Raw genomic sequence first — 45190 nt, 5'->3', positions numbered from 1 at the left:
CTGAGGCAAACTACTATCGGCAACTTGAAACGGTTGCCGCTGAACCGGCATTAACTTAAACCAACCAGCCTCCACGATTCCCGGGGCGGTTCAGTCACCAAGAACTTCTGTCTCGTTCTTCCAGAGCCGGTCGAATTGAGTGAGGGAGCGCTACAGGCGTTCGCGCAATGCGTGCTTGAGGAAGCTCGCGGATGCGAGTTGTAGATCCTGCGAGTCTGCGTGGGACGCTCGCCGCGGGATCGCAGTGGTCAAGTCCATACGAGCTTTTCCATCGGTTTTCACGCGTGTTGCCGCAGCCTTCAGCAAATGCATCGCTACGCCCGCTCGCCTGGCCGTCGGCCAGACAGCGTGAATCTCAACCCATGCCCGCAATCAGCTATGCATACGCACATTAGAATCGCCCGGCCTGCCAGCAATCTTGCGCGCACTGAGCGCATGTATTGCGCATCGCTCAAGCTGACCGTGCTGGCGCGATTTCAGGATCATGCGGGCTTCGACGGGGTGATGCTCGGGAATCCCGATATGGATTATCACCTTGAGTTCACGCATTGCACCGCGCATCCAGTGACGCCGACACCCACCGGCGAGGACTTGCTGGTGTTTTACATCCCAGACCAGCGGGAATGGCAGGCGACCTGTGATCGCTTTGTCGAAAATGGCTTTTTGCACGTCGCGTCGCTCAATCCTTATTGGGACGTATCGGGGCGCACGTTCGCAGATGCCGATGGTTATCGGATCGTTTTACAGAATGCGGCATGGAATGCCTGAACGCTTTCACATGGCAGGGAAAGTACAATTCTCTTCCCTAACTGAATTGCCGAGGCTAAAAGTGATCGATTGATCTGCCGTTGCGGCGGTGTTTTCGTCAGCCGCGCCTGCCCACATTTCCTCGCAGACGTTCTTCGCCATGCTCGCGACTGTCGGCCTAACCGCCACATGCTGGTACGGCGCAGTGGGACTCGTGCTGTCGCATTCCTCGATTGCAAGGGCTTATCGCCGTGCGAAGGTCTGGATCGATCGCGCGTGCGGAACTGTGATTATCGCCTTGGGAATCCGGCAAGCGCTTCGCTAGCAAGCCCTCTTCGCTTTCATCGGACGAAATAAATATGTGCTCGCCGCCGTCGACGCTCATGTATGCGCGATTACAATCGCAGGCGGCAGCAAGACGGTGAGCGCTGTGAAGCGCGTGCCGTTGCAGGACAAAGAGCTGTAAAGCGGGAATAGAAATTGCTCCGGCGATTCGCAATGCTTTGGACGCCCTCATGGCGGATTTCATGGCATTCGCGCAACGCGTCTTCTGGCAACACGATGAATCCAACCCATAGCCCTGGTTTGTTCCTCGCTGGCGTGTTCCTCGTTCTGGTGATGCCCGGCCCCACCAATACGTTGCTCGCCACTGCGGGGCTGGCGGGTGGATTTCGCCGCTCAGCCCGGCTGACGCTCGCCGAATCGTGCGGATATCTACTTGCGATCACCTTCTGGGGCCTATGCCTGACCACGCTTGCGCAGCGCTTACCCTGGCTGCCGGTCGTAGTGCGTGCCGCCAGCGCGATCTACATCGCTTATCTCGCGGTGCGCTTGTGGAACACGACGCTGGAACTTGCCGAAGGCACGCGTAAGGTGATCGAAATGCGCGAGCTGTTTTTCGCAACCTTGCTGAATCCCAAAGCCATCCTGCTCGGCGGGACACTATTTCCCAAAGCCGCATTTGCGAGCGGCGTGGCCTGGCTCGAAGCGATGGCCTGCTTTTTCGCGCTGGTGTTTCCAATCGGATTGCTCTGGATTGGTTTAGGCGCGCAGTTGGGCTCCGTTCGCGCGGGGACGCTGATGCCAAAATATCTGCTGCGCAGCGCATCGCTCATACTCGGTGCGTTTTCGGTAACAGTTGCGCTGTCCGCCTTGCGCTGAATGACGGTAAACGAACCATGAAGGTATCGATGAGCGATTCGAAGCAGCCCGACGTGCTGATTATCGGCGGCGGCCCAGCCGGTGCGACGGCGGCCGCTTTTCTCGCGATGAAAGGCCGCGATGTCGTTCTGGTGGAAAAGGATGCGCATCCGCGCTTTCATATTGGGGAGAGTCTGCTACCCCGCAATCTCGACATTTTCGAGCGGCTCGGCATTCTGGAGCAGGTGCGGGAGATTGGCGTGCACAAGCCGGGCGCGGAGTTTGTCTCGGACCGCACCGGAAACAGTTGTGCCTTTCCTTTTCATAGCGCGCTGAATCGGGACCGCACGCACGCCTGGCAAGTCCGCCGGGCGGATTTCGACGCCTTGTTGTTCCGCCACGCCGCTTCGCGCGGGGCGCGTTGTTTCGAGCGTACCCGTGTCACGGAAGTCAGTCTGAATGACGCTGCCGGACGCCATGTGGTGTCCACGCAGGACGAAGCGGGCAATCCGCGTGAGTGGCATCCGCGCTATGTGCTGGACGCGTCGGGCCGCGATACGTTTCTTGCCTCGCGCATGAAGGTCAAGACCTCGAACAAATACAACAATACGGCGGCGGTCTACGCGCATTTCACGGGTGTAACGCGCCGCGAAGGCGACCTCGCGGGCTACATCAGCATCCACCTCGCCGAAGATGGCTGGTTCTGGATGATCCCGCTACCGGGCGACACCATGAGCATCGGCTTCGTCGGCAATCAATCGGCGTGGAAAGGGCGCACGGGTACGCCGGCCGATCTGTTGGGCGGCCGCATTGCTTCGAGCCCGACTGTGGCGGCACGCGTGCAGGGCGCGCAGCGCGTTTCAGAGGTGTATAGCACGGCCAATTACAGCTATCGCGCGCGCGAAGGTAACGGCAATGGCTTTCTGATGATTGGCGATGCTTACGGTTTTGTCGATCCGATGTTCTCGACCGGTGTCTTGATGGCGATGACCGGCGGCGAACTCGGCGCGCAAGTCGCGGATGTCTGGCTCGACGATCCGGCACGAGGCAGAAAGCTTGCGCAGGCGGCCTGCGAAGAATTGTCGGAGGCAATGGACCGGATCAGCTGGCTGATCTATCGCGTCAACGATCCCGTCATGCGTACGCTTTTTATGGCGCCCTCGAATCGCTTCTGGATGCGCGACGGCATCGTCAACCTGCTGGCCGGCAATCTGCGCGGGAGCTGGCGGGCGGCGTTCCCGGTGATGTGTTTCAAAGCCGTGTATTACGTGCTTTCGGCGCTGCACCGTCGCGGCATCGAGATTTCGCTGCCGGAGCGGCCTTCTCCTCGAACCTGACTTAGCTCATATGCGCAGCGCACGCCGATGTTACCCACCGCGCCGGATTAGTGCTCCCGCGGTGCGGCCATGGCCCGCACCTGCTCCATATCGACCGGCTTGGCGAGATGAGCATCGAACCCTGCATCGAGCGCCGCCCGCTGCTCCTGCTCCGACACGCGCCCCGTCAACGCAACCAGCTTGACGCCCGCGCGGCAAGGGTGCGCGCGCAACCGTTGCGCCAGTTCAAGCCCATCCATGCCGGGCATACCCAGATCGACGAGCGCGAGATCCGGTTTCCAGCTATCGAAGAGCGCGAGGGCGCTTGCGCCGCTATTCGCGGTCTTGACGTGATGCCCGTCCATTTCGAGCAGCGTGGCCAGCGCAAAACGTGCGTCGTCGCTGTCGTCGACGATGAGGATCTGCGCCGGAGCAATCTTTTCGCCGCGCGGCGCAGGTTTGGCGACAGTGGCTTCGGCAGTCTGGAGCGGCAACCGGAGCCGCGCCACCGTTCCCTTTCCCGCACCGCCGCTCGTCACGGTCGGCGTGCCGCCATGAAGCTCGGCCAATTTGCGAGAAATGCTCAGGCCGATGCCAAATCCCCCTTCGTGACGGGGCCGCGCATTGGAGAACTGGGAAAACGGCTCGAACAGATGCGGCAGCGCCGCCGCGTCGATCCCGATGCCGTTGTCGCGCACCACGATCTCAAGCACATCGCGGCCCTCTTGATGCGTGCGGATAATCAACAGATCGACCCTGCCGCCATCGGGTGTGTAGCGCACCGCGTTCGATAAAAGATTGGCGACCACCTGAACCAGCCTGACCTGATCGCCGGCAAAGCGGATATCGTCGGCGAGTCCGGTCACCGTGAGCGTGTGGCGATGCGCCGTTACCCGCTCCTGAACGCAGGCGAGCGCATCGGCAATGACGTCGTCCAGGCGCACTTCGGACAGGTTCAGCCCGAGTTTGCCGTGGTCCAGGCGCGCGGCGTCCTGCAGTTCGTCCATCAGGCGTTTAAGATGCCGAACCTGGCGCTGCGCCACGTCGAGCAATTGCCATTGCGTGGATTGCGCGGGCGTGAGCCTTCGCAGCCCGTCGATCGAATTTTCCAGCGGCCCGAGCGGATTGCGGAATTCGTGCGCCAGCACCGCAATCACTTCGGAATAGCGTTGCGTTTCGCGCTTGCTGAAGTCGCGCGCGCCCGCCATTTCCAGCGAAGCCCCGGCAACTTGGGCGAGTTCCACCAGCACGCGCTCATCTTCAGGCCCGAACCGGCACGTATCGTCCATCGAAACGACCCACAAGGCCGCAAGATTGCGGCCGCCGCGAATCACTGGAACGATCAGCGCTTCCTGCACCCCGGCACACGATGCGGCCAGCGCCGGAAAATCGTCCAATAGCGACGTGAACAGCAGCGGCTTGCCGCCGTCGAGCGTGAGCGCGCAGGGGCAATCGGCAGCCGGTACCGCCTGACCCTGGAGCGCCGCGAGCCGGCCCGCGATCGCATGCCAGCGAAAGACGGGATTGCCGTCGGCCATTTCGGGCAGGCTGATACCCGCCGAAGCCGCGCAGCACAGACTGAGCGCCGCGTGCGCGACGCCCGCAAGCAGGGCCTCGCGGGATTCCGGCTGCAAAGCGGCCAGCCCTAGCAACGCCTGGGACTGGGCACGCCAGTCCGGCTCGCGGGCAGGGCGGCTCTGGATATCGGCTAGCGAATACTTGGCGGGTACAGGCAACATGGACGGGTCGCAAAAGACCGGTTCGTGCCGTGTTTAACCGGCGGATTTTGGGTCTGCAGGAAAGGTGTATTTCATGCAGTCTTTGGCGATGGGAACGCGCAATGCGGTCTTTCCGGCCAGGCGTGTCAGCAAGCTGTCGGCGTGCTGTTAGCACCCTTATAAATACGACCGCATTCAAATCGCTATTTGAAATATTAGCCGATTGCGAACACTCGGATGACGATTGCACTTGATGCGGTGCATCAGACGCAATGCCAACAGACTTCGCGTGGCCAGACTACAATCCTCAGCGGATTAAACCTTTTCTAACGGCAATTCCCTGCCGCCGCATCATGACACGAGTACTGGTGGTGGACGACGATCGCGCCCTGTTGGGCGCACTGACCGAAGCGCTTTCGGAAGTGTTCGAGGTCGTCGCGGCGGCGGATGGCCACGCGGCCTGGGCGGTATTGAACGATGGCCCCGTTGATGCGGTTATCGCGGACCTGCGCATGCCCGGCATGTCGGGCGGCACGCTTTGCGAAAGAATTCGCGATTGTGCGAGCATCGCGTCGATGCCGGTGATTCTCGTATCGGGTGAATACAGTCCGCCCGCATTCGTGCGCTACGATTGCTATCTGCGCAAACCCCTCGATATGCAGCAACTGGTGGAAACGACCCGACGCCTGCTGCTGGCCGATCCATTTCGTGCGATCGGCAATCCCGTCGGCCGACATCATGAACGCTTGCAGGATTAGGCTTGCGGCAAGCGATGTTCATGCCTGAACAGGCCGTCGCGCCATAGAACTGGCAATGCGCGCCGTTCATGATGTCGCCGCCGGCGCCGCCTGCGCCGGGCAGGTTAAAGGAATTTCAGTGCGAGCATGATGACGCTGACGACCGTGCCGATCGCGGCGATACCTTTGCCGATCCCGAATGCCTTATTGTCCGGCTGCGGTTTGGTGGGGTCGGGCAGGCCGAGCACGCCCCAGGTCACCGACTTGAGCTGCGAAGCCATATCGCCTGTTGCATCCGACGTGCTGGCCGAAGCGGCTGAATCCGTCGCATTGCCCCCGGGCGATGCGTCGCTCTGACTCGATGCGTCGGCTGCGTCCTGAGCGCTTTTCTGCAAGCCCTCATCCGATAACGTGACCTTGGTGCTGGACTCCGGCGTCGTGCTCGCGCGGGTGCCCGCCTGTTTGCTCGCGAGCGCGTTAGCGTTAGCGTTAGCGGACGCGTTTGCAACCACCGCCGGGCTGGAAGTGGACGATGTAACCTGCATTTTTGACTACCCCGCTAATTTCGCGCCGTCACCACCCTTTTATGTTCTACGCTTCGCGCGGCGACGACAAAAACTTTCATTCACCTTGATAACGACCGTGAATTTGAGTTCTTTAGCTTTATGTCGATATCTGGAAAATCGGCATCTAAATAATTCAATTTATTCCAAATTATTGCTAAAAAGTAATAAACGTCATTTGCCGATTGCGTTTGAAAAAATAGCGATATGAGCCGCAATCTCGCAAACCATAGCGCTCGCCCATGCGTCAGGCGAGGTGGCGGCGACTATTGAAAGCCGCGAGGATGCGGGATCGACCGAACGCCTCACGCGCAACGCGTTCGCGAGAGATCTGCCTCTGCGCGGCATTTAGAACATTTCCGTGGATGACGAAGGCGTGGCGCGCGTACCCAAGGCCATGAAGCGCGAGCACGAAACCGTGCTGATCGGTCATGAACTCACGCCCCGGAGCCGCGCGTTGCTGATCGAGGGCGTGATGGACGCCGTGCCCTCGGGACGGCCCTTGCAGACGCCGATTTCGATTGATATGCAGGAAAATCTGCCGGCGCAGTTTAATCGCCCGGCGCGATATCGATAGCCCATCGATCGCTCATATCGTTGTGCCAATCCGTTATTGGAGCGCGGCGCGGCGTCTTCCTATACTCGACTTTCCGATCAGCACTCGAATGAGACGAGTGCCAGAGATCGACAAAGATCGACAAACAAGCCGCTATGGCAATAGCAAAAGGAAAGACGTCCATGAGCCTGCGCCCATTGCACGATCGCGTGATCGTCAAACGCCTCGACCAGGAAACCCGCACCGCATCGGGCATCGTGATTCCCGATAGCGCCGCCGAAAAACCCGACCAGGGCGAAGTGCTCGCCGTGGGGCCGGGGCGACGCGACAACGACGGCCGCCGCATTGCCCCCGACCTGAATGTTGGCGACCGCGTGCTGTTTGGAAAATATGCCGGTCAGACCGTCAAGGTCAATGGCAACGAATTACTCGTGCTGCGCGAAGAAGACATCGTCGCCGTCGTGAATCAATAACTGCGTTCCAGCGCCCGAGAGGCAACCATCATGGCATCCAAAGAAATCGTATTTGGCGATATCGCCCGCACCAAACTGATCGAAGGCGTGAATATTCTCGCCGACGCCGTCAAAGTCACGCTCGGTCCCAAAGGCCGCAACGTCGTGCTCGAACGCAGCTTTGGCTCGCCCATCGTCACCAAGGACGGCGTGTCGGTGGCCAAGGAAGTGGAACTGGCCGACAAGCTGCAGAATATCGGCGCACAGATCGTCAAGGAAGTGGCCTCGAAAACCAGCGACGCTGCGGGCGACGGCACGACCACGGCCACCGTGCTTGCGCAGGCCATCGTGCGTGAAGGGCAAAAATACGTGGCGGCGGGCCTGAACCCGCTCGATCTGAAGCGCGGTATCGATAAGGCGGTGACGGCCGCCATCGAGGAACTCAAGAAAATCAGCAAGCCGACCACCACGAGCAAGGAGATTGCTCAGGTAGCGACCATCTCGGCCAATGGCGAGGAATCGATTGGCCAGCGCATCGCGGAAGCCATCGACCGGGTGGGCAAGGAAGGCGTGATTACCGTGGAAGACGGCAAGTCGCTCGCCGACGAACTCGACGTGGTGGAAGGGCTGCAATTCGATCGCGGCTATCTCTCGCCGTATTTCATCAACAACCAGGACAAGCAGATTGCCGAGCTCGACAATCCGTTTATCCTGCTGTTCGACAAGAAGATCTCGAATATCCGCGATCTGCTGCCGGTGCTGGAGCAGGTGGCGAAAGCAGGGCGACCGCTGCTGCTGATCGCAGAGGATATCGAAGGCGAGGCGCTTGCCACGCTCGTCGTCAATAATATTCGCGGGGTGCTCAAGACGGTCGCAGTGAAAGCGCCGGGCTTCGGCGACCGTCGCAAGGCGCTGCTCGAAGATATCGCGATTCTCACGGGCGGCCAGGTGATCGCCGAGGAAACCGGCCTCACGCTCGAAAAGGCCACGCTCGCGGAACTGGGCCAGGCCAAGCGCATCGAGGTGGGCAAGGAGAACACCACGGTGATCGACGGCGCAGGCGAGGCCGCGGCGATCGAGGCGCGCGTGAAGCAGATTCGTTTGCAGATCGAAGAAGCGACGTCTGACTACGACCGCGAAAAGCTGCAGGAACGCGTGGCGAAGCTGGCGGGCGGCGTGGCCGTCATCAAGGTGGGCGGCGCAACCGAAATCGAAGTGAAGGAAAAGAAGGACCGTGTGGACGACGCGCTGCACGCCACGCGCGCAGCGGTGGAAGAGGGTATCGTGCCGGGTGGCGGCGTGGCGCTGATTCGTGTGCGCCAGGCGATTCTCGACCTCAAGGGCAGCAATGCCGATCAGACGGCGGGCGTGAAGATCGTGCTGCGGGCGCTGGAAGAGCCGCTGCGCCAGATCGTGACCAATGCGGGCGAAGAGGCGAGCGTGGTAGCCGCGAAAGTCGCGGAAGGCTCGGGCAACTTTGGCTATGACGCGGCCACGGGGCAGTATGGCGATCTGGTGGAAAAGGGCGTGCTCGACCCAACCAAGGTGACGCGCACGGCGCTGCAGAACGCGGCCTCGGTGGCGGGCCTGCTGCTGACGACGGATGCGACGGTGCATGAGACGCCGAAGCCAGCGGCGGTGAACGGCGCAGGTGGGGCGCCGGGTGGACCGGATCTCGGGTTCTGATTGCAGCATTATCCACACGAAGAAAAGCCGGGATTTTTCCCGGCTTTTTTGTTTGCTCAATGTAAATTCGTTTTCCTCATCAAACCGCAAGCTCCAGCGACGCCCCATGCGTAAGCGCGAGCGGCAACTTCCTCGCATGACTCGCATGTGCAGTGGCAAGCGTCACGCCAAACACGCCTTCTCCATTCGCGGCCAGGAAAGCGCGCAGATCGGCAGCCAGCGTAGCGCCGTCATGCTGTTCCGGCGTACCGTGCGCCGCAAGCAGTACCAGCGTGGCCGTGCCGCTCGCAAAGGTCGCGAGCCGCACGGCATGGTCCGGCAACGCCGCGACATGCGCGTCGAAATCGCCTCCCAGGAGTGCCCGATAGCGTTTGATGCTCGCTTCCAGATCCTTCACGACGATCGCCACGCTGGCGATTCCCTGCGCGCCATTTGCATGCCGCTGCGCATCGCCTACGGCCACGCGCAAAAATCGCGGCGTGAGATCGTTGCATAGCAAGGGCAGATCGCGCGTGGCGGGCTCGGCGGTTTGCCATTCGATGCGCGTGCCGTCGGGGCGAATGCGCCCGCCTGGAATCGGGCCTTCGTAGTGCAGCCCGCGTGTGCGGGCGGCGTCGATGGAATCCGTTATCGCCGCAGCGAGCAAGGCGAAATCGCTGAAACCTTCCGCCGCCGATGACTCGTTACGCGGCTTGCGCGATTCGCGTGCCTGACGCAAACCAGGCAAAGACGCCGCGAGATCCAGAAAGCGTCCGTCGTCGAAGCCGATCAGCGCGTGATGCGTGGTGCCGTCCGCATGGATGCCGCCGCGTTGCACGGTGAAGCCGGTCTCGCTGAAATCGGCGATGGCCTGTTCGAGATCGGCAATACGAATGACGATGTGATCGAGCGGCAAGGACATGGCGAGGTTGCTCCAGAATGGTGAAAGACCAGACTAGGACTCGTCCTGCCGCGAGGCAACCAAGCAATACTGGGAAGGATATGAAACGACGCGCGCGCGAGTTTTACGTCGCGCGCGGCAGGGCAGAGAGGGCGATGAGACTGACTTCAGCCTTCGGCGTGCCAGGGCGTGAGCTTGCGCTGCAGCGCGCGCAGTCCCAGTTCCAGCACCAGCGCAATCGCGCCTATCAACAGGATGCCGGCAATCACCACGTCGGTGACGAGAAAGCGTGATGCGGAATACACCATGAATCCCAGACCTCGGGTGGCGGCGATCAGTTCGGCTGCCACCAGCGTGGACCAGCCCGCGCCCAGCGCGATGCGCACGCCGGTGAGAATTTCCGGCAGCGCGCTGGGCAGCACCACATGGACGAGCAACTGCAGGCGTGTCGCGCCCAGCGATTGCGCCGCGAGCAGGCGGCTCTTCGCCACGCGGCTCGCACCGGAAGCCGTGGCGATCGCCAGCGGCGCGAAGATCGTGAAATAGATCAGGAGTACCTTGGACAGTTCGCCGATGCCGAACCAGATCACCATCAGCGGCAGATACGCGAGCGGCGGCACGGGGCGATAGAACTCGATGACGGGATCGAGCACGCCGCGCGCGATGCGGCTCGTGGCGATGGCGATGCCAGCCGGAATGGCGGTGACGAGCGCAAGCGCGAACGCCAGCGCAATGCGCGAGAGACTGGCGGCGAGATGCTGCGTCAGCGTCGCATCGTCGAAGCCATCGGTATAGAGCCGCACGAGCTTGCGCAACACGGCCTCGGGCGTAGGCAGCAAGACCGGCGGCAGCCATTGCAGATGGCTTGCAAGCCACCAGAGCCCCAGCAGCGAGCCAAGCGTCGCGGCAGTCGCGGCGTGGCCCGCATGAAAGCGCGGCGCATCGCTGCGCGCACGCGGCGGCGCACTGATTTCCTGCGGCGCGGCGCCTGCAGCAAGCGTTGCGGAGGGGGAGTCGTTGAGCGCCATATCAGGCTCCTTCGGTTTCGCGCATCAACTGGTCGAGCAACTCCAGATGGATGGCGGTGAATGCCGGATCGCTGCGGATCGAGCGTAGCGATTCTCCTTGCGCATAGCGACGCGCAAAATCGAGCCGATGGCGCGCGACCACGCGGCCGGGACGCGGCGAGAGAATCAGCAATTCGGTCGACAGCAGCACGGCTTCTTCGATGCTGTGCGTGATGAGGAAAATGCCCTTGCTGGTTTGCTTCCACACATCGAGCAGCAGGCTTTGCATGCGCTCGCGTGTGAGCGCATCGAGCGCGCCCAGCGGTTCGTCCATCAGCAGAAAGGCGGGATCCGCGGCCAGTGCGCGGGCAAGACCGACGCGCTGACGCATGCCGCCCGAAATCTCGCCGATGCGGTGACGCTCGAAGCCGCCAAGCTTCACCAGTTCGAGCACCTCTGCTGCGCGACGTTCGCGCTGGGCGCGGCTCGCGCCCTGCATGCGCAGCCCGAACGAGACGTTGTCGATCACGTTGAGCCACGGCATCAGGGCATCGTCCTGGAACACCACGCCGCGGCTCGCGTGCGGTCCGTCGACATTCGCGCCGTCCAGCGTGACCGTGCCCGAGGTGGGCTGCTGGAAACCGGCGAGCAGCGAAAGCAAGGTGCTTTTGCCGCAACCGGAAGCGCCGAGCGCCACCACGATCTCGCCGCTCTTGATCGACACCGACACATCCTGCAAGGCGGTGAGCGCGCCGCGCGCGCTTTCGTAAATAACGCTGACGCGTTCTGCTTTCAGCTCGGCCATGTTCGCCTCCGTGGGCGCGCACACGGCGCGCCCTTCATACGTACACCCAATTACTTTGCCGCCGCGACATAGCGCGGTGTGATCGACGCGCTGTAATCAGGCAAGGCCTGATCGATCTTTTTCTGTTCTTCAAGGAAGCGGGCGGTCGCGGCCACGGCCTTCGCAGTGCCGCCGCCCAGCAGCGCCGGCGAGCTCTGTTCCGCCGCGTCGGGATACTGATTGCCCGCGAGCAGTTGCGGTACGTCGGCGGGGCTTGCGCCGGAAAGCCTGGCGATGGCCGCCACCTGCGAGGAAGCAGGGGTCCACGACTTGCCGTTGGCGCGATAGTCCGAAATCGCGCCGAGCGTCACGCCCACGAACTTCTGCACGAAGTCGGGGTGCGCCTGCGCGAAGTCCTTGCGCACGGCCCAGATATCGAAGGTGGGCGAACCCCATTTGCCGACCTGTGCGGAATCCACCAGCACGTGACCGCTTTCGCGCGCCTTGCCGAGCGCCGGGTCCCACGTGTAGGTCGCATCGATCTCGCCGCGAGTCCAGGCGGCGACCGTTTCGGTCGGCCCCAGATTGACGATATGGACCTGATCGGGCTTGATGCCCCAATGCTTGAGCGCGGCGAGCAGGCTGTAATGCGCGGTCGAGACGAACGGCGTGGCGATGGTTTTGCCGATCAGATCCTGCGGCTTCTCGATATGGGCGCTGTTGCGCACCACGAGCGCTTCCGAGCCGCCGGTGAGCGCATTGATCACGACGGCCTCGACCGGCACGCCACGGCTCACCGCCGCGGCGAACGGGCTCGAACCCACATCGCCGATCTGGATGTCGCCCGAGGCCAGCGCGGCCACGATATCGGCGCCGGTGTCGAAGCGTCGCCAGTTGATGGTCCAGCCCGTGGCCTTTTCATACGCGGCGCTGGCCTGTGCGAGCTTGGCCGGATCGGCGCCGTACTGATAGGCGATATTGACGGTTTCCGCGCGCGCGGCGGTGCCGTGCGCGACGATCAGCGCGAGTGCCGCGGGTGCGGCGATGGCCTGAATGAGTCGTTTGAGTTTCATGTTAGATAGCGTCCCGTATGGTGTTGTCGGATGTCGATCGCGATGTTGTTCGATAAGAGATGTGGACAGCTTAGCGTCGGCGTGACGCGTCACGAACGAAGCAAAGCTGCATTGCATATGCGCTGGCGCGTTAGAACGAATGACGCATGCCGATGCGTACATCGGCCTGCGTGGAGGTGCTCGACGGCGCGAAGCTGTAGCCGATCACCGCATCCACCCCTTGCGACGCCTTCAGCCAGTCGCCCGAGATATAGACATCGGTGCGTTTGGAGAGCAGATAATGCAGGCCCGCCGAAAGCTGGTTCCAGTGATGCCCTTCGAAGTGCGTGTACTGGTAGCCGCCGATCGCGCTGAAGGCGGGCGTGATCTGCCAGTCCGCGCCGCCTTCCGCCACCTGCATGTGTGAACTGTTGCCGAAGGCCTTGATGGTCGTATAGGTGTAGTTGCCCATCAGCGTGACGGTGCCGATGGCGTAACTCGTGCCTACGCCGAAAGTGCCCTGGCGATCGACCGGGAAGCTGGTGCTGGAGTAGAGATCGGTGACCGCGCCGGTAGCGGCGTTGACGCTCACGGTCGGTTGACCCAGGAACGTGCGCGTGCCGATCATCGCGTAAGGGTCGAATGCGTAGATGCCGCTGGGATTGTTCAACTGCGTATACGCCGCGCCTATCGTGAAGTTGCCGCGCGCGAAATGCGCGCCCACGCTATAGGCGCTGTTTTCGTGGAAGTTGCCCGCTACGTTGCCGAACGACCACATGCCGCCGAACGTGAAGCCGCCGAAATCCTTCGAGAGAAATTTGACCGAGTTTGGCAGGCGGTCGCCATTGAAGCGGTCGAAGTCGCCCTGGTGGATTGCGTAGCCGCTGCCCCATGCGGAAATGTTGTAGGCGTAGGCCATTTCCGCCGTCATATCGAGTTGATCGCCGAATGACAGCGTGCCCCATTGATTCGACAATCCCACATACGCCTGGCGGCCGAACTCCGCGCCACCGAAGCCGAGCCGGCCATTGCCAAGGTGAAAGCCGCTTTCCAGCACGAATACCGCTGAAAGTCCGCCGCCCAGGTCTTCGGTGCCTTTGATGCCCCAGCGGTTGCCATATGACACGCCATCGCCAAATTCCACCAGATGCGAGCCGCCGCTATTGTTCACGTAAGTGACGCCTGCATCGAGAATGCCGTACAGCGTCACGCTGCTTTGCGCCTGAGCGAGTGGCGCGGCGCTCAGGGCAAGCAGGGCAGCCATGCCGCGCAGGGCGGGCGAGAAAGGAATCGTTTTTCTGGTTTGCATGATGTGGGCGCGTGGGTGGGCAAGAACGCCATCGCGGCAGATCGAACAGCTATATCATCGCTGGGAATAAGCGTATTCCATCGAGTGATTTGCAATCCGAACTATTGCGCGTGGCCGGGCTGTGTTGCGAGCCGCCACTATCGCCCACGGGCGTTGCGCCCGTGAAGACACCGCCCCGTTATTCGGTCATAACGCGTGCTTATACAAGTGCTTCGGTTTCGCAGACGCTGAACAGCCAGCGCCTGAAACGCTGCACGGCGGGCGCTTCCGGGCGCGCAGGCGGGCGCACGAGAAAGTAGCCGCGCTCGGTCGAGACGGGCGCATCGAGCAGGCGCACGAGCAGACCCTTGTCGATCAGATCGTCGACGAGCGGAGTCCAGCCCAGCGCCACGCCATGCCCTAGAAGCGCGGCCTGAATCACCAGCGAATAGCTGTTGAAGGTGGCGCTGCACGCAGCTTCGGGCGGCGGCAGCGCGTGCGCTGCAAACCACGCATCCCATGAGAGCCAGCGTGCTGGCTGGGGAGCATGGACGTGCAGCAGCGGCAAAGCGGCTACGTCGCCTGGCTGCGCAACCTGGCGGTGCATCTGCGCAAAAGCGGGCGAGCAGACCGGCGTGACCTGCTCCGCGAACAGGCGGGTGGAGGTGCAAGGCTTCCAGTTGCCGTCGCCGAACGCAATGGCCACGTCGGCGCGATCGCGCTGCGGATCGTAGACGGCCTGCGAGGTGACGATATTGACGTCGAGCGTGGGCATCGCGCGTTTGAGCGACGCCAGTCGCGGCATCAGCCAGTAGGCGGCAAAACCGGGATCGGTGAGAATCGTCAGTGCGTTATCCGTGCGGCTTGCGCGGATTCCGGCAGCCGTGGTGCGAATGGTTTCCAGGCTCGTGCGCACGGTGTCGAAGAGCCGCTCGCCTTCGGCGGTCAGCGTCACGCCCCGATGGCCGCGCGCGAATAGCGGCGCGCCCAGATCGGCTTCGAGTTGCACGATGCGCTGGCTCACGGCCGGCTGCGTGGTGCCCAGTTCGCGCGCGGCCGCGGTAAAGCTTTTGAGTCGCGCCGCGGATTCAAAAGCGAGCAGCGCCTGCATGGGCGGCAGGCGGTCTTGTGCCGTGGCGCGCGCGGTACGCATGGGTGGGGCGAGATTCGCGGTCATGTCGATGGCGGTATTCATGGGGCATCCGGTAATGCGCGGCGGGCGGCGCTCACAGGTACGCCGATCTTCACTGCTTATGTCCTCATAAGCGCGCAAGGGCTTCACGCCGTCGTGCCCGCTGACCTAAGGTGTCACAGGAACAGACGACGCCATGCTGCATCGGCATCAAGACCATCAGCAGCGCGCGTCCTGCAATCGCAATCGTTTATTTTATCGACGCCCGCTCATGGCTCATAACGCGAAACCGAATATCCTTATCTTGATGGGCGATCAGGTCACGCCCGCCGCGCTGCGCGCTTATGGCAACACCGTATCGAAAACGCCGCATATCGACGCGCTCGCACGCGACGGCGTCGTGTTCGATTCCGCCTACTGCGCGAGTCCCTTGTGTGCGCCCTCGCGCTATGCGCTGATGGCAGGCAGCCTGCCGTCGCGCATCGGCGCGTATGACAATGCGGCGGAATTGCCCGCGCAGACGCTGACGTTCGCGCACTATCTGCGCGAAGCGGGCTATCGTACGGCGCTTTCGGGCAAGATGCATTTCTGCGGCCCGGATCAATTGCACGGCTTCGAAACCCGTCTGACCACCGACATCTATCCTGCCGATTTCGGCTGGGTGCCCGACTGGTCCGATCCGCAGCGCCGCCAGAGCTGGTATCACAACATGAGTTCCGTGTTCGACGCGGGGCCGTGCGTGCGCACGAACCAGCTCGATTTCGACGACGAGGTGGGCTATACGGTGCGCCAGCACCTGTTCGACATCGCGCGCGATCAGGCGAGCGGCAAGGATACGCGGCCTTTCATGACGGTTGCTTCGTTTACGCATCCGCACGATCCCTATGCGATTGCGCACGAATACTGGGATCTTTATGAAGGCGAGGAGATCGATCTACCGAAGGTGAAGCTCGGCTATGAAGAGAGCGACCCGCATTCGCGCCGCTTGCGCGAAGCGTGCGAAATCGATCGCGAGCCGATTACTGCCGATCACGTGCGTCGCGCGCGTCGTGCTTATTACGGCTCGCTTGCGTATCTGGACGCGCAATTTGGCGCGATTCTCGGCACGCTCAAGGCCACCGGTCTTGCCGATAACACCATCGTGATCTTCACCGCCGATCACGGCGACATGCTGGGCGAGCGCGGCCTCTGGTACAAAATGACCTTTTTCGAGGGCGCCGCGCGCGTGCCGCTGGTCGTGCATGCGCCGGGGCGTTTCACGCCCGCGCGCGTGACGGCTTCGGTTTCGCATGTCGATCTGCTGCCCACGCTGGTGGAAATGGCCACGGGCGAGCGCCGCAACGTGTGGCCCGATGCGATCGACGGGCGCAGCCTGATGCCCCATCTGCAAGGGCAGTCAGCACAGGACGCGCACGACGAAGCCATCGGCGAATATCTGGGCGAGGGCGCGCTCGCGCCTATCGTGATGATTCGTCGCGAGCGCTACAAGTACATCTATTCGCCGGTGGACCCGGAGCAGTTATTCGATCTGCACGACGATCCGCTGGAGTTGCGCAATCTCGCGGCCGATCCCGCGCATGAGCAACGCTGTGCGGAGTTGCGCGCGGAAGTGGCGCGCCGATGGAATCTCGAAGGCTTGCACGAGGCCGTGCTCGCGAGCCAGCGCCGCCGCAGTTTCCACTTTCGCGCCACGCGCCACGGCCGCATCGAGCATTGGGACTGGCAGCCGCAAACAGCGGCGAGCGAGCGCTATATCCGCAGTCATCTGGAGCTCGACTCGCTCGAAGAAAACGCGCGTTTTCCGCGCGTCAAAACCTGAGCGCAGGCGCAGAATCAGGTCGCGTCCCAACGCGCGTCGGCGACGACCAGTTTCTTCGGAATCAGCTTCAGATCGGTGAAGGTGTCGGCGATCTGTTGCTGGTACGCGAAGGTGGCCTGATCGAGCGGACGCACGCCGAAGGTGGTGCGCTTGAGCGCGACTTCGAGCGTAGCGGCGTCGAGTCCCACCAGCGGCGAAAGCTGCGTCGCGACGCCCGGAATATTGGCGCGTGCGTAGGTATCCACGGCGGCGATTTCATCGAGCAGCGCATGCAGCACAGGCGCCTGAGCCGCTGCGAACTTGCGGCCCGCGAGATAGTACTGCGTGTTGTTCACGAGGCCTTCGCCGGTAGCGATCACGCGCGCATTGGCCTGGCGCTCGATGGCGGCAAAGTAAGGATCCCAGATTGCCCAGGCGTCCACGCTGTTGCTCGTAAAGGCGGCGCGTGCATCGGCGGGCGCGAGGTAGACAGGCTGGATGTCTTCGTAGCGGAGATTGGCCTTCTTGAGCGCTTCCACCAGCAGATAGTGCACGTTCGAGCCGCGATTGAGCGCCACGCGCTTGCCGCGTAGTTCGGCCACGCTGCGAATCGGCGAATCGTGCTGCACGACGATGGCTTCGGCGCGCGGCGCGGGCGGCTCGCTGCCGATATAGACGAAGTCCACCCCGCCCGCCTGCGCGAAGATCGGCGGCGTCTCGCCCACGGTGCCCACATCGACGGCGCCTGCATTAAGGCCTTCGAGCAATTGCGGGCCGCCCGGGAATTCGAGCCATTGCACACTAAAGCCGGAGGAGGCCAGGCGCTTTTCCAGCGTCTTCTGAGACTTCAGGACCACGAAGTTTCCATACTTCTGATAGCCCACGCGCAGCACCTTGCTGTCTTGCGCACGCGCCGCTGAGCTGCCGAATGCGGCCGCGAGTGCGCCCGCCGTTGCGGTGACGCCGCGCAAGGCACCGGCCGCGCCGGCTTTGAGAAGCAGGCGGCGCGCGTCATTCGCGCCCCGGCGATCATGCTGGGAATTCGACATCGTAGTGTGGCCCGGAAAGAGTTTGCTCAAGCGTGCATGCACGGCGAACGCGCATAATGCGTGGCGATTCGCGGGGCGGTCAACGGATCGCTTCGAAGATTTTCTGCTACGCATTTCGTGTGGCGGAAATAGCCGGGTGTGGCATTGCACTGGCGTTCAGGGATCGCTCGCCCAAGGATTCGTCGTATCAAAGCAGATCGACCCGGCGGCACGCCGACGCCCCGTTTCCCGCCGCGCTTGTACAGTGCGACTAGCTCAACACCTGCGCAACGCCCAAACGCCATGTACAGCCTCGCCAGACTGGTATCGGTTGTCAGCCGCAGCACCTTCAGGGCGGAAGGCCATGTGTTCGCCGTCACGCCCGAGCGTGTCGGCATTGCCGAGGGCGTGCGCGCGGCGCTGGCGATGGCGCCGTTGCTGGTCGCCGCAACGCTGCTGGCGCGGCCCGAAATCGCGCTGGGCGCGGTGGCGGCTTTCTGGAACTGTCTGTGCGATCCGCAGGGCAGCAAGGCCGCACGCCTGAAGGCGATGGTCAATTTCACGGTGATGGGCGTTGTGGTCCTGACGATCGCGTCATGGGGCGCTAACTGGGGTGAGAGTTGGGGTGAAAACTGGGGCGGAAATCGCGGTTATACGGCCCGTCTGGCCATACTGTTCGCGCTGGTATTCCTCTGCGGGCTGACGAGAAGCTACAAGGCAGCATTGGGCCCGATGCCCGCCCAGGCGGGTTTCATCGCGTCGCTTGCGGTCGTGATCGGCGTGGCCTCGGCCCGTCCTTTGACGGGCGCGCTCGAACTGGGCGGCTACTTCCTGCTGGGCTCGGTGTGGACCATGCTGTTCTGCGTGTTCCTCGTGCCGATTCCGTTTCGGCAATCCGGCAATCTGACGCTGGCGGCGATCTTCGGCAGGCTGGAGAGTATGGCCGCGTTCGTCAACACGCTGGAGTCCAATCCTCAGGCCGATAGCTGGCAGACCTTCGATCTCGTCCACCGCCGAGGCGTGCGGATGTCGATCGAGCGGGGACGCGCGCTGGCGGCGCTCGACACCTGTAATGGATTGCGCCTTGGCGCGTATATCGACGCCTCCGGCCGAATCTTTTCGGCGCTGATTGCCATCGGCCAGACGCGCCGGAATGCGTCAGCCGCTGCGAGCGAGCCCTCGCGGCGCTTGCTGCAAGCGCTGCAGCGACTGCTGCTGGCTGCAGGCAATCTTCCTCTGCTGGATGGACCGCTGCCCGATACGCTGGTTGCACAAGCAAGGACGCTTTTGCATGAGGCCGCGAGCCAGGACGATGCGATCGCACGTTGCGTGAAATTCGCGGCGAACGCGGTGGTGCGCCTGTCCACGCCCGACGCCGTGCCCGCCGCCGGCAGCGGACAAATACCGGTTGGGCCGGCACCCGCCGCGCGCGGCATCGACGTGCAGGTCTGGCGTCACGCGTTTAGAGTGGCGCTCGCCGCGGTTGTCGCTTTCGCGATTGGCACCTGGCTGAATGTGACGCTGGCTTATTGGGGCGCACTCGCGGCCATCATCGTCACGCAACCCGTTGCGGCGAACACGTGGCTGCGCATTCTGGAGCGCGCGTGCGGCAGCATTGTCGGTGGATTGATCGCCGCCGCCCTGCTGGCGACGCTTCCTGGCCCTGGCGCGATGACGCTGGCGATCTTGCCGCTAGCCGCACTGGCGATTGCTTGCCGGTTGGTGAGCTACGGCTTTTTCGTGGTGTTTCTCTGTCCCATGTTCATGTTGATTTCGGACTTTATTCATCCCACGGGCGGATTGATCGCGGCACGCTTTATCAACGAAGTCATAGGCGCTTGCGTGGGCGTGGCGGCCAGTTTCCTCCTCTGGCCAGGACGTCACGACGATGTGCTCAATGCCGCCCTCCAGGCCGCGATATCCGCCAACATGAATTTCGCATCGGCTGCGCTGCGCATGGATAGCGCTTCGATCCCGGACCTCGACCGTCTGCAACGGGAGGCGGGAATGGCCAGCACGCGCCTGGAAACCGCGCGGGAGCGCCTGCTGCTGGAAGGGCGTTGGCGATCGGCGGGACTTGAGCGTCTGCGCGAGGTCATTGTGTCCTTGCGAGTCGTTTGCGGCACGGCTGCCGTGGTCGAAGTGCTGCGCGATGCAGAGCCGCGCACGGAGGATCGCCAGCGAGCCGATGCCTGCGATGCGACGACCGCCCAGTTGCTACACACGCTCGCAACGCGAACCCCGCTGCAAACCCCGCTCCCTACCTCAAAGGCCGCCGACGACGATCTGGGCGAGGCCGTCCATCAGCTCACGGACGCGTTGAATCACTATGTCACTTTGCCCGCTTGATTGCCCGATAAGAAATACGGCTGTGCAAGGGAAGGATTGGTAATGCGCCAGCGGCCCGCAGGCATGGGAGCAGCCGGAAATCCATGGGAAAATGCGCGGGATATTTGAACGGTTCATGTAAGGCATTTCCAATGCGCTCAGGCTTCAAAATCGCCCGGGTGGCACGCATCACCGTAGCTGCGGGTGCACTAGCCGGCATGGCGCTGCTGCAAGGGTGTGCATCGACGCTGGGCAATATCGCGCTTGGCGCAGGACTGGGTGTAACGGTCACCGTGTCGGCCATTTATTGCGCGTTGGCGTGCCACTGAGTTCCGCATGCAGGCATGCCGCAAACGCGCGCAGGAAAGGCGCGGAAATAATCAGTAAGCCAGTGTTGCGATCTTTATCGCATCATCGGGGTTTCGATTTGGGTCTGCCTGCTTCATGCTTCAATCCGCGTCCATGCAAAAGTCCGACCTGCACGTCCTGCACGTCGACGATGACGAAGTCGTCTGCCAGGTGCTAGGCAGCTTCTTCGCGTCGCGCGGCGTGCGATTCACGGCGGTGCATAGCGCCGATCATCTGGAAAGCACGATCGACAATCTGCGGCCGTCCATCGTCGTGCTCGATCTCATGTTGCCGCGCGTGGACGGCCTCACGGCGCTCAGACGTTTGCGCGAGCACGACAAGACCACGCCGGTCATCATGCTCACCGCGCTCGCGGATGAAACCGAGCGTATCGTCGGCCTGGAAATGGGCGCGGACGATTACATCGGCAAACCGTTTTTGCCGCGCGAACTGCTCGCGCGCATTCACGCCGTACTGCGCTTTGGCAGCGGGCAAAGCACTCGGCCCATGAGCGCGGCACCGGACCGCATCCGTTTCGGGCGCTTCGAACTGACGCTCTCACGCCAGACCTTGAGCAAGGACGGCGTGAGCGTCAAGATCGGCGAGAGCGAACTGCTGATACTCGCGCATCTTGCTTCACGCCCGATGCAGGTGATCAGCCGCGAAGCGCTGGTGCGCCTGCTCGAAGCGCGCAGCGGCAGTTCGTGCACGCGCAGTATCTATGTGGCGATTCTGCGGCTCAGACGTATCGTCGAAATCAATCCGGAACAACCGCGCGTGATTCAGACCGTGAGAACGCGCGGCTATATGTTCGTACCGGAATCGGAATCGGAATCGACCGATGCAAAGGCCGCCGAATAACTGAATGTCAGCCGCGCGTCGGGGACATTGAACCGCCCAATTTCAATGATCGAACGTCCCTTGATATTCGGGCGCGGCATCACTGCGCGTATTCAGTTCAAACATCACGCCGCCCGGCGCGCGACAAAAGAAACGCGAGCCGCGCCCGTTGTTGAAAATATCCGTTTCCATTTGCACGCCTTCAGCCTTGAAGCGCGCATAAAGCGCCTGCACGGCTTCCAGATCCGGCAGTTCAAAACCAAGGTGAAAATTCTTCGGCCACGCAGGGGCATCGTTGCCCGCATCATCGATCACCACGTCATAGCCGGGGCGCTTGAGAATATACGAGCGGTCCCACGTACCCGCGATGGTGAAACCCAGATATTGCTCGAAGAAAGCGGCGGTTGCCGCGGTATCGGCTGAAGGAAAGCTCAGGTGATTGAGCTTCATGGCCTGAATGACGTGTTCGCTGGTATCGCTCATAGTCTGTCTCGCTTGCAGTGGCGGCGGCCCCATGCCGTGCCTTTCAGCGAAAACAGAATAAGAGAAGCGTGCGTATTCGAATACTCGCATTGCCGCGTGTGTTCAGCGGGGCGAGAAGCCGCCGTCTGGCAGGCTTTTGCGAGGCAAGAGCAGGCGCGCGGGAAAGGCATGCTCGCTTTTGACGTGAAGCGAGTGAGCATGGCGTTCCGGTTGGATCCGGAACGCCATGCTCATGCCGTGCGGTGTCAGGCTGCCAGTTCGAGCGCCTGCGAGAAGTCCGCGATCAGATCGTCGATATCTTCGATGCCTGCGGAAAGGCGCAGCATGCCGTCGGAAATACCCATTGCCTTGCGCGTCTGAGGACCGGCTTCGAAGAAAATGGTCGGCGCAACCGGAATGATCAGTGTGCGTGTGTCGCCAAGACCGGTTGCCTTGATCGGCAATTGCAGCGCGTTGACCACGTCGATCATGCGTTCGGTGTTGAGCAGTTCGAACGAGAGCAGCCACGACGCACCCTTGAACAGCTTCTGCGCAACCTCGTATTGCGGATGGCTTTTCAGGCCCGGATAAAACACCTTGCCGATCGCCGGGTGCCCTTCGAGAAACCGCGCCAGCGCGAGCGCGTTGTCGCTGCTTTGCTTCACGCGCAGCGCAAGCGTTTCGGCGCCCAGCGCAATCGAGTGCGCCTGTTCGGAGGACAGCGCCGCGCCCATGTCGCGCAGGCCTTTCTTGCGGATCTGCAGCAGGCCCTGATCCTTCGCAGCCGAACGGCGATAGTCGTCGGCGATGTTCGGATACGCGCTCCAGTCGAACAGACCCGTGTCGGTCACCGCACCGCCCAGCGCTGCGCCGTGGCCCGCGATCGTCTTCGTCAGCGAGTTGATCACGAGGCTCGCGCCTACCGCCTTTGGCTTGAACAATGCAGCCGACGTGATGGTGTTATCGACCACATAGGCGAGGCCGTGCTCGCGGCACACGTCGCCGATGCCTTGCAGATCGGGAATCTGCGTGCCGGGGTTCGCGATGGTTTCGACGAACACCATGCGCGTCGTCGGGCGAATCGCATTCTTCACTTCCTGGGCATCGCAGGCGTCGACGGTCGTGACTTCGACGCCGAGCGCGCGCAGCGTGCCGAACAGGCTGTTGGTGTTGCCGAACACGTAGCGGCTCGACACCAGATGATCGCCCGCACGCAGCAGCGTGAGAAAGGTTGCCGTGATCGCGGCCATACCGGTGCTGAAGCAGATCGAGCCAACGCCGTCTTCGAGGCTCGTGATCTTGCGCTCCAGCGCGGCGGTCGTGGGCGTGCCCTGGCGCGCGTAATTGAAGCCGCCTTTTTTCGTGCCCTGAAATACGCCGATCAGATCCTCGACGCGTTCGAAACCGTATTGCACCGACGTGTGAATCGGCTGACGCACGCCGCCGTGCTCGCTGCCCGAGATCCTGTCGCCGTGAACGATGCCGGTGGTGAAGCCTTGCTTGCTCATTCCTTCTCCGCTCTTCAAGTCCGCATTTCAAATCGATTGCCGGTCGCCGATTATCGCCTGTAAGCGGTGGTGCGCGAAGCCTTCAGGGGCGCGTGGGCGGTGGTTGCGTGATTTTCACTCTGTATTGCAACTAACCGCCAAGCGCTGTTCGACCCACGCGCACCACGCGATCCCTCACTGGATCGCGTGGCAAACCCCGGCAACCAGCGCGCCCGCGCGCGCCGCAGAGAGCCCGCCGCCCGCGATCAGAAAAAGCGGCACGGCAAGCTGGCGGCCGAACATGATGCCGTTGGCGAGGAATTGCGCGAACGCGGCGAAGCAGGGCGTGCCGGTCATGTCCCGCTTGCGCTCTCAGGGGTCTCAGTCGAAACACGAATATAAGCGCTGCAGCGTGCCACGCCATGGAATATCGATTTGCCAATCGCTCGTTTGGCGCGCGTCGTGTTCGTTGCTAGATTGTCCGCACCTTCATTGATGCGGAGAAAATCATGGCAGAGACCGGAGAGCAGGGCCAGCACGCAGGCGTGCACGTGATCGTCGACGATGACGAGGCCATCGCTGTTGCGCGAGCACTCGCCGCGCGTCTCGCCGAGGGCGCAGCCGAACGCGATCGCGAACGGCGTCTGCCGCGCGAGGAGATCGAATGGTTCTCGCAATCCGGCCTGTGGGGCATCACGGTGCCGAAGGCCTATGGCGGCGCGGGCGTATCGTTCGTGACGCTCACCGAGGTCGTCAAGCTGATTTCCGCCGCCGATTCTTCCATCGGACAGTTGCCGCAGAATCACTTCGGCCTGGTCGACGTGATCGCGCTCACGGGCACCGAGGAGCAGAAGCGCTATTTCTTCGCGCAAGTGCTGGCGGGCAAGCGCTTTGGCAATGGCTTTTCCGAAAAGGGTACGAAAAACGTGCTCGATCTGAAAACGCGTGTCCTGCGTGACGGTGACGATTACGTGGTGGACGGCACCAAGTTCTATTCGACGGGCGCGCTGTTCGCGCATTTCGTGCCGGTGCTCGGTCTCGACGAGGAGAAGCGCGGCTGGCTTGCCTATATTCCGCAGGGCACGGCGGGGCTGACGATCACCGACGACTGGTCGGGCTTCGGTCAGCGCACCACGGCGAGCGGCACGATCACGCTGGAAAACGTGCGCGTGAGCGCATCGCATGTGCTGCCCGCGTATCGCGTTTCCGATCAGCCCACGCTCAACGGCCCGGTTTCGCAGATCATTCAGGCCGCCATCGACGCGGGAATCGCGAAGGCGGCCATCGACGATACGCTCGCTTTCGTGCGCGAGCGCTCGCGGCCCTGGGTCGATAGCGGCGTCGAACGCGCCAGCGAAGATCCCCTGACCGTGCGGGAGATCGGCCGTCTGTATATCCAGTTGCATGCGGCCGAGGCCTTGCTCGAACGTGCGGCGCAGGTGCTCGACGATATCTCGGCAAAGGAAGCGGTGAGCGAGGACGATGTGGCGCGCGCGTCCGTGGCCGTGGGCGAGGCGAAAGTGCTCACGACCGAGGCTGCGCTGCTGGCGGGCGAAAAACTCTTCGAACTCTCAGGCACGCAATCGACGCTGGCCGCGCACAATCTCGACCGGCACTGGCGCAACGCGCGCACGCATACGCTGCATGATCCGGTGCGGTGGAAATATCACCTTGTCGGCAATTATTATTTGAACGGCGTGAAGCCTGCGCGCCACGCGTGGAATTGAGCGCGCTCTAAAAGAACCGGCAAACGCAAAAGCGGGACGGCGCCTGAGCGCCCGTCCCGCTTTTTGTGCCTGGTGCCGAGTGATTCGGCTTACTTGCGATCCGCGTAAATCTGATCGAAGGTGCCGCCATCGGCGAAATGCGCGGCTTGCGCCTTTTGCCAGCTGCCAAACACCTGTTCGACCGTAAAGGTCTTGAGCGGCTTGAACTCGTCGGCGTGTTTTGCGAGCACGGCCTTGTCGCGCGGGCGCAGATGATGCTTCGCGATAATCTCTTGCGCGGCAGGCGTGTACAGATACGTGAGATAAGCCTGCGCTTCCTTGCGCGTGCCGCGCTTGTCCACCACCTTGTCGACCACGGCCACGGGTGGTTCGGCCAGCAGGCTCACGGAAGGATAGACTGCTTCGAAATCCTGAGCATTCGCGCCAGATTCGATCAGACCCACCTCGTTTTCGAAGGTGACGAGCACATCGCCGATGCCGCGCTGCGTGAACGTGGTGGTCGCGCCGCGTCCACCCGCGTCGAGCACCGGCACGTTCTTGAGCAGCGCGCGCTCGAAATCGAGCGCCTGCGCGTCGCTCGCGCCTTGCAGTTTGCGATAGCCCCACGCGGCCAGATAGGCATAGCGGCCATTGCCCGAAGTCTTCGGATTGGCGATCACCACCTGCACGCCGTCCCTGGCCAAGTCGTCCCAGTCCTTGATGTGCTTGGGGTTGCCCTTGCGCACCAGGAACACCATCGTGGTGGTGTAGGGCGCGCTGGCGTCCGGCAGGCGCGCGCGCCAGTCGGCGGGCACGAGTTGGCCGCGCTCGGCGAGCAGGTCGATGTCGTTGGGCTGGTTCATGGTGACGACGTCGGCCTGCAGACCCTGCAAGACCGAGAGCGCCTGGGCGCTCGAAGCCCCATGCGACTGGCGGATCGAGACCGTTTCCCCGCTCTTTTGCCGGTAGTCGGCGATAAAGCTCGCGTCGATGTCCTTATAGAGTTCGCGCGTGACGTCGTACGAAACGTTGAGCAGCGAGACGTCCGCGTGTGCGAGCGGCGCGGCAAATGCGGCGCCGGCGACGATGCCCGCGCCGATGAGGCGCACGGCGCGCCCGATTGCTGTCATGGTGGTCCCCGAGTGGTCTGTTCGATGAAATCGATGAATTGGCGGCTGGGCCGCGCTGGCGCTCCATTTTATCGAGCGCTCGCCTGGCCTTTATATCAATCCCTGCGTTGCTTTCCCGAATTGTCGATATGGACCCGCAAATCGCCGCGTGGCGGGCCTGCGCGCGTGCTGGTTATATCGATCTGCCGATTGGTTATTGGAGCCGTGAGCGCGGCGTTTTTATACTGCGCCGAGGCGCTTTAATTAGCGCGGTTTGCTCGCCTGTGTTCTTGCTGTTTCAGCGCAGTTCGGGATAGCCGAGCGCGCGGGCCTCGTCGGCGTATCGCTCGATGCGCGCGTAATCGGCTGCTGCAAGGCGCACGAAACCACGTAGCCGCAAGGTCCGGGCGCGCTGCGAATCGGCGGCGCAGGCGGTATCGAGCGCATCGCGCAGCAAGGCGGCCTGCTGGTCCGGCAAGTTGCGCGATGCGATGAAAGGCAGACCCGGCGCGGCGGCGCTCATGCCGATTGAGCGAATGTCGCGCAGTCGTTCTGGCAGGGCGTCGCGCACGTAGGCCAGCGTCACGCAATCGATGGCGGCCACTTCCGCTTCGCCCGCGCTCAGCGCGCGCAACGCATTGAGGTGAGAACCGACCCACGCCACCGACGAGAAGAACCGCCCGTCACGCGCGAGCGGTGCGACGGCGTGGCGTAGGGCGTTCATGCCGCTGTGCGAATCCTGGCCGTTGCAGGCCGCGCGCAAACCGCGACAGGCCGCGAGCGACACCGCACCCGTGTCCCACGCGCGCGCTGAGACAACGATCGTGCTGCGATAGAACCCACCTTCGCAACCTTCGGCGTCGAAGGCGGGCGTGGCGAGCAGATTGACCGAATCCGCGACGCCCAACATGCGGTAAGGAAAACCGCAGGTCTGCGAGAGCAGCAGATCGGGGCGACGCCAGAGTGTGAGCAGGTCGTCCGGGATGGCGGCGGGCAGATCCACTTCGCGCGGGCCGCCTGACTGGGAAAAGGCGGCGAGCGTATCGCGCAGCAGCGCGCGCCATAGCGCGTCGTGCTGCGGCGTGACGTTATACATCGGCAGGGCGGCGATCCAGCGGCTCATGGCGACAGTTTAGACAAATACGGGCAATGGCGGGCGAACGTCGACGATAGTGGAAAGCGCGCCCGCGCAGGGAATCATGGCTGAATATATCGATGCCGAACACGCGCGGGACGTTGCCGCGCTGCAAGCGGGCCTTGCCGCCCGCACCGAATGGCCCACGTGGCTGTTGATCGCTGCCGTTTATGGCGGCTGGGCCTGCACCGTCTGGGCGGTGCATCGCCACGCACTCTCGCTGGCGAGCGCGACTCCGCTATTCGTACTGCTCTGCACATGGCATATGTCGATGCAGCACGAACTGCTGCACGGTCATCCCACACGCCTGGCATGGCTAAACAAACTGCTGGGCTATCCGCCGCTCGCGATCTGGTTTCCCTACACGCTCTATCGCGACACGCATCTCGAACATCATCGCGACGAAGCGCTCACGCTGCCCGGACTCGATCCCGAAAGCAACTATGTGCCGGCCGGACGCTGGCAGCGTTGGCCCGCGTGGCGACGCGCTTTATGGCAGGCGCGCAAGCGCTTTGTCGGCCGCATGCTGGTTGGGCCGCCGATGAGCGCGGCGGCGGTGCTTGGCGCTGCGTGGAGCGCGCTGCGTACCGGCAACCGCCGTTATGCGCCGATGTGGATCGCGCATGGCGCGAGCGTCGTTGCGCTGCTGTATGTGCTCGACGTCTGGGCCGGCGTGCCGTGGTGGTATTACCTGCTGGCCGTCACCTGGCCGGCCCTCGCGATTGCTGCGATCCGCTCGCTTTACGAGCATCGCGCAGCGCCCGAACCGAAGGCCCGCATCGTCATCAACGAGGCGGGTTTCCTGATGCGTCTGCTGTTCCTCAACAACAACTACCATCTGGTGCATCACGATCTGCCCGCGCTGCCCTGGTACTGCCTGCCGCGCGCGTGGCGTCTGCGTCGCGAGGCCTACGCGCACAAGAGCGGGCATTTCGTGATTCGTGGCGGCTATGGCGAACTGCTGCGCCGTTTTGCCTGGCGGGCGACCGATGCCGTCGTGCACCCGTTCGAAGCTGCGAACGGGGTGTACGACGCACCGGACATTCAGGACATTCAGGACATTCAGGACATCGAGGACATTCAGGACGTTGAACAGGAATCGCGGATCGCGGCCTGAAGCATTAAGCGGTTGAAGCGGACTGCACCACCGGCTTAATGCCGATGCGTTGATCGGCGCCGTCGTCGGCCAGTTCGGCTTCGATGTCGTGCAGGCGATGCGGCGCAAAAATACGCAGCGCCACGAACCACGCAAACCCCGCAGCCAGCAACGCAGCGAACACATAGGGCAGCACGGCGTAGGCGCCCGGCGCGGCAGGATAGATACTGCCGACGAACGGAATACCGATCAGCACAACGGCAATCACGCTGATCGCCACGTCCAGCGGCTTGAGTTCGCCGCGACGGCGCAAAAATACCGGCGCGGCGATGGCCACGATCACGTAGGTCAGCAGAAAGCCGAAGGTGGCAATCGTGCTCAGGTAACCGTAAGCGTCGAAGAGCGAGGTGCCGCGCAGTTGAAACACCACGCCCACCACCAGCGAAAGCAGGGCGATCAGCGTCACGGCGATATGCGGCGTGGCGTTGCCCGCATGGGCGCGGCCCGTTGCCGAGTGCAGCAGACCCTGGCGTGCAAACGTGTAGAGCAGTCGCGCAGCGGCGTTGATCGACGAAAAGAACGCAGCAAAGAAGCTGAGCGCCACGCCCGCATCGATCAGCACGCCGAGCGCGCCCAGATGGATGCCATGCGCCACGGCGGAAAGCGGCGCGTTGGCCTGGTCGAGCGGCGTGGCCGCGCCCTGGAACAAGGCGACGAGGCCATATGATGCGGCCAGAAAGAGCGCCGCCGGGCCAAGAATGCTGACGATCACGGCGCGCGGGATCAGGCGGAACGGCTCGCGTGCCTCGACGCCCAGCGCCGTGACGCTTTCGAAGCCCGTGAAGCTGAAGAAGGCCAGCACCATGCCGAGGCGAAGCTGGTCGGGTTTGACGGCGGCTAGTGCCAGTTGCTGCGGATCGACCCAGCGATGGTGCAGGAATAGCGCGGCGCCAATCACGAACAGGATCAGCACGACGGTGCTCAGCTCGATCCAGAGCGTGGTGCGCGTGGACAGGCGGATATCGCGCCAGGTGATGAACCACGCGCCAATCGTCACGGCCACGGTGATCGCAACCGATGCAAGCAGCCCCGTGCCCGCCGCGCCCACGCCAACATCCTTGAACAGCACGACGACTTCGTTGACGGTGCCCTGCAGGATGCCCGCTGCGCCGATGCCGTATGCGATCAGCAGCGACCAGCCCGCGATCACACCCCAGATAGGGCCCAGACCGCGCGCCGCGTAGGTGTAGAGCGCGCCGGGCGAGGCCGTGCGTTTGGCGAATTGCGTGATGCTCCACGATGCGAACAGCAGGCCGATGGTGGCGAGCAGATAGGCGAGCCACGTACCGTTGCCTGCCGTGGCGAAGACAGCGGGGATCAGCAGGCCGGCTCCACCGGCCGCGCCGACAAGACCAATCGATTGTGCAATCAGTTCGGATAGCGAAAGATAACCGCGACGCAATGCGCCGCCGTCTCCCGCCTGGGCGGCGAGTTCGGTCATGGTGTTGGGTCCAGGAGAAAAAGGAAAAAGGAACGAACAGGCGGTCCCGCGCCGGCTGGGCGGCGCGGGGTGAATGACGTCAGACCGGTTCGGCGGTTTCTACGGCTTGCGCGGCTTCACGCTTCACGCGTTCGATGTCGCGGAATTGTGCGGCGGGGTGATTGTCGGGCAGCGTCGGGCCGTCGCCGAAGAGTTTTTCGCGCAAGGTGCCGGGCGCATAGTCCTTCGCATAGACGCCGCGCCGCTGCAATTCCGGCACGAGATGGTGGACCACGTCCTCGAAGGTTTCGTGCGCGATTGCATAGGCCAGATTAAAGCCATCGACGTCGGTGTGCTCGACCCATTGCTGCAGGATATCCGCCACCGTCGAGGGCGAGCCCACGAAGACCGGCCCGAGACCGCCAATGCCGCCCCAACGGGCCAGTTCCTCGATGGTCCAGGCCTTGTCGCCGCCGGCAAGGTGCTCGACAGCGGAGACGATCGCATTGGTCTCGACCCGGCGCACCGTGTCGGTCGGCAGATACTGGCCGAAGTCGATGCCGGTCCATCCGGACATGAAGACCAGCGAGCCGTCATAGGAAACATAACGCTGGTATTCCTCGAACTTTGCCTGGGCTTTCTCGTCGGTCTCGTCGACGATTACCGTGACGAGGTTGTAAATCAGCAGCTTGCGCGGATCGCGGCCCGCGAGCGCGGCCTGGCGGCGCACTTCGGCCACGTAGTCGCGCAGCAAGGTCTGCGTGGGCGCGGCAACGAACACGCATTCCGCGTGCTGCGCCGCGAAGGTCTTGCCGGGACCGGAGGCGCCGGCCTGGAACAGCACTGGCGTGCGCTGCGGCGACGGTTCGCACAGGTGATAACCTGGTACTTCGAAGTATTTACCCTTGTGGCCGATCTCATGCACCTTTTCCGGATGCGTGAAAACGCCTTTCTCGCGGTCGCGCACGACTGCGCCGTCTTCCCAACTGCCTTCGAACAGCTTGTAGAGTACTTCCACGTACTCGGCGGCCACTTCGTAGCGGTTGTTGTGATCGGCGAGACCGCCCTGGCCGACGTTCTTCGCGCCGCTTTCGAGGTAGGACGTCACCACGTTCCAGGCAAGGCGTCCCTTGGTGTGATGATCGGCAGTGGAGAGGCGGCGCGCGAACGTGTACGGATGCTCGAAGCTCGTCGAAGCCGTGATGCCGATGCCCAGATGCTCGGTCGCCAGCGCGAGCGGCGCGGCCAGCTGGAGCGGATCGTTCACGGGGATCTGCGCGGCCTGATGCAGCGCGTGATAGTTGCCGCCCTTATAGACATCGTAATAGCCGATCACATCGGCGATAAAAATCGCGTCGAAAATGCCGCGTTCGAGAATCTTCGCGAGATCGGTCCAGTATTCGAGGTCCTTATATTGCCAGGAGCGATCGCGCGGATGCCGCCACAAGCCGGGCGACTGATGGCCTACGCAGTTCATTTCGAAGGCGTTGAAACGGATGGTTTTGCTCATGGCGCTCACTTGCCTCCACGGCCGGGGCCGTTGCCGATCTGCCAGTTGAAGGGCGGTTCGGTGCCGTTGATGGCCCAGTCGCCAACGATGCGTGCCTTATAGACGAGCGGATTGTGCGATGAGACCGTGCGCGCATTGCGCCAGTGGCGGTCGAGCCCAAGGCGCTTGCTGATGGCCGATGCGCCAAGCGCATCGAACAGATGCGTGGCCGCGCGCAGCGCGAGTTCCGAAGTCACCAGCTGGCTCTGCGACGAAGCGATTTCCGCTTCCACGTTGGCGATGCGTTCGGCTTCGTCATTGCCGCCGAAGCGCGCGACGTAAGCGCGTTGCGCGGGTTCGGCGGATTGCAGGGCGACCGCTTCGGCGGCATACGCCCACGAAGCGATTTCGCCTACCACCTGCTGGATCTGCGCGTCCTCGCTCACATGCGGTGCATTGCCGTGGCTATACACGCGCGTGCGGTTGCGCACCAGCGTGGCGGCGTCGCGCTTCACGGCTTCGGCGATGCCCGCGAGCGTGGCAACGTGAAAGAGTTGATAGAAGGCGGTCTGGTATTTGAAGCGGCGCGAGAAATCGATGATATTGCGCGCTTCGACCACGGCGTCCTTGAATATGGTCGTGCCGCTGCCGGTGGTGGTCTGGCCGAAGCCGTCCCAGTCGTCCTCGCGTACGACGCCGCCTTGCTGCGTGCTGACCGCCGCGATCACGTCGCTGCCGTCTTCCTCGCGCTGGGCGTAGACGTCGATCCATTCGGCGTAGATGCTGCCGGTACTGTAGTACTTCGAACCATTCAACAAATAGCGGCCGTCACGATGCGCCACCTTGGTTTTCGTCTGGCCAACCGCCACGTCGCCCACTTCGGACCACGCGCTGCCCACGATCTGGCCGCTTGCAAAGCGGTCGAACCAAGCGCGCTGATCGGCATCGGGCGGCACGTTGAGCCAGTCTTCGACAAAAGCGAAATGCGCGCGCAACGCTTGCGGCAGATTCGAATCGGCAGCAGCCAGTTCGATTAGCAGGCGAAACAGTTGCGGGATCGATGCACCCGCGCCGCCATATTGCACGGGAATACGCACCGCGCCGAAACCCGCGGCTTTGAGCTCGGCGATGGCTTCGTGCGGCAGGATGCGTTCGCGGTCGCGCTGCGCCGCGCCGCTTGCGATGCTGGCGAAGATCGGCCGGAACCGCGCCGCGAGTGTCTCGTAATCGGTGCCCGTGGAAAGTGCGATGTCGTCGGGTCGGGATGCAGTCATGCTGTCGTCCTTTCTGCTTTCTTCGTCGATGGAGACTCGGTGGTGGCCGGAATCGGCCTCGCATCTGGCCTTGAATCCGGCCTCCGATGGCGTGAACGTCGAGTATAGAAAGACCGGCGTAAGCGTTCCAATATTGGATTCTCGAAACCTTATCGGCGCTATTGCTTAGCGCTTATGGCGCGCGAACGAACGCGCAAGCGAACGCTAACGAACGCTAACGAAGGGCGATTCAAATGCGAATATCGCTATCTCTGCTTTCCATGTGAGCGAATCTTGGTTCTGTTCCAGCGCGGATTTTTCTAAGCTCGGAGATTGCGCGGCCATGCCGCTTGCATACCACCCGCTGGGCTACGCATAACAAAAGGAAAATAGATGCAAAACCAAACGACCAAACCGGCGCTATGGCGTCGGATCGCCGCGCTCGCGCTGTTGATCGCGCCCGCTGTTTCGGCATGGGCTGCGGGTGCGGCGCCGGCGGAGATCAAGCTCGACTACGCCTACTATTCGCCGGAAAGCCTCGTGATCAAGCGCAATGGCTGGCTCGAACAGGCCTTCGCGCCGGACCATACGCAGGTGCGCTGGGTGCTGAGTCTTGGCAGCAATCGCGCGCTGGAGTATCTGAATAGCGGTGCAATCGATATCGGCTCGACCGCGGGTCTCGCGGCGGTACTGGCCAAGGCCAACGGCAACCCCATCAAGACCGTCTATATCTTCTCGCGCCCCGAATGGACGGCGCTGGTCGTGCGCAAGGATTCGCCGATCAAGACGCTGGCCGATCTCAAAGGCAAGAAGATCGCCGCGACCAAGGGCACCGATCCTTATCTCTTCACACTGCGCGCACTGCATACGGCGGGGCTTTCGCGTGACGATGTGGAGATCGTCAACCTCCAGCACCCCGATGGCCGCACGGCGCTGGTCAACGGGCAAGTCGATGCCTGGGCGGGTCTCGATCCGCACATGGCTGCCGCGCAGCTCGATAACGGCGCCCGATTGCTGTATCGCAATGTCGATTTCAATACCTGGGGATTCCTGAATGTTCGCGAGGACTTCCTGAAGCAATATCCCGATGCGCTCGCGCGCGTGCTCAAGGTCTATGAGCGCGCCCGCGTGTGGATTGGCGCGCATCCGGACGAAGCCGCGCAGATCGTCTCCGAGGATTCGAAGGTGTCGCTCGCGGTCGCGAAGCTGCAACTCAGCCGTAACGACTTCAGCCAGCCCGAACCGGGCGAGACGCAGATCAAGGCGCTCCAGGCCGCCGCGCCCATCCTCACCGAGGAGCAACTGGTGAAGCCGGGCACGGATCTGAATCGCGTGATCGAGTCGCTGATCGACCCGCAGGCTGCGCAGGCGCTGGCTGCGGCGCAGCGTCAGTAAAGGAGCGAAGCGATGGGCGCGGATGAAACCGCCGTGCAGGCGTTGCGGCCGACGCCTGAGGTTGAAGCCGAAGCGCGTTCAGGGCAGGCGGCGGGCGCGAGGGACGTTTCGCAATTGCCTTCTTCGGGGCTGCCGCGCGGCTGGCGTATTGCCGGTGCGTTATTGCCAGTGGTGTTCCTTCTTGCCGTCGAAGTGCTGGTGCGCGCCCGGCTGTTGCCCGACAATCTCGTGCCCGCGCCTTCATCGATTTTCGAAGCGCTCTGGCAACTGGGCGGCGCGCATCTATTGCGTCATATCGCGGCCAGCACCGCGCGGGTGGCGGCGGGCTTCGGCTGCGGCGCGGCGCTTGCCATCGCGATCGGTGCGGCGATGGGCTTGAGCCGCCGCCTGGACGCCTTGCTCGATCCCAGTTTTCAGGCGTTGCGCGCGATTCCCTCGCTCGCGTGGGTGCCGGTGCTGCTGCTATGGATGGGTATCGACGAAGCGCCGAAGATCACGCTCGTCGCCATCGGCGCATTTTTTCCCGTGCATTTTAGCGTGGTCTCCGGCATTCGCAACGTGGATCGCAAGCTTGTGGAACTGGGCGCGATTTATCGGCTGCCGCCGTGGCGGCTTTTTCTGCGCATTCTTCTGCCCGCCGCTTTACCGCAGATATTCACGGGCCTGCGCACCGGTCTTGCGGTGTCATGGATGTTCGTGGTCGCTGCTGAATTGATCGCCGCAACGCGCGGCCTTGGCTATCTGCTCAGCGATGGCCGCGAGACCGGGCGGCCCGACATCGTATTCGGCGCGATCATTCTGCTGGGCCTGCTCGGCAAACTCACGGATAGCGCGATGCGCGCGTTCGAATCACGCGTGCTGGCCTGGCGCGATACCGCAGTGGAAGGAGAGCGCGCATGACGCACGCGGCCTTGCTCGAACTCGATATTCGCGCGAAGCAGTATGGCGATCGCACGATTCTCGATAATCTGCGTCTGACGCTTGCGCCCGGTCAGATCACGGCGCTGCTCGGGCCAAGCGGTTGTGGCAAAAGCACCTTGCTGCGCATCGCAGCGGGACTGGACCGCGATTTCGCGGGCGCGGTGAAGCTCGATGGCGTGCCGCAGCAGGGGCCTTCGCCGCTGGCGGGGGTGATTTTTCAGGAGCCGCGTCTGCTGCCCTGGCTGCGCGTAGCGGAGAACATTACTTTTCCCGAACGGGCAAGCGGCGCTGCGCTGTCACGCGCTCGGGCCTTGCTCGACGAAGTGGGCCTGCATGCCGACGATGGTGCGCGTTGGCCCAAACATCTATCGGGCGGCATGGCGCAGCGCGTGGCGATTGCGCGCGGACTGTTCGCGCAACCGCGTCTGCTGTTGCTCGACGAACCCTTCAGCGCCGTGGATGCAATGACACGCATGCGCCTGCAGCAATTGCTGCTCACGATCGTCGAGGCCCATCGCATGGCGGCGCTGATGGTCACGCACGATATCGACGAGGCGCTTTATCTGGCCGATCGCATTGTTTTGCTGGAGCCGACGAATGGAGCGGCACGTCGGCCCGCGAGCCACGTTTTCGAGGTTGGTGCGGCCCATCCGCGTCGACGCGACGATATTGCGGGGCATCCATTGCGCACGGTTTTGCTTGAGCGGCTGGAAGCGTCGGTGGCGGCCTGACCGCTCCGAAGGGATGCGTGGCTCGACCTGAGCGGTCAGCGTGACGTTCGCACGCGGCGTTAGCCCGGCATGCAAGCCCCCAAAACCCCCGACGAGGGCGTATCTGGGATGAAATATGAAATAAAACGCATATTTGATTGACCAGATGCTGGACAAAACGATATGGTCATACTTTTGACACTTTTTGCAATACCTTGGCTTCCGCAGAATATGAGACCACGCATCCTTTGCGTGTGGAGTTGGATGGTGTGAGCTACGCTGGCACTTATCGGGTGATGACCGGCAGTGTCATCGTCTACTTCGAGAACGAAATCAAGTTCGCCACTTACGGCAAAAATCGTCCCGAGCAAATCGCGCGCTGGCTGCTCACTGATCTATGCCGCAAGGCAGAGTCGCGCAAACGCAAAGCCGCAAACAAATAATCAGCATAGGGACCTGACGCAGAACGCCCGAATCAGGTATTTCAATCGGGCGTATCATGGCCGTCATTTTCTGAATCTCTCGAAGCGCCAAAAAAACCGCACGGGCTGGACAGCGATATGACGCATGGCATCGACGAACGCAAACGCTGGATCGCCCTGATCGTCCTTTGTCTGGGCGTGTTGATGATCGTGCTGGATACGACCATCGTGAACGTCGCGTTGCCGTCGATTCGCGCGGACCTGAATTTCACCGAAACCTCGCTTGTCTGGGTGGTCAACGCGTATATGCTGACGTTTGGCGGCTTCTTGCTGCTGGGCGGCCGGCTGGGCGATCTGTTTGGCCATCGGCGTCTGTTCTTGCTGGGCATTACGATATTCACGCTGGCTTCGGCGGCGTGTGGTCTCGCCAATTCACAAGGAATCCTGATCGCTGCGCGCGCCGTTCAGGGGCTGGGCGGCGCGGTGGTGTCGGCGGTGTCGCTCTCGCTCATCATGAACCTCTTCACTTCGCCCGAGGACCGTGCGAAAGCCATGGGGGTTTATGGTTTCGTGGGCGGAGGCGGCGGCAGCATCGGCGTATTGCTGGGCGGTCTGCTCACTAGCGCGCTAAGCTGGCACTCGATCTTTCTGGTCAATCTGCCGATCGGTGTGGCCGTGTATGCCGGCTGTCTTGCGCTGATGCCCGCGGGCAAGCCCACTGCCGATCGCGCAAAACTCGATGTGGCGGGCGCCATCGCCGTGACCGCTTCGCTGATGCTGGCGGTGTACGCCGTCGTGCACGGCAACGAGGCGGGCTGGACCTCGGCTCCCACACTGATTCAGCTGGCGCTTGCCATGGCGCTTTTGATTGCGTTTCTCGTGATCGAATCGCGCGTCTCGCATCCGCTTATGCCGCTGCATCTGTTCGCGCTGCGCAATGTCGCGACCGCTAACGTCGTTGGCGTGCTGTGGGCCGCGGCGCTGTTCGCGTGGTTCTTTATCTCCGCGCTCTACATGCAACGCCTGTTGAGTTACAGCGCGATGCAGGTGGGGCTGGCCTTCCTGCCTGCCAACCTCATCATGGCCGCGTTTTCGCTGGGTTTGTCGGCGAAGCTGGTGATGCGCTTCGGGATACGCGCGCCGTTGGCGCTGGGTCTGCTGCTGGCGGCAATCGGCCTGTTCCTGTTCGCGCGTGCGCCGGTTGGCGGCAGCTATCTACTCGACGTGTTGCCCGGGATGGTGTTGCTGGGGCTTGGCGCGGGTGTGGCTTTCAACCCGGTGTTGCTGGCTGCCATGAGCGACGTGGCGCCCGATGAATCGGGTCTTGCTTCCGGCGTGGTCAATACGTCGTTCATGATGGGCGGTTCATTGGGACTGGCGATACTCGCAAGTCTTGCGGCGGCGCGCACCGATGCCCTCGCGGCAGCAGGCGCGCATGCCGCTGCTGCGCTCAATAGCGGCTATCAACTCGCGTTTCTGCTTGGGGCTATCGCGGCGCTCATCGCCTTCTTGTTGGGCTGGGCTTTTGTGCGCACGCGCACACCCGCACACGATCCGGCGCAGCATGACGAAACTTCGCGCGTTTCAGGGATGTGACTTGATTCACGCGCATCCGCTCGTGTGACCAACGATCCATTGCCGGAACGTCGCCAGCCCCGCACGCTTGCCTTCGTTGGCGCGCCAGGACAGAAAATGCGTCTCGCGCTCGAAGCGCACGAAATGACCGCGTCCTACTTCCACCAGTTCGCCGCGCGCGAGTTCGCGTTCGGCAAGGCGTGTGCTTTCCAGCACGATCCCCATGCCATCGACTGCCGCCGAGATCGCCAGCGCCGCGCGATCGAAAGAGGGACGCGGGCGGACGGGCATCGGCATGCCGTTCGCTTCGAACCAGTCGCGCCATGTCAGGCGGCTCAATTGGCTCTCGATCAGCGTGGTCTGCTGCATCAGGCGATCGGCGTCGGGTGTCTGTTCGAGGAGGGCGGGCGCGCACATCGGCACCAGCGGCTCGTGACCCAGTGGCAAGGTTTCAACGCCAGGGCGTTCCAGGGCGCTGCCATATGAAATCGCCACGTCCATTTCGCGCGCACGCGTGAGGTCGAGGGGCTCCGGCCCCGTGGTGAGGCGCAAAGTGATGTCCGGATGATGGCGCGCGAAATCGGCGAGCCGCGGCGCCAGCCATTTCACCGCGAAGCTGGGCGGGCAATAAACGGCAAGCACCTGGGCTTGCGCCGCCAGTGTGACTTCAGCGCAGGCCGATTCGATCGCATCGAACACGCGGCTGAGGCTGTCGAGCAGGCGCAGCGCTTCGGGTGTGGGCTCGATCCGGCGGTTGCGGCGAATGAACAGCGGCCGGCCGAAATATTCTTCCAGCTCCTTGATCTGGTGGCTGATCGCCGATGGCGTGAGGCATAACTCGCGCGCGGCGAGCGCAAAGCTCTGCAGTCGCGCGGCGGCTTCGAAGGCGCGCAACAGAACGAAGTTCGGCAGCTTGCGCACCGTCCCTCCCGTGTTGCCGATAGGTGAATGGGATTCAGCTTTCCATGAACAAGCTTCGTTTGTCAACGTCGATGCGGCGCGCGACCATAGCTTCACGTTTAGCGCATACAGCAAGGAGCAAACATGTTGGAAGTCACCGAAGCCCAGGCGAAGTCGAGCGGCCCGACTAACCCAGTCAGCGCGATCAATCTGCAGGGACGTGTTTCGATCTATCAGCCCGAGCAGGCAGGCCTGATCTTCCCCCAGATTCCTTCGTTCGCCAGTCGTGCCGCGCATCGCCAGCATCTGAAGGAGCGTCTGGTTGGCGCGTGCCGCGCGTTCGCCCTGCAGGGATTCGACTACGGTTTCGCGGGCCATCTGACGATTCGCGATCCTGAGCATCCGGATCTCTATTGGACCAATCCGATGGCGATTCACTTTTCACAGGTCAAGCTCTCGAACCTGATCCTCGCCGATCATCAGGGCCGCGTGGTCCAAGGCAAACACGCGATCAACCGTGCGGGCTTCGTGCTGCATGCTGCGGTGCACGAGGCGCATCCCGACATCGTCGCCATGTGTCACGCGCACACGGTGTATGGCACGGCCTTCTCCGCGCTTGGCAGGAAGCTCGATCCGATCAGCCAGGATGCCGCGGCGTTTTTCGAAGATCATGTCGTGATCGGCGACGAGGCTGGGCAGGTCGCCGTTGAAGTAAAAGCCGGGCACAAGGTTGCCAATGCGTTCGCGGGCGTCAAGGCGGCGATTCACCAGAACCACGGCTTGTTGACGGCGAGCCGCCACAGCATCGAAGCGGCGGCATTCTGGTTCATCGCGCTGGAACGGTGCTGCCAGCAGCAGTTGATGATCGAAGCGGCAGGCGCGAAGCCAAAGCTCGTGCCGGAAGACAAGGCGCGTTATAGCCGCGAGCACGTTGGCAGCGAATATATCGGATGGCTGCATTTTCAGGCGATCTGGGACCAGTTGGTGGCCACGCAACCCGATATGTTCGATTGAATCCGCGAACGAAAATAGTTGAAGAAATTGAAGTAACCGAAGTAGCCAAAGCACAAAACATCTGGAGACAACCATGAATCCGTCGAGACCCGCGTATGCCGCGACGCATGCCGACACCCACGTAGACGAAAGCCAGTCCTCGCTCTACACCAAGGTGGCATGGCGGCTCGTGCCGCTGCTGTTCTTTTGCTACGTCGCGGCCTATCTCGATCGCGTGAACGTGGGCTTCGCGAAGCTGCAGATGCTCAAGGATCTGCACTTCAGTGAAACGGTTTATGGTCTGGGTGCGGGCATTTTCTTCATCGGCTACTTTTTATTCGAAGTGCCAAGCAATATCATCCTGCATAAGGTTGGCGCACGGCTGTGGATTGCGCGCGTCATGCTCACCTGGGCGGTCATATCGGGCTGCATGATGTTCGTGCGCACGCCCACGATGTTCTATACCCTGCGCTTTCTGCTCGGCCTTGCTGAAGCCGGGCTTTTCCCCGGCGTGATCCTGTATCTCACGTACTGGTTTCCGTCTGAGCGCCGCGGCAAGATCATCGCGCTCTTCATGACGGGCATTCCGATTTCGGGCGTGCTGGGCGGTCCGCTCTCGGGCTGGATTCTCCATTCGATGAGCGGCGCGAAAGGCCTGGCGGGCTGGCAGTGGTTGTTTCTGCTCGAAGCGATTCCTTCGCTGGTGCTGGGCGTGGTCGTGATCCTCAAACTCGACAAGGGCATCGAACAGGCGAAGTGGCTCTCGGATGCAGAAAAACGCACGCTCAGCGCCAATATCGCCACCGATGCCAGCGCCACCACCTCGCACACGTTCAAGGACGGGTTCACGCGGCCGATGGTCTGGGTGCTGAGCGCCATCTACCTGTTCTTCATCATGGGGCTCTACGGCGTGGGCTTCTGGCTGCCCACGCTCATCAAGGGCTCGGGCGTGAAGGACCCGCTCACGATCGGCATGCTCACGACGTTGCCGTATGCGGCGGCGGCCATTTCGATGATCCTGGTGGGCCGCAGTTCGGACGCCCGGCGCGAGCGCCGCTGGCACGTCGCGGTGCCGGGCGTCATCGGCACGGTGGGCTGGGTCGTGGCCGTCGTCGCGGGCAGCGGCAACGTCACGCTGGCGATGATCGGTCTGACCATCGCCACCATGGGCGTGATGACGACGCTGTGTCAGTTCTGGTGCCTGCCCACGGCGATCCTCGCTGGCGCGGCCGCTGCGACGGGTGTGGCGGTGGTCAACTCGGTAGGCAATCTGGCCGGCTTCGTGAGCCCGTATGTGATTGGCTGGATCATCGACAGGACGCATTCGACCGATCTTGGCGTGTACACGCTCGCGGCCTGCCTGACGATGGGGGCGTTGCTGGTGCTCGCTTTGCCGAAGCAACTCGTGAACCGGTAAGCGCCTTTCGCGTAGAAGGAGCTTGAAAGCGCGCGGCTCATGATCGAGCCGCGCGCTTTTTCGTGTTTTTCGCGATTTCTCGCGCTTCCTCGCGTTTGCTTTTTATTGCGCAATTTTCAGAAAAATCTGTTTCGCCCACTGTCCCGCGTGCCTCGTCTCGACGGAGCGTTCGAGTACGCGTACCATGCGGGCCGCACGGCGCGCGCCCCGTGCGCTTCGAACGCCACGCTCGCGCAGTCTGGCACGCATTCCTGTGCAACGCCCCGGGTTGCGGGCGATGCGGCGGCCAACTTCTTGTGAACGCATGGTGCCTTGAATGGTCGATTGACCATAACGAATGCCAGTTTTGAACAATTTCCGGCGCACTTAAGCTTACGTTAATTCACCGTCGCGTAAGGTGGTTGCCATGCCCATCAGCCGGTTGTTCCAGTTCGCAGCGGGGCAAGAAAGGTGCGGAGAGATTTAATCGTCATATGAATGGGAAGGTTTGTAAACAGTGGTAATATACGCAGCCTCGAAGGAATCTCACCGCGCCCGCCAGCCATCGGCCAGCCAACCTGGGCGGTCCTTCCTTACACTGATTACAAAGCGAGCGCCAGTGGCCGCTCTCTTCGCATTTCTCGCATCGGCCCGCAAAAGAACGGGGCCCTGAATAAACATGAAAGTCCGTAACGCCCGTCACTGGGCGCCCCGGGGTCCGCGCCGCTGGGGCTATGCCGCCGCTGCGCTCGCCATCGCGAGCGTCGTGCGCCTTGGCCTGCATCCGTGGCTTGGCCCGATGATGCCAGGCACGGCGTTCTGCATTGCGGCTTCGCTGGTCGAGTACTACTTTGGTCTTGCTCCCGCGCTGACGGTCATGGTGCTCGGCCTGTGCATTGCCGATTATCTGTTCGTGCCGCCTTACGCCGATATTTCCGTGATCGATTTCCACGACGCCGTGCTGCTGGTGTCGTACCCGCTCGTCACGCTGCTCGTGATAACGCTGATCGAACGCCTGCGCCGCGAACAGTTTCGCGCGCAACTGATCGCCTCGGTGGCGCAGTCGCGCTATGAAATGCTGCTGCGTCACGACAACGAGCGCGTGCTCGCGCGCCGCGCCGAAGACGAAACGCATCGCTTGCTGCGCCATCTCGCGCAGCGTCACGAAGGCTTCATTCTGATCAAGGCGCTGGAACGCAACGCCGCCCAACGCGCCAGCGTAGGGCAGAGCGCCGCTGCGATGCCGGCGGCCACCGAAGTGGCGCCGGGGCCGCTGTTCGAATCCGTGCATCCCGAAGACATCCAGCGCCTCACCAATGCGCTCTGGCCGGGCACTCACCGGGTGCGTCTGCGTCGCACCGCGGGCGATCGCGAATTCCGCCTGACCAACTGCCAATGCGAGCGCTTCACCACGCATGCAGGCGACTTTCTCGTTTTGAGCACGGAGGCCTGACGTGGCGACTGTCGAGATGGAGCCGGTCGCGCGCGAGACGCCGAGCGTTGGCCCCGCACGAATCTTCAGCGAAGGCGATGGCCACGCGGTGCTGCTGCTGCACGGCCTGTCGAGTTCGCCGATCGAGCTGCGCTACCTCGCGCGCTATCTGCAGAACGAGGGCTTCACGGTCTGCGCACCGCTCATCGAAGGTTATAGCGCAGGCTCCAGCGAACAGACGATGGAGCAATGGGTCAAGTCCGCCGCGCGCGAATTCGACGCGCTTGCCGCGCGCTACGAGCGTGTGTCGATCTGCGGCCTGTCGATTGGCGGCGCGCTCGCCATGCGCCTGATCCGCGAGCGGCCCAGCGCGCAATCGCTGGTGCTGCTGTCGCTCACGCTGGCTTACGACGGCTGGGCGATTCCGTGGTATCGCTTCCTGCTGGACTGGGCCTACTTCACGCCCTTGCGTCACATCTATCGTTATCGCGAATCGGAACCGTTCGGCGTGCGAAACGAAGCGCTGCGCAAAAAGATCGCGCGCGCCATGCAACGCAACTCGTTCAGCGAAGTCGGCCCTTCGACGATCTCGCTGCCGGCGCTGCATCAGGCCTTGCGGCTCGCGCGCGCCGCGCGCAAGGACGTGGCGGCAATCGAAAACGATACGCTGGTGATACACGCGATCGACGACGAAACGTCGAGCCCGCGCAATCCACGCTATGTGATCGACAATATCGGCGCGAATTTCCTGCGCACTCTCTGGCTCGACGATTCATATCACATGATTACCTCAGACAACGAACGCGAGATCGTCGCGCGCGAGACCACGCTATTCCTGCGCGAAAGCGAAGTGGCGCACGGCGCGCGCGATGCGCAGAATCAGCCGGTGGTATCGAAGGCGCTCGCACGGCGTTTGCGTCAACTGGCGGCAGTGGGAAGGAAGAAGGCGTGAAGCAGTCGATGACGATCAAGGCGCTGGCCTGCGCCGCCGTGCTGGCGTTCGCCCAGCAGAGCCGGGCCGACGATAACAGCGCGAGCAACGAAACCACGGCGCAGGCAAGCAACGCCACGACGCCCGACGCGTCGCCCTGGAAGATCGCGATTGGCCCCGGCGCCTACTTCGCGCCGCAATACCCGGGCTCGCGCCATATGAAGGTCTATCCGTTCCCGGCGCTCGACATTTCGTATCGCGACCGCATCTTCTCGCAGGGTCCGGACGTGCTTGGCATCAACGTGCTGACCAACGAGAACTATCACCTGGGCGCGTCGCTGAGCTTCGACTTCCAGTCGCGCACGGCCTCCGACGATCCGCATCTGCGCGGTCTGGGCAATGTGGATGACGGCCCCAAGCTGCGCATTTTCGGCGACTACACGGTTTGGGCTTTCACGGGCGCCGTGGCGGTCTATCAGGACATTTCCGGCAACGGCCAGGGCACCACGGCGAGCGCGGATCTCTACGCCTCGCTGCCGCTCAAGGGCTGGCTCTTTTCGGTCGGTCCAGGCCTCACATGGGCCAATGCCGTGTACACGCGCACCCTGTTCGGCATCTCGTCGGCGCAGAGCGCGGCTTCCGGGCTGCCGCAGTACGCCACCGGTTCCGGTATCCGCGACGTGCACATGACGTTCTACGCCACGCACGATTTTTCGAAGCACTGGGTTGGCTCCGTCAACGCCACGCTCGGGCGTCTGGAGCACTATGCGGGCGGCAGTCCGATTACCGAACGCCGCTGCGAGCTGACGACCTTCGCTGCGCTCGACTACCGCTTTTAAAGCGGCAGTTACGACGCTTGAACGGCTTGAACGAACACCTCGGGATAGACGAAGCGCGCCACATCGACGCGCTCTTTCACCAGTCCCAGCGAGTGAAAGGTATCGACGATATCCTGCTGTTCCTTCACGATATCCGGCGTCACGGCCACGGTCGTATAGTGGCGGCGTTCGGTCGAGAGCTTGAGCACCTCCGGGCGCACGCCTAGCTGCGGTGCGAGCAGATTCGCGGTTTCCTGCGGATGGCTCTGGGTCCACGCATTCGCCTTGGCCAGTTCCTCAAACAGCACGCGGATTACCTGCGGATTCTGTTTGACGAAGTCGGGCCGCGCCAGATGAAAGGTGCGGTTGTTCGACAGGCCCGTGCCATCGCGCAGCACGCGCGGCGCGCTCGCCAGTTGCTGGCTCGCGAGGAACGGGTCCCACAGACCGGCCGCATCGACGTTACCCGAGAGATACGTCGCGCTCACATCGGCCGCGCTGGTCAGATAGACGGGCTGGATATCGCCGTATTCGAGCCCCGCCTCGCGCAGCGCGCGCACCAGCAAATATTGCACATTCCAGCCGCGCCCGATCGCCACTTTCCTGCCCTTCAGTTCGCGGATCGAGTGGATCGGCGAATCCGCCGCCACGAAGATGCCAATGCCCTTGGGATAAGGCAGCTCCGCGCCCAGATAGACGGCGTTGACGCCTGCCGCATTGGCGAAGGCGGACGGCGTATCGGCGGCATGGCCGAAGTCGATCGCCTCGGCGTTGAGCGCTTCCGTGAGTTGCGGCCCCGCCGCGAATTCCGCCCAGCGCACGCTCCAGCCGAGCGGCTGCAGGGCGCGCTCCAGATTGCCGGTGCCTTTGAGGATATTGAGCGTGTTGAACTTCTGGTAGCCGATGCGCAAGGTGCGCGTATCGGCGGCGCGAGCGTGGGTCACGAGCGAGGGGAGGGCGGCTGCACCCAGCGCCGTGGCGGAAATCTGGCGGATAAATTTGCGTCTGCTGTTTTGCATGCTGTCGATAAGATACATATTGGGAAACGGCGCTTGCCAGATCATTCGCATCGCTGAATAA

42 protein-coding genes and 2 pseudogenes are annotated in these 45190 nt (G+C 62.7%); 25 read left to right on the top strand and 19 right to left on the bottom strand.

Annotated elements, in window-relative coordinates; genetic code table 11:
- Window positions 1-84: 84 nt before the first annotated feature.
- The 5 genes and pseudogenes from F4827_RS35480 to F4827_RS21350 form a co-directional block, all read left to right on the top strand.
- Window positions 85-204, top strand: a pseudogene (locus F4827_RS35480) (LysR family transcriptional regulator); the annotation flags it as partial.
- A gap of 174 nt (window positions 205-378) precedes the next feature.
- Entirely contained in the window at window positions 379-768 is a 390-nt protein-coding gene (locus F4827_RS21360) for a VOC family protein (RefSeq protein WP_183726785.1), read from the top strand.
- Between the two features lie 82 nt (window positions 769-850).
- Window positions 851-1072 (top strand): annotated as a pseudogene (locus F4827_RS35475) (LysE family translocator); the annotation flags it as partial.
- A gap of 236 nt (window positions 1073-1308) precedes the next feature.
- Complete coding sequence (locus tag F4827_RS21355) at window positions 1309-1908, top strand: LysE family translocator (protein ID WP_183726783.1); 600 nt, start codon at window positions 1309-1311, stop codon at window positions 1906-1908.
- A 29-nt stretch (window positions 1909-1937) separates the two neighbouring features.
- Entirely contained in the window at window positions 1938-3224 is a 1287-nt protein-coding gene (locus tag F4827_RS21350; RefSeq protein ID WP_221303753.1) for an FAD-dependent oxidoreductase, read from the top strand.
- Between the two features lie 47 nt (window positions 3225-3271).
- On the opposite strand, the gene F4827_RS21345 is transcribed toward F4827_RS21350, so the two are convergent.
- On the bottom strand, window positions 3272-4942 hold the full coding sequence (locus F4827_RS21345) for an ATP-binding protein (protein ID WP_183726779.1): 1671 nt from the start codon (window positions 4940-4942) through the stop codon (window positions 3272-3274).
- A gap of 251 nt (window positions 4943-5193) precedes the next feature.
- Here F4827_RS21345 and F4827_RS21340 point away from each other — a divergent pair, with 251 nt between their 5' ends.
- Complete coding sequence (locus F4827_RS21340) at window positions 5194-5679, top strand: response regulator (protein WP_260175344.1); 486 nt, start codon at window positions 5194-5196, stop codon at window positions 5677-5679.
- Between the two features lie 104 nt (window positions 5680-5783).
- On the opposite strand, the gene F4827_RS21335 is transcribed toward F4827_RS21340, so the two are convergent.
- A complete protein-coding gene (locus tag F4827_RS21335; RefSeq protein ID WP_183726777.1) occupies window positions 5784-6203 on the bottom strand; it encodes a hypothetical protein in 420 nt (139 codons plus the stop codon).
- Window positions 6204-6618: 415 nt separating this feature from the next.
- Between F4827_RS21335 and F4827_RS21330 the strand changes: the two genes are divergently transcribed.
- The 3 genes from F4827_RS21330 to groL all read left to right on the top strand — a co-directional run bounded on the left by F4827_RS21330 (window position 6619) and on the right by groL (window position 8915).
- On the top strand, window positions 6619-6798 hold the full coding sequence (locus tag F4827_RS21330) for a hypothetical protein (RefSeq protein WP_184123830.1): 180 nt from the start codon (window positions 6619-6621) through the stop codon (window positions 6796-6798).
- Window positions 6799-6959: 161 nt separating this feature from the next.
- Window positions 6960-7250, top strand: a complete 291-nt coding sequence (locus F4827_RS21325) for a co-chaperone GroES (protein WP_183726773.1) — start codon at window positions 6960-6962, stop codon at window positions 7248-7250.
- A 30-nt stretch (window positions 7251-7280) separates the two neighbouring features.
- Window positions 7281-8915: a chaperonin GroEL gene (gene groL, locus F4827_RS21320; RefSeq protein WP_183726770.1), complete on the top strand. Its 1635-nt coding sequence runs from the start codon at window positions 7281-7283 to the stop codon at window positions 8913-8915.
- A 79-nt stretch (window positions 8916-8994) separates the two neighbouring features.
- On the opposite strand, the gene F4827_RS21315 is transcribed toward groL, so the two are convergent.
- The 6 genes from F4827_RS21315 to F4827_RS21290 all read right to left on the bottom strand — a co-directional run bounded on the left by F4827_RS21315 (window position 8995) and on the right by F4827_RS21290 (window position 15121).
- Window positions 8995-9816: a VOC family protein gene (locus F4827_RS21315; protein WP_183726768.1), complete on the bottom strand. Its 822-nt coding sequence runs from the start codon at window positions 9814-9816 to the stop codon at window positions 8995-8997.
- A 146-nt stretch (window positions 9817-9962) separates the two neighbouring features.
- A complete protein-coding gene (gene tauC / locus F4827_RS21310; RefSeq protein WP_183726766.1) occupies window positions 9963-10823 on the bottom strand; it encodes a taurine ABC transporter permease TauC in 861 nt (286 codons plus the stop codon).
- Between the two features lies 1 nt (window position 10824).
- Complete coding sequence (locus F4827_RS21305) at window positions 10825-11607, bottom strand: taurine ABC transporter ATP-binding protein (protein WP_183726764.1); 783 nt, start codon at window positions 11605-11607, stop codon at window positions 10825-10827.
- Between the two features lie 50 nt (window positions 11608-11657).
- Window positions 11658-12659, bottom strand: a complete 1002-nt coding sequence (gene tauA / locus F4827_RS21300; RefSeq protein ID WP_183726762.1) for a taurine ABC transporter substrate-binding protein — start codon at window positions 12657-12659, stop codon at window positions 11658-11660.
- Window positions 12660-12789: 130 nt separating this feature from the next.
- Window positions 12790-13902, bottom strand: coding sequence for a porin (locus F4827_RS21295; protein ID WP_260175356.1), 1113 nt, complete (start codon window positions 13900-13902; stop codon window positions 12790-12792).
- A gap of 244 nt (window positions 13903-14146) precedes the next feature.
- Window positions 14147-15121, bottom strand: a complete 975-nt coding sequence (locus tag F4827_RS21290; protein WP_409258834.1) for a choline sulfate utilization transcriptional regulator — start codon at window positions 15119-15121, stop codon at window positions 14147-14149.
- A 208-nt stretch (window positions 15122-15329) separates the two neighbouring features.
- On the opposite strand from F4827_RS21290, the gene betC reads away from it, so the two are divergent.
- The gene (gene betC / locus F4827_RS21285) at window positions 15330-16877 is read left to right on the top strand and encodes a choline-sulfatase (protein ID WP_183726759.1); all 1548 of its coding nucleotides are present in this window, start codon (window positions 15330-15332) and stop codon (window positions 16875-16877) included.
- Window positions 16878-16891: 14 nt separating this feature from the next.
- Here the strand turns inward: betC and F4827_RS21280 are convergent, their stop codons facing one another.
- Window positions 16892-17905 (bottom strand): sulfonate ABC transporter substrate-binding protein, encoded by a 1014-nt coding sequence (locus tag F4827_RS21280; protein ID WP_183726758.1) that lies wholly within the window; start codon window positions 17903-17905, stop codon window positions 16892-16894.
- Between the two features lie 282 nt (window positions 17906-18187).
- Here F4827_RS21280 and F4827_RS21275 point away from each other — a divergent pair, with 282 nt between their 5' ends.
- The 3 genes from F4827_RS21275 (at window position 18188) to F4827_RS21265 (ending at window position 21421) form a co-directional block, all read left to right on the top strand.
- On the top strand, window positions 18188-20233 hold the full coding sequence (locus F4827_RS21275) for an FUSC family protein (protein ID WP_183726757.1): 2046 nt from the start codon (window positions 18188-18190) through the stop codon (window positions 20231-20233).
- Window positions 20234-20364: 131 nt separating this feature from the next.
- Window positions 20365-20541 (top strand): hypothetical protein, encoded by a 177-nt coding sequence (locus F4827_RS21270; RefSeq protein WP_183726756.1) that lies wholly within the window; start codon window positions 20365-20367, stop codon window positions 20539-20541.
- A 133-nt stretch (window positions 20542-20674) separates the two neighbouring features.
- A complete protein-coding gene (locus tag F4827_RS21265; protein ID WP_183726755.1) occupies window positions 20675-21421 on the top strand; it encodes a response regulator in 747 nt (248 codons plus the stop codon).
- Between the two features lie 42 nt (window positions 21422-21463).
- Here F4827_RS21265 and F4827_RS21260 read toward each other — a convergent pair whose 3' ends face one another.
- The 3 genes from F4827_RS21260 to F4827_RS21250 all read right to left on the bottom strand — a co-directional run bounded on the left by F4827_RS21260 (window position 21464) and on the right by F4827_RS21250 (window position 23706).
- The gene (locus F4827_RS21260) at window positions 21464-21850 is read right to left on the bottom strand and encodes a VOC family protein (protein ID WP_409258838.1); all 387 of its coding nucleotides are present in this window, start codon (window positions 21848-21850) and stop codon (window positions 21464-21466) included.
- Between the two features lie 278 nt (window positions 21851-22128).
- The gene (locus F4827_RS21255; protein WP_183726753.1) at window positions 22129-23370 is read right to left on the bottom strand and encodes a cystathionine gamma-synthase family protein; all 1242 of its coding nucleotides are present in this window, start codon (window positions 23368-23370) and stop codon (window positions 22129-22131) included.
- A 174-nt stretch (window positions 23371-23544) separates the two neighbouring features.
- Window positions 23545-23706: a hypothetical protein gene (locus tag F4827_RS21250; protein WP_183726833.1), complete on the bottom strand. Its 162-nt coding sequence runs from the start codon at window positions 23704-23706 to the stop codon at window positions 23545-23547.
- A gap of 152 nt (window positions 23707-23858) precedes the next feature.
- On the opposite strand from F4827_RS21250, the gene F4827_RS21245 reads away from it, so the two are divergent.
- Window positions 23859-25076 (top strand): SfnB family sulfur acquisition oxidoreductase, encoded by a 1218-nt coding sequence (locus F4827_RS21245; RefSeq protein ID WP_183726752.1) that lies wholly within the window; start codon window positions 23859-23861, stop codon window positions 25074-25076.
- Window positions 25077-25165: 89 nt separating this feature from the next.
- Here F4827_RS21245 and F4827_RS21240 read toward each other — a convergent pair whose 3' ends face one another.
- A complete protein-coding gene (locus F4827_RS21240; RefSeq protein WP_183726750.1) occupies window positions 25166-26185 on the bottom strand; it encodes a sulfate ABC transporter substrate-binding protein in 1020 nt (339 codons plus the stop codon).
- Window positions 26186-26462: 277 nt separating this feature from the next.
- Window positions 26463-27287 (bottom strand): phosphate/phosphite/phosphonate ABC transporter substrate-binding protein, encoded by an 825-nt coding sequence (locus F4827_RS21235; RefSeq protein ID WP_183726748.1) that lies wholly within the window; start codon window positions 27285-27287, stop codon window positions 26463-26465.
- 76 nt (window positions 27288-27363) lie between these two features.
- Here F4827_RS21235 and F4827_RS21230 point away from each other — a divergent pair, with 76 nt between their 5' ends.
- Window positions 27364-28416, top strand: coding sequence for a fatty acid desaturase (locus tag F4827_RS21230; RefSeq protein WP_183726746.1), 1053 nt, complete (start codon window positions 27364-27366; stop codon window positions 28414-28416).
- A gap of 4 nt (window positions 28417-28420) precedes the next feature.
- On the opposite strand, the gene F4827_RS21225 is transcribed toward F4827_RS21230, so the two are convergent.
- The 3 genes from F4827_RS21225 to F4827_RS21215 form a co-directional block, all read right to left on the bottom strand.
- Window positions 28421-29896, bottom strand: coding sequence for an APC family permease (locus F4827_RS21225; RefSeq protein ID WP_183726744.1), 1476 nt, complete (start codon window positions 29894-29896; stop codon window positions 28421-28423).
- Window positions 29897-29975: 79 nt separating this feature from the next.
- Window positions 29976-31385 (bottom strand): LLM class flavin-dependent oxidoreductase, encoded by a 1410-nt coding sequence (locus F4827_RS21220; protein WP_183726743.1) that lies wholly within the window; start codon window positions 31383-31385, stop codon window positions 29976-29978.
- 5 nt (window positions 31386-31390) lie between these two features.
- The gene (locus F4827_RS21215; protein ID WP_183726740.1) at window positions 31391-32638 is read right to left on the bottom strand and encodes an acyl-CoA dehydrogenase family protein; all 1248 of its coding nucleotides are present in this window, start codon (window positions 32636-32638) and stop codon (window positions 31391-31393) included.
- 372 nt (window positions 32639-33010) lie between these two features.
- On the opposite strand from F4827_RS21215, the gene F4827_RS21210 reads away from it, so the two are divergent.
- From F4827_RS21210 to F4827_RS21190, 5 genes are all read left to right on the top strand, one after another.
- A complete protein-coding gene (locus tag F4827_RS21210) occupies window positions 33011-34012 on the top strand; it encodes an aliphatic sulfonate ABC transporter substrate-binding protein (protein ID WP_183726738.1) in 1002 nt (333 codons plus the stop codon).
- A 12-nt stretch (window positions 34013-34024) separates the two neighbouring features.
- Window positions 34025-34912, top strand: coding sequence for an ABC transporter permease (locus F4827_RS21205; protein WP_183726735.1), 888 nt, complete (start codon window positions 34025-34027; stop codon window positions 34910-34912).
- A complete protein-coding gene (locus tag F4827_RS21200; protein ID WP_183726733.1) occupies window positions 34909-35664 on the top strand; it encodes an ABC transporter ATP-binding protein in 756 nt (251 codons plus the stop codon). Before F4827_RS21205 ends, F4827_RS21200 begins: the two co-directional genes overlap by 4 nt.
- 248 nt (window positions 35665-35912) lie before the next feature.
- The gene (locus F4827_RS21195) at window positions 35913-36086 is read left to right on the top strand and encodes a hypothetical protein (RefSeq protein WP_183726731.1); all 174 of its coding nucleotides are present in this window, start codon (window positions 35913-35915) and stop codon (window positions 36084-36086) included.
- Window positions 36087-36203: 117 nt separating this feature from the next.
- On the top strand, window positions 36204-37661 hold the full coding sequence (locus F4827_RS21190) for a DHA2 family efflux MFS transporter permease subunit (RefSeq protein WP_183726728.1): 1458 nt from the start codon (window positions 36204-36206) through the stop codon (window positions 37659-37661).
- 6 nt (window positions 37662-37667) lie between these two features.
- Here F4827_RS21190 and F4827_RS21185 read toward each other — a convergent pair whose 3' ends face one another.
- The gene (locus F4827_RS21185) at window positions 37668-38561 is read right to left on the bottom strand and encodes a LysR substrate-binding domain-containing protein (protein WP_183726726.1); all 894 of its coding nucleotides are present in this window, start codon (window positions 38559-38561) and stop codon (window positions 37668-37670) included.
- A gap of 123 nt (window positions 38562-38684) precedes the next feature.
- Between F4827_RS21185 and F4827_RS21180 the strand changes: the two genes are divergently transcribed.
- The 5 genes from F4827_RS21180 (at window position 38685) to F4827_RS21160 (ending at window position 44131) form a co-directional block, all read left to right on the top strand.
- The gene (locus tag F4827_RS21180) at window positions 38685-39554 is read left to right on the top strand and encodes a class II aldolase/adducin family protein (RefSeq protein ID WP_183726724.1); all 870 of its coding nucleotides are present in this window, start codon (window positions 38685-38687) and stop codon (window positions 39552-39554) included.
- Between the two features lie 61 nt (window positions 39555-39615).
- Window positions 39616-40950, top strand: a complete 1335-nt coding sequence (locus F4827_RS21175) for an MFS transporter (protein ID WP_409258837.1) — start codon at window positions 39616-39618, stop codon at window positions 40948-40950.
- 658 nt (window positions 40951-41608) lie between these two features.
- Window positions 41609-42382, top strand: coding sequence for a DUF4118 domain-containing protein (locus tag F4827_RS21170; RefSeq protein WP_183726721.1), 774 nt, complete (start codon window positions 41609-41611; stop codon window positions 42380-42382).
- Between the two features lie 16 nt (window positions 42383-42398).
- Window positions 42399-43313: a carboxylesterase gene (locus tag F4827_RS21165; protein ID WP_183726827.1), complete on the top strand. Its 915-nt coding sequence runs from the start codon at window positions 42399-42401 to the stop codon at window positions 43311-43313.
- On the top strand, window positions 43310-44131 hold the full coding sequence (locus tag F4827_RS21160; RefSeq protein ID WP_311674033.1) for a MipA/OmpV family protein: 822 nt from the start codon (window positions 43310-43312) through the stop codon (window positions 44129-44131). Before F4827_RS21165 ends, F4827_RS21160 begins: the two co-directional genes overlap by 4 nt.
- A gap of 8 nt (window positions 44132-44139) precedes the next feature.
- On the opposite strand, the gene F4827_RS21155 is transcribed toward F4827_RS21160, so the two are convergent.
- Window positions 44140-45129, bottom strand: a complete 990-nt coding sequence (locus F4827_RS21155; RefSeq protein WP_183726720.1) for an aliphatic sulfonate ABC transporter substrate-binding protein — start codon at window positions 45127-45129, stop codon at window positions 44140-44142.
- Window positions 45130-45190: the final 61 nt, after the last annotated feature.

The organism is Paraburkholderia bannensis, from assembly GCF_014200455.1.
GTDB classification, from domain to species: Bacteria; Pseudomonadota; Gammaproteobacteria; order Burkholderiales; family Burkholderiaceae; genus Paraburkholderia; species Paraburkholderia bannensis_A.
This window is presented reverse-complemented; position numbering and strand designations above follow the sequence as displayed.

What these genes read in the sequence shown, in the direction of transcription:
- F4827_RS21360 (WP_183726785.1), top strand. Translation starts at nt 379, where the DNA reads ATGCATACGCACATTAGAATCGCCCGGCCTGCCAGCAATCTTGCGCGC.
- F4827_RS21355 (WP_183726783.1), top strand. Translation starts at nt 1,309, where the DNA reads ATGAATCCAACCCATAGCCCTGGTTTGTTCCTCGCTGGCGTGTTCCTC.
- F4827_RS21350 (WP_221303753.1), top strand. Translation starts at nt 1,938, where the DNA reads ATGAGCGATTCGAAGCAGCCCGACGTGCTGATTATCGGCGGCGGCCCA.
- F4827_RS21345 (WP_183726779.1), bottom strand. Translation starts at nt 4,942, where the DNA reads ATGTTGCCTGTACCCGCCAAGTATTCGCTAGCCGATATCCAGAGCCGC.
- F4827_RS21340 (WP_260175344.1), top strand. Translation starts at nt 5,194, where the DNA reads ATGCCAACAGACTTCGCGTGGCCAGACTACAATCCTCAGCGGATTAAA.
- F4827_RS21335 (WP_183726777.1), bottom strand. Translation starts at nt 6,203, where the DNA reads ATGCAGGTTACATCGTCCACTTCCAGCCCGGCGGTGGTTGCAAACGCG.
- F4827_RS21330 (WP_184123830.1), top strand. Translation starts at nt 6,619, where the DNA reads ATGAAGCGCGAGCACGAAACCGTGCTGATCGGTCATGAACTCACGCCC.
- F4827_RS21325 (WP_183726773.1), top strand. Translation starts at nt 6,960, where the DNA reads ATGAGCCTGCGCCCATTGCACGATCGCGTGATCGTCAAACGCCTCGAC.
- groL (WP_183726770.1), top strand. Translation starts at nt 7,281, where the DNA reads ATGGCATCCAAAGAAATCGTATTTGGCGATATCGCCCGCACCAAACTG.
- F4827_RS21315 (WP_183726768.1), bottom strand. Translation starts at nt 9,816, where the DNA reads ATGTCCTTGCCGCTCGATCACATCGTCATTCGTATTGCCGATCTCGAA.
- tauC (WP_183726766.1), bottom strand. Translation starts at nt 10,823, where the DNA reads ATGGCGCTCAACGACTCCCCCTCCGCAACGCTTGCTGCAGGCGCCGCG.
- F4827_RS21305 (WP_183726764.1), bottom strand. Translation starts at nt 11,607, where the DNA reads ATGGCCGAGCTGAAAGCAGAACGCGTCAGCGTTATTTACGAAAGCGCG.
- tauA (WP_183726762.1), bottom strand. Translation starts at nt 12,659, where the DNA reads ATGAAACTCAAACGACTCATTCAGGCCATCGCCGCACCCGCGGCACTC.
- F4827_RS21295 (WP_260175356.1), bottom strand. Translation starts at nt 13,902, where the DNA reads ATGGCTGCCCTGCTTGCCCTGAGCGCCGCGCCACTCGCTCAGGCGCAA.
- F4827_RS21290 (WP_409258834.1), bottom strand. Translation starts at nt 15,121, where the DNA reads ATGAATACCGCCATCGACATGACCGCGAATCTCGCCCCACCCATGCGT.
- betC (WP_183726759.1), top strand. Translation starts at nt 15,330, where the DNA reads ATGGCTCATAACGCGAAACCGAATATCCTTATCTTGATGGGCGATCAG.
- F4827_RS21280 (WP_183726758.1), bottom strand. Translation starts at nt 17,905, where the DNA reads ATGTCGAATTCCCAGCATGATCGCCGGGGCGCGAATGACGCGCGCCGC.
- F4827_RS21275 (WP_183726757.1), top strand. Translation starts at nt 18,188, where the DNA reads ATGTACAGCCTCGCCAGACTGGTATCGGTTGTCAGCCGCAGCACCTTC.
- F4827_RS21270 (WP_183726756.1), top strand. Translation starts at nt 20,365, where the DNA reads ATGCGCTCAGGCTTCAAAATCGCCCGGGTGGCACGCATCACCGTAGCT.
- F4827_RS21265 (WP_183726755.1), top strand. Translation starts at nt 20,675, where the DNA reads ATGCAAAAGTCCGACCTGCACGTCCTGCACGTCGACGATGACGAAGTC.
- F4827_RS21260 (WP_409258838.1), bottom strand. Translation starts at nt 21,850, where the DNA reads ATGAAGCTCAATCACCTGAGCTTTCCTTCAGCCGATACCGCGGCAACC.
- F4827_RS21255 (WP_183726753.1), bottom strand. Translation starts at nt 23,370, where the DNA reads ATGAGCAAGCAAGGCTTCACCACCGGCATCGTTCACGGCGACAGGATC.
- F4827_RS21250 (WP_183726833.1), bottom strand. Translation starts at nt 23,706, where the DNA reads ATGACCGGCACGCCCTGCTTCGCCGCGTTCGCGCAATTCCTCGCCAAC.
- F4827_RS21245 (WP_183726752.1), top strand. Translation starts at nt 23,859, where the DNA reads ATGGCAGAGACCGGAGAGCAGGGCCAGCACGCAGGCGTGCACGTGATC.
- F4827_RS21240 (WP_183726750.1), bottom strand. Translation starts at nt 26,185, where the DNA reads ATGACAGCAATCGGGCGCGCCGTGCGCCTCATCGGCGCGGGCATCGTC.
- F4827_RS21235 (WP_183726748.1), bottom strand. Translation starts at nt 27,287, where the DNA reads ATGAGCCGCTGGATCGCCGCCCTGCCGATGTATAACGTCACGCCGCAG.
- F4827_RS21230 (WP_183726746.1), top strand. Translation starts at nt 27,364, where the DNA reads ATGGCTGAATATATCGATGCCGAACACGCGCGGGACGTTGCCGCGCTG.
- F4827_RS21225 (WP_183726744.1), bottom strand. Translation starts at nt 29,896, where the DNA reads ATGACCGAACTCGCCGCCCAGGCGGGAGACGGCGGCGCATTGCGTCGC.
- F4827_RS21220 (WP_183726743.1), bottom strand. Translation starts at nt 31,385, where the DNA reads ATGAGCAAAACCATCCGTTTCAACGCCTTCGAAATGAACTGCGTAGGC.
- F4827_RS21215 (WP_183726740.1), bottom strand. Translation starts at nt 32,638, where the DNA reads ATGACTGCATCCCGACCCGACGACATCGCACTTTCCACGGGCACCGAT.
- F4827_RS21210 (WP_183726738.1), top strand. Translation starts at nt 33,011, where the DNA reads ATGCAAAACCAAACGACCAAACCGGCGCTATGGCGTCGGATCGCCGCG.
- F4827_RS21205 (WP_183726735.1), top strand. Translation starts at nt 34,025, where the DNA reads ATGGGCGCGGATGAAACCGCCGTGCAGGCGTTGCGGCCGACGCCTGAG.
- F4827_RS21200 (WP_183726733.1), top strand. Translation starts at nt 34,909, where the DNA reads ATGACGCACGCGGCCTTGCTCGAACTCGATATTCGCGCGAAGCAGTAT.
- F4827_RS21190 (WP_183726728.1), top strand. Translation starts at nt 36,204, where the DNA reads ATGACGCATGGCATCGACGAACGCAAACGCTGGATCGCCCTGATCGTC.
- F4827_RS21180 (WP_183726724.1), top strand. Translation starts at nt 38,685, where the DNA reads ATGTTGGAAGTCACCGAAGCCCAGGCGAAGTCGAGCGGCCCGACTAAC.
- F4827_RS21170 (WP_183726721.1), top strand. Translation starts at nt 41,609, where the DNA reads ATGAAAGTCCGTAACGCCCGTCACTGGGCGCCCCGGGGTCCGCGCCGC.
- F4827_RS21165 (WP_183726827.1), top strand. Translation starts at nt 42,399, where the DNA reads ATGGAGCCGGTCGCGCGCGAGACGCCGAGCGTTGGCCCCGCACGAATC.
- F4827_RS21155 (WP_183726720.1), bottom strand. Translation starts at nt 45,129, where the DNA reads ATGCAAAACAGCAGACGCAAATTTATCCGCCAGATTTCCGCCACGGCG.